The following is a 55,225-nucleotide window of genomic DNA, read 5'->3' as shown; positions in this document are numbered from 1 at the left end:
CGATTTCGCTGCCCGGCTCGCGGGTGACGATAGACAGGTCCAGATCCTGGCGCAGCAGCAGTTGCTTGGACGACTCGCAATGCACCTCGATCTGGATCAAGGGATAGGCCTGGGCAAAACGCGACAGGATCCCCGGTAGAAAGCGCATCACATAATCGTCCGGCGTACCGATGCGCACGGTGCCGACCATGTGCGGCTCGCGCAGAGTGTTGAACACCTCGCTGTGCAGTTTCAGGATGCGCCGTGCGTAACCCAGCAGCACCTGGCCTTCGGCGGTCAGGCGTACCTGCCGGCCCTCACGCTGGAACAATTGGCGCTGCAGCACATCTTCCTCGAGCCGCTTCATCTGCATGCTCACCGCGGACTGGGTGCGATTGACCTGCTCCCCGGCCTTGGTGAAACCGCCCTGGTCGGCGATGGCGACGAAGGTGCGCAGGACCTCGGTATCAATGCTTGGGTAGCTGGACAATTCATCAAACTCCGAGATGTATTGCATAAGAAACATTCGTTGGATTGATCTTATCCCTGGGTGGAGACTTGAGCCATCCCCACTGGAGGGCAAGACGATGAAAGGTCAAAAAGGTTTTGTACTGGCTCACCGGTTTGCATGGCATGGCGTTTCCTTGCGGCACCTGCTGCAGAGGATTGTCCGCTGGCGTGAGCTGCACCGTGAACGCAACATGCTGGCCGGCATGAGTGATGAGGCGCTGAAGGATATCGGCCTCAGTCGCGCGGATGTGGAGCGGGAGACCGTGCGGCCGTTCTGGGACGATCCGATGCACAAGTGAATGTCAAAACGCTACACAAGCCACTTCTCACTGAGGTAGTTTGCGGGCAGACAAGGAGATTGCCATGCCCGCAGAACTGTCCTTTTCCCTCAAGCAGGCTCGGCGTCTGGCGCTGGCCGCCCAGGGTTTTTCCGGGCGGCCACTGCCTGCGACGATCAGGCCCGCACAGCTCAATCGCCTGATCGCGCGCCTGGGTATCCTGCAGATCGATTCGGTCAATGCCCTGGTGCGTTCGCACTACCTGCCGCTGTTTTCCCGCCTTGGCGACTATCCCGCGCAACTGCTGGACCAGGCTGCCTGGAGCCAGGGCCGGCAACGCACGCTGTTCGAATACTGGGGCCACGAAGCCTCGTTGCTGCCGCTGTCGCTGTACCCGCTGATGCGTTGGCGCATGCAGCGGGCCAGCCAGGGGCAGGGGATCTACCAGCAGTTGGCGCGTTTCGGCCAGGAGCAGCAGGCGACTATTCGCCGGGTGCTGGCCGCGGTCGAGGAACAGGGCGCCCTCGGGGCGGGCAGCCTGTCGACCCGTGAGGAACGCGCCGGCCCTTGGTGGGACTGGAGTGCGGAGAAGCATGCGCTGGAATGGCTGTTCGCCGCCGGTGAGGTGACGGTCGCCGGCCGGCGTGGGTTCGAGCGCTTGTACGACTTGCCGGAGCGGGTGATTCCTTCGAGCATCCTGCAGCATTCGCCGCTCAGCGAGGCCGATGCCCAGCGCGGTTTGCTACTGCATGCCGCCAGCGCCCTGGGCGTGGCTACCGAGAAGGATCTGCGCGACTATTTTCGCCTGGAGCTGGCAGACAGCCGAGCGCGCCTGGCGGAATTGCTGGAGGGCGGCGAACTGCTGGCCTGCGAGGTGGCGGGCTGGAAGCAAGCGGCGTATTGCCTGCCAGAGGCCAAGGTGCCGCGCAGCGTGCCGGCCAGCGCCTTGCTTTCGCCCTTCGATTCGCTGATCTGGGAACGCAGTCGTACCGAGCGCCTGTTCGATTTCCGCTATCGCCTGGAGATCTACACCCCACAGCACAAGCGGGTGTACGGCTATTACGTGCTGCCGTTTCTGCACCACGAACGGATCGCCGCACGGGTCGACCTGCGGGCAGAAAGGGCGCAGGGGCGCCTGGCGGTGCATGCCGTGCATGAGGAGGATCTGGGGTTGGACGAGCAGGGGATGCAGGCGCTGGCGAGCAGTTTGCGGAGTATGGCCGACTGGCTGGGGCTGGCCGACGTCCAGCTCAATTGCCCAAGGGCCAGCGCCCAGCGCTTGCGCGCGTTTCTTTGACCAGCATCGATCATCCAGCACCGTGCCCTGGATGATCGAATGCTAGGGGTTCAACGCTTGACCTGTTTCAAGGTCTCGGCAATCAGGAACGCCAGCTCCAGCGACTGATCGGCGTTCATCCGCGGGTCGCAATGGGTGTGGTAGCGATCCGACAAAGCATCTTCGGTAATCGGCCGCGCGCCACCGATGCACTCGGTGACGTTCTGCCCGGTCATCTCGATGTGGATACCGCCGGCATAACTGCCCTCGGCTTCGTGGACCTGGAAGAACTGCTTCACCTCATTGAGGATCTGCGCGAAATCGCGGGTCTTGTAACCGCTGCTGGCCTTGATGGTGTTGCCATGCATCGGATCGGAACTCCACAGCACCTTCTTGCCTTCGCCTTCCACCGCGCGGATCAGCTGCGGCAGGTGGTCGCCGACCTTGTTCACGCCCATGCGCACGATCAGGTTCAGGCGGCCCGGATCGTTGTCCGGGTTGAGGATGTCGATCAGGCGGATCAGCTCCTCGGTGTTCATGCTCGGGCCCACCTTGACCCCGATCGGGTTATTCACCCCGCGCAGGAATTCGACGTGGGCGCCGTCGAGCTGGCGGGTGCGATCGCCGATCCACAGCATGTGCGCCGAGCAGTCGTAATAGTTGTTGGTCAGGCTGTCGCGACGGACGAAGGCTTCCTCATAGTTCAGCAGCAGCGCCTCGTGGGCGGTGAAGAAGCTGGTCTCGCGCAGCTGCGGCGAGCTGTCCATGCCGCAGGCGCGCATGAAGGCCAGGGTTTCGTCGATGCGGTCGGCCAGCTGGCTGTATTTCTCGGCCAGGGCGGAGTTGGCGATGAAATCCAGGTTCCATTTGTGCACCTGGTGCAGGTCGGCAAAACCGCCCTGGGCAAAGGCGCGCAGCAGGTTCAGGGTGGCGGTGGCCTGGTGATAGGACTGCAGCAGGCGGTCCGGGTCCGGCACCCGGCTTTTCGCATCGAAACCTATGCCGTTGACGATATCGCCGCGGTAGGCCGGCAGGGTCACGCCATTGATGGTTTCGTCGTTGGCCGAGCGCGGCTTGGCGAACTGGCCGGCCATGCGCCCGACCTTGACCACCGGGCAACCGGCGGCGAAGGTCATGACGATCGCCATCTGCAGCAGGACCTTGAAGGTGTCGCGGATCTTCGCTGCCGAGAACTCGGCGAAGCTCTCGGCGCAATCGCCACCCTGCAACAGAAAGGCACGACCCTGGGTCACTTCGGCAAACTGGCGGCGCAACTCCCGGGCTTCGCCGGCAAACACCAGCGGCGGGTAGCTGGCCAGGGTCTGCTCGACCTGCAACAGGTGTGCGGCGTCGGGGTAGACGGGTTGTTGCTGGATCGGCAGGGCGCGCCAGCTGTCAGGGCTCCAGGGTTGGCTCATCACGGACTCGGGTGTTTTTAAGGTCGGACAGGCATGTTATCAGCAATTAGTGCGTGACCTGTTCCCGCCGGTTCGCGGACAATCGCGCCTTTCCCGCTCGGCGCCGAGCGGCCGGTTTATCGCGACGGCGAGGTTGAGCCCCGTCGCGGCTAGGAGAAGAGATGACTGAGGAGCGCGTCGAGCGCCTGCTCGCCGAAGTGCACGATGAGTTCGGCATGATTCGGGTACTGGAAGTGGCGGATTACCGCTTCCTCGAATTTGGCGATGCCATCGAGCAGAGCTGTGTGTTTACCGCTGACCCGAGCTGGCTGGAGTACGACTACACCCGCGCCATGCTGATCGGTGCGCTGTGCCATGAGCAGCCCGAGAGCGCGCTGTTTCTCGGCCTGGGCGCCGGCACCCTGACTCAGGCCTGCCTCAAGTTCCTGCCGCTGGACGATGTCGAGGCCATCGAGCTGCGCCCCGACGTGCCGCGCCTGGCTATCGAGTACCTGGGGCTGGATGACGATCCGCGTCTGTATATCCGGGTGGGCGATGCGCTCGAACTGCTGGACAGCGCCGAGTCGGCGGACCTGATTTTCGTCGACCTGTACACCGATGTCGGACCGGGCGTCGGACACCTGGCCTGGGGCTTCCTGGAAAACTGCCAGAAGCGCCTCAACCCGGGCGGCTGGCTGGTGATCAACCAGTGGGCCACCGACGATGGCAAGCCGCTCGGTGCAGCCTTGCTGCGCGGGCTTTACCATCGGCACTATTGGGAGCTGCCAGTGAAGGAGGGCAACGTGATTCTGATCGTGCCGTCCGACCTGGAGCAGGGGCTGGACATGGACGGCCTGAGCGCCCGGGCCGAGGCGCTGGCGCCACGCCTGGGCTATTCGTTGCAGTCGTTGATCAAGTGCATCCGTCCGGCGACCTGAGTCGGCTGTCCGCTTCGCGGATCGTCCGCATCTGTAGGAGCGAGGCTTGCCCGCGATAGGACCTCACATTCACCACGGGTTCAGGCCGCTCAACACCCCTTGAACACCCCCGGGCGCTTCTCGACCATCGCTCGCACACCTTCCTTGGCGTCCTCGCTGTTCAACAGCGCCTTCACCAGCGGCGGCAGCCCCTGCGCTGCCGCGCTTTCTCCTTCGAGCCGCGCTTGTCGGGCCGACATCAGGGTCGCTTGAACCCCCAGCGGCGCCTGGCAGGCGATCCGTTCGGCGAGGGCCAGGGCGCGGGGCAGCAGGTCTTCGCTGGCCATCACCTCCTGCACCAGCCCCAGGCGCAGGGCTTCATGGGCGTCGAATTCGTCGCCGGTGAGCAACCAGCGCATGGCGTTGCCCCAGCCGGCGATCTGATGCAAACGCAGGGTGGCGCCGCCGAACGGAAAGATGCCGCGTTGCACTTCCAACTGGGCGAAGCGGGTATTGCTGGCGCACAGGTTGATATCCGCCGCCAGCATCAGCTCGATGCCTATGGTCAGGCAGTAGCCCTGCACCGCGACTATCACCGGTTTGCTGACCCGCGGCCCGGCGAAGACACCCCAGGGATCGCAACCGCCGGCCGGTGCCTGCCAGCCTTCGGCGAGTTTCGCCCCGACGTTGGCCAGGTCCAGCCCCGCGGTGAAGTGCTCGCCATGGCCGAACACCACGGCGACCCGGGCCTCGCTGCTGGCCTCGAACTCGCCGTAGGCCAGGCTGAGCTGATCGAGCAGTTGCAGGTCGAAGGCATTGCGCTTGGCGACCCGGTCCAGGCCGATGAGGAAGAGATGACCACGTTGTTCACGGCTGACGCGACTGCAACTGGGCTGGCTCATGGGGTATTTCCTCGGACGGTAAAGAGTGTCTCGGACCGACGGTATCGGCCGGCAAGATGAACCGTTTAAGCGTCATCCCCCGACAGGCGTGGGCCTGTGCAAAATAGACCTTTGCCGGATTATCCGCAAAGCCTGTGACAACTAGGCATTCAGCGGGTTTTTCCGATAAAAAAAACTCCCTTTTTTGAGTAATTCCGGTATAGTGCGCGCCGGCCTTTAACCGGGCCTCGTTTAGGTGATGCAATTCCCCGAAGTCAGCTTCGGCTGCTTGTCCGCTGCGCGGACTATCCTTGACGTTCATTTCTTTCAATCGTTTTCGCAAATCCCCGCCGACAAAGCTGCCAGGGTGACTCTTGAGTCTTACACGGCATGCGCAGCTTTGGAGCATGGGTCTTTGCGGATGCACTTAGAGGCAGACCCATGACCCAGGAAATCGGCGGCTTCGCCGCTCTTGAACTTCATCCCAATATTGTCGCTGCAGTAGTCGCTACCGGCTATGAAGAGCCTTCGGCCATTCAGCAGCAGTCGATCCCGATCATCCTCGCCGGTCACGATATGATTGGTCAGGCGCAAACTGGTACCGGTAAGACCGCCGCGTTCGCCCTGCCTATCCTGCACCGCATTGATCCGTCCAAGCGCGAGCCGCAAGCTCTGATCCTGGCCCCAACCCGTGAGTTGGCGCTGCAAGTTGCAACCGCTTTCGAAACCTACGCCAAGCAAATGCCGGGCGTAACTGTTGTGGCTGTCTACGGCGGCGCGCCGATGGGCCCACAACTGAAAGCAATCCGTAATGGCGCACAGATCGTTGTCGCCACTCCGGGCCGTCTGTGCGACCACCTGCGTCGCGACGAAAAAGTCCTGGCTACCGTGAACCACCTGGTTCTCGACGAAGCCGACGAAATGCTGAAACTGGGCTTCATGGATGACCTGGAAGTCATCTTCAAGGCCATGCCGGAAACCCGTCAGACCGTACTGTTCTCGGCCACCCTGCCGCAGTCGATCCGCGCGATCGCCGAGCGTCACCTGAAGGACCCGAAGCACGTCAAGATCCAGAGCAAGACTCAGACCGTTACCGCGATCGAACAGGCTCACCTGTTGGTTCACGCTGACCAGAAGACTTCTGCCGTTCTCAGCCTGCTGGAAGTGGAAGATTTCGACGCCCTGATCATGTTCGTGCGCACCAAGCAAGCGACCCTGGACCTGGCCAGTGCCCTGGAAGCCAAAGGCTACAAGGCCGCTGCGCTGAACGGCGACATCGCCCAGAACCAGCGTGAGCGTGTGATCGACTCCCTCAAGGATGGCCGCCTGGACATCGTTGTGGCGACCGACGTTGCTGCCCGTGGCCTGGACGTACCGCGCATCACCCACGTATTCAACGTGGACATGCCGTACGACCCGGAATCCTACGTGCACCGTATCGGCCGTACCGGCCGTGCCGGTCGCGAAGGTCGTGCGCTGCTGCTGGTGACTCCACGCGAGCGCCGCATGCTGCAAGTGATCGAGCGTGTAACCGGTCAGAAGGTTGCCGAGGTTCGCCTGCCGGACGCTCAAGCTGTTCTCGACGCGCGCATCAAGAAGCTGACCAACAGCCTGTCGCCGCTGGTCGCTGACGCTGAATCGACCCACGGTGATCTGCTCGATCGCCTGACCGCCGATATCGGTTGCAGCCCACGTGCCCTGGCCGCGGCCCTGCTGCGCAAGGCCACCAACGGTCAGGCGCTGAACCTGGCAGCGATCGAGAAGGAACGCCCACTGGTGCCGAACAGCGCGCCACGTGGCGACCGTCCTGAGCGTTCCGGCGATCGTCCTGATCGCGGTGAGCGTGAGCGTCGCGCGCCGATGCCTCTGGCTGAAGGTCGTGCCCGTTGCCGTACCGCGCTGGGCGCGCGTGACGGTATCGCGGCCAAGAACCTGCTGGGCGCCATCCTCAACGAAGGCGGCCTGGCCCGCGAAGCCATCGGTCGCATCCAGGTGCGTGACAGCTTCAGCCTGGTCGAGCTGCCGGAGGAAGGTCTGGAGCGTCTGCTGACCAAGCTGAAGGACACTCGCGTGGCCGGCAAGCAGTTGAAGCTGCGTCGCTATCGCGAAGACTGATCAGTACTGAGCTGATTGGTTGAACGAAAAAATCCCCGCCTGGTGCGGGGATTTTTTTTGCCTGGGGGTTGGATCAGTTGTCGCATCGTGATGCGCCAGGCCCGGCAAGGGCATCAACCGAAGCGATAGATATCCATGCCCAGCGCGCCCATGGTGAAGCCTTGATGGGCGATGCTGAATTCGCCACCGGCGCCTCTGGCGAAGTACAGCGGCAGCAGATGTTCATCGCTGGGGTGGCTGCGCACGGCATTCGGTGCCTGGTGACGGTAGTCGTGCAACGCGGCTTCATCGTTGGCGGCGAGTTTCTCGATCATCCAGTCGCGGAACGCCTTGGCCCAGGGCTCGATGCTTTCCGGGCCGGCGTGCCAATCCAGTTCGTGCAGGTTGTGGGTAATGCTGCCCGAGCCGATCAGCAACACCCCCTGTTGCCGCAGGCTGGACAGGGCATGCCCGACCTGAGTCTGCAGGGCTGGTCCAAGGCGACTGGGTAGAGACACCTGGACCACCGGAATATCCGCCTGTGGGTACATCAGTGACAGCGGCACCCAGACCCCGTGGTCGAACGGCCGCTGGTCGTCGAGCTGCGCCGGCAGGCCATCGGCCCTGAGCAGCTGCGCCACCTGTTCCGCCAGTTCAGACTGGCCGGGGGCGGGGTATTGCACGGCGAACAGCGCGGCGGGAAAGCCGCCGAAGTCATGCCAGGTTTGCGGTTGCGGGTTGCTGCTGACCCGCAGGTCCTGGCTTTCCCAGTGGGCCGACACCACCACTATGGCCTTGGGGCGCGGTAGCTCGGCGGCCAGGCGGGCGAGGGCCGGGCCGCTGGCGCCGGGATCCAGGGCGAGCATCGGTGATCCGTGGGAGATGAACAGGCTAGGGAGCATGAATAAGGTCCTGAGCGTTAAGATGCACCATCTTCAATCAGATCATTGATCTGAATCTAATATAAGTTTTTGTGGTTTTTGATCGAATTTCAGGGTGATTTATGCAACCGGAGTTTTGGCACAAACGGTGGGAACAGAATCAGATCGGCTTCCATTTGTCCGAGGTTAATCCTTACCTGCAACGCTACTGGCCCCAGCTGGAGCTGGCGCCGGGTTCGCGGGTACTGGTGCCGCTGTGCGGCAAGAGCCTGGACCTGAGCTGGCTGGCCAGCCAGGGTCATCAGGTGCTGGGTATCGAGTTGTCGGAGAAGGCCATCCAGGACTTTTTCAGCGAGCAGCAGGTGCAGCCGCAGGTTGAGCTTCGAGGTGGATTCAAAGTCTATGAGTACGGCCCGATCCAGCTCTGGTGCGGCGACTTTTTTGCCCTGCAGGCCACGGATGTCGCCGGCTGCCAGGCGTTGTACGACCGCGCGGCGTTGATCGCCTTGCCGCCGCAGATGCGTGAGCGGTATGCGGCGCATCTGCAGTCGGTCCTGCCTCAGGGCTGCCAGGGGCTGCTGATCACCCTGGATTACGACCAGGCGCTGATGGTGGGGCCGCCTTTCGCCGTGCTCGATGACGAGGTCAAGGCCTTGTTCAGTAAGCGCTGGCAGCTGCAGGTCGAGGAGGTGCGGGACATTCTTGGCGAGAGCTGGAAGTTTCTCCAGGGCGGCGTGACCCGCCTCGAAGAACGGGTCTATCGCTTGCTGGCGCGCTGATTCCCGGTTTTTTCTGGCCATGAAAAAGGGCGACTTGCGTCGCCCTTTTTTGTGTTTGCCAGCGTTATCAGCCGCGACGACGGCTCAGGGCGTCGATACGCTCTTCCAGCGGAGGGTGGCTCATGAACATGCGAGCCAGGCCTTGTTTGAGGCCACCGTTGATGCCGAAGGCATTCAGGGTGTCGGGCATGTGCACCGGCAGGCCCTGTTCCGAGCGCAGGCGTTGCAGGGCGCCGATCATTGCCGCGGTACCGGCCAGTTGTGCGCCGGCTTCGTCGGCACGGAATTCGCGCTTGCGCGAGAACCACATGACGATGGCGCTGGCCAGGATGCCCAGGACCAGTTCGGCGAAGATGGTCGCGATGTAGTAGGCGATACCCTGGCCTTCTTCGTTCTTGAAGATCACCTTGTCGACGAAGTTGCCGATGATGCGCGCGAAGAACATCACGAAGGTGTTCACCACGCCCTGGATCAGCGCCAGGGTGACCATGTCGCCGTTGGCCACGTGACCGATCTCGTGGGCCAGCACGGCTTTCACTTCATCGGGCGAGAAACGCTCGAGCAGGCCCTGGCTGACCGCAACCAGCGCGTCGTTCTTGTTCCAGCCGGTGGCGAAGGCGTTGGCCTCGTAGGCCGGGAAAATACCGACTTCGGGCATCTTGATCCCGGCTTCGCGGGACAGTTGCTCGACGGTTTGCAGCAGCCATTGCTCATGACGAGTACGAGGCTGGGTAATGATCTGGGTGCTGGTGCTCATTTTCGCCATCCACTTGGAGATGAACAGCGAGAACAGGGAACCGGCGAAACCAAAGACCGCACAGAAAACCAGCAGCTGATTGAGGTTGAGATCAACCCCATTGGCCGCCATGAACCCGTTGAAGCCGAAAAGGCTCAGGGTGATGCTGGCAATCAGCACGACCGCCAGGTTAGTGGCCAAGAACAGCAGGATGCGCATCATGGTTGTAGAAATCTCCTCATGCTAAAGATGTAGCGTTCTGCGGGGTATATAAGGTGCGGCACCGGCCTATTCAACCGGGTGACTATTTCAAACTGTGTCCTGCAGGCTGATTTTAGACGCTTGCATGAGCTTTCTGTCGCAGTTGGGCAGCCACCGGAAGCCGAGCCGCACTTCAGAGGCATGCAACCACTGGGCACAAGGCGCAAGGCAAAGATACAGAAGGGTAGGCGTAGCAGGGAGTACAGAAGTGTTGCTGAATTAATCGCAGTGCGACCGGGGCGGCCGCACTGCGTCGCAAGGCTTACTGGCGATACGACTTGAGGAAGCTGCCGATACGGCCGATCGCCTGTTCCAGGTCATCGACCCGTGGCAGGGTCACGACGCGGAAGTGGTCCGGCCATGGCCAGTTGAAGGCGGTGCCCTGAACCACCAGCAGTTTCTCCGAAAGCAGCAGGTCCAGGACGAACTTCTCGTCGTTGTGGATCGGGCAGACTTTCGGGTCGATTTTCGGGAAGGCGTACAGCGCGCCCATGGGCTTGACGCAACTGACGCCGGGGATGTCGTTGAGCAGTTCCCAAGTGCGGTTGCGCTGTTCCAGCAAGCGGCCCGGTGGCAGCACCAGGTCGTTGATGCTCTGATAGCCGCCCAGCGCCGTTTGAATGGCGTGCTGGCTCGGCACGTTGGCGCACAGGCGCATGTTGGCCAGCATGTCGATGCCTTCGATGTAGCTCTGGGCGTGGTGCTTGGGACCGGAAATGGCCACCCAGCCGGAACGGAAACCGGCCACCCGGTAGGACTTGGACAGGCCGTTGAAGGTCAGGCACAGCAGGTCCGGCGCCAGGGAGGCGGTGCAGACGTGCACGGCATCATCGTAGAGGATCTTGTCGTAGATCTCGTCGGAGAACACCACCAGGTTGTGCTGGCGTGCCAGTTCGAGCATGTCCAGCAACACTGCCTTGGGGTATACCGCGCCGGTCGGGTTGTTCGGGTTGATGATCACCAGGGCCTTGGTGTTCGGGGTGATCTTGGCCTTGATGTCGGCGATGTCCGGCCACCAGTTGGCCTGCTCGTCGCACAGGTAGTGCACCGGGTTGCCGCCGGCCAGGCTCACGGCCGCGGTCCACAGCGGATAGTCCGGGGCCGGGACCAGCACTTCGTCACCGTTGTTGAGCAGGGCCTGCATGGCCATGACGATCAGTTCGGAAACGCCGTTGCCCAGGTAGATGTCTTCGATGCCGACGCCTTCCACCTGCTTTTGCTGGTAGTACTGCATGACGGCCTTGCGTGCGCTGAACAGGCCCTTGGAGTCGCTGTAGCCCTGTGCGGTCGGCAGGTTGCGGATCACGTCCTGGAGAATTTCGTCCGGCGCTTCGAAACCAAAAGGCGCCGGGTTGCCGATGTTCAGCTTGAGGATGCGATGGCCTTCCTCTTCCAGGCGTTTGGCGTGCTTGAGCACTGGGCCGCGAATGTCATAACAGACGTTGGCGAGCTTGTTCGATTTGCTGACCTGCATGGCGATGTGTTCCCGAAAATGAACGATCCAGACGGTGAGTGAGCTACCGTACTGGGAATCCTGCGTTTGCACACAGGCCTGAAGCCTGGGTTCGCGGCGGCAAAATCCGTTTGAACCCGTGTAACACGGCTGCCAGACTGGCGTCTAACGAGGCGCAATCATACGTGCCGTCCGATCCGTGGAAAAGATACAGATCGGGCTTTTTCAGTTGCAGAGGAAGGACCATGGAAAAGCTGGAAAAAACCCTTGAAGAATGGCGTGCCATGCTCGATCCGGAGCAGTACAACGTCTGTCGTCTCAAAGGCACCGAACGGCCGTTCTCGGGTAAGTACAACGCCACCAAGACCGACGGTGTGTATCACTGCATCTGTTGCAATGCGCCGTTGTTCGACTCCAAGGCCAAATTCGACTCCGGTTGCGGCTGGCCGAGCTTCTACGAGCCGATTGGCGAGAGCGCCATGGTCGAGATCCGTGACTTGAGCCACGGCATGATCCGTACCGAAGTGGTCTGCGCCAAATGCGATGCGCACCTGGGGCATGTGTTCCCGGACGGTCCGCCGCCGACCGGCCTGCGCTACTGCATCAACTCGGTGTGCCTGGACCTGGTTCCACGCTGACCGGAGCGAGCGGCCAAGGCGATTTTTCGGAATCGCTTTTCGATTTATTAAATTGCGCACAATTTAATTGAGTACTACTTTTATCGGACCTTTCATTTTTCGGAGTCCGCACCATGAGTGACACATTGCTGAACATCCCGTGCACCACCATCAAGGGCGAGCAAAAGACCCTGGCCGACTTCGCCGGCAAGGCCGTGCTGGTGGTCAACACTGCGAGCAAGTGCGGTTTCACCCCGCAGTACAAGGGCCTGGAAGAACTGTGGCAGACCTACAAGGACCGGGGCCTGGTGGTGCTGGGCTTTCCCTGCAACCAGTTCGGCAAGCAGGAGCCGGGCAACGAAGGGGCCATTTCCGAGTTCTGCGAGCTGAACTACGGCGTCAGCTTTCCGCTGTTCAAGAAGATCGACGTCAATGGCGCCGAGGCGCATCCGCTGTTTGTGCAACTGAAAAAACGCGCGCCGGGGGTATTGGGTTCCCAGGGCATCAAGTGGAACTTCACCAAGTTCCTGATCGGCAAGGACGGCGCGCTGGTCAAGCGTTTCGCCCCGGCCACCAAGCCCCAGGACCTGACCGGCGAGATCGAAGCCCTGCTCAAATGACCGATCTGTTCGCCGATTCGCTGAAACTCGACAGCCAGCTGTGCTTCAAGCTGTACGCCGCCTCGCGGGCCGTGGTGCGGGGCTATAAGCCGATGCTCGACCAGTTGGGGCTGACCTACCCGCAGTACCTGGTGATGCTGGTGCTCTGGGAATGGCAGGCCACGCCCCCCGAGCTGCCGACGGTCAAGGCGCTGGGGGAACGCCTGGCGCTGGATTCCGGGACCCTGACGCCGTTGCTCAAGCGCCTTGAACAGCTGCAACTGGTGCAGCGCCAGCGATCGTCCCGGGACGAGCGCGAGGTGCACCTGAGCCTGAGCGCGGCCGGCCTGGCGCTGCGCGATCAGGTGCCGCCGCTCAAGGCGGCGCTGTTATGCGACAGCGGGGTCGACCTCGACAGCCTGAGCGAATTGCGCCATGGCCTGGACCGTCTGCTGGCCCAGGTCAAAGCGCCGTCGTAGTCGGCACCCAGAGGTCCAGCAGGGCAATCAGCTCTTCACGGCGGAAGGGCTTGGACAGGTAGTCGCTCATGCCCGCGGCCCGGCAGCGCTCGCGCTCTTCGGGCATGGCATTGGCGGTCAGGGCGACGATCGGCAGGTCCGGCCAGCGGCCGCTGCGGCGGATCTGCCGACTGGCCTCGTAGCCATCCATCACCGGCATGTTGCAGTCCATCAGCACCAGGTCGAAATGCTGGTGCTCCAGCACGTCCAGGGCTTCGGCGCCCTGAGAGGCGACTGTCACTTCGCAGCCGAGCTTGCTCAGCATGCCTTTGGCCACCAGTTGGTTCACCGGGTTGTCCTCCACCAGCAGGATGAAGGCGCGGCGCAGGGGCGCCAGGGTTTCCAGCTGGGTTTCATTGATCACCGCGGTTTCGGCCAGCAGGGCCCGGCGCAGGGTCTGATACAGGGCGTTGCGCGCCAATGGCCGCGCCTGTTGCTGCAACGGCGCCAGGGCGCTGGCTTCTTCGCTGGGCAGGAAGCTACCGTAGGCGGTGACCAGCAGAATCGGCGCGCCGATGCTCGGGCGCAGGCCGAACAGGCATTCCGGGCAGTCGGTGATCAACAGGTCCGGCTCCTGCCCGAGCAGTGACTCGTCGAGATCGCAGCGCCGATACTCCAGCCCCCAGAACGGCAACTGCACGCTCAACAGTTCGGCCAGGCCGCTGCCTTCGGAGGTAATGGCCAGTACCTGGCCGTGCAGCGGCGGCGGTGGGCTGGCTGGCGTGTGGCAGGGCAGCGGCAGGTCGGCACAGAACTGGCTGCCGAAACCCACCTCCGAGCTGATGCTCAGGCGCCCCTGCATGGCTTCGCAGAGGTTGTAGGTCAGGGCCAGGCCCAGGCCGGTGCCGCCGTATTGCCGGGTGATCCCGGCACCGGCCTGGGTATAGGGCTGGAAGATCTTCACCTGGGCCTCGCGGGCGATCCCGATGCCGGTGTCGCAGACTTCGATCCTGACCCCGTCCTCGAACGTACGCAGGCGCACATCGACACGGCCGAAGCGGGTGAACTTGAGGGCGTTGGACAGCAGGTTGCTGACGATCTGCCGCACGCGCGTGGGGTCGCCGAGGACCAGGGCCGGAAACTCCGGCTCGATCAGGCAGGCCAGCTCGACGCTTGGCGCGGCGTTCTGCGACAGCAGGTTGGCGGTGTCTTCCACCAGTACCCCGAGGTCGAAGGGGATGCGCTCCAGTTCCAGCTGGCCGGCGTCGAACTTGGACATGTCGAGAATATCGTTGAGCAGCTCCACCAGCACTTTGCCGGAGTCGTGGGCGATCGACAGTTGCTGGCGTTGTTCGGCGTTCAGCGGGCTGTCCAGCGACAGGGCGATCATACCCAGCAGGCCGTTGAGCGGGGTGCGGATTTCATGGCTCATGTTGGCCAGGAAGGCGGCACGCGCCTGGGCCATGTCGAGGGCGGTGCTACGGGCGACTTCCAGTTCTTCGTTGGACTGGCTCAGCCGGTCGTTGATCGCCTTGAGCTCGGTGGTGCGCGCCGAGACGATGTTTTCCAGCTGCCCGAGATAGTCGGTCAGGCGGTTTTCGGCATTGCGCCGTTGCTGGATCTCGGTGGCCATGTTGTCGAACTGCTGGTTGGCGACCTTGACCAGCACGCCGATCTCGTCCTGTTCGTGGCTGGGCGGGAAGTCCAGCCGGGTCTGGTCGGGGCTGCGCGGATCGCGCCCGCTGAGTTCGCGAATGACGCCGACCAGGGGTTTGGTCAGCATCACGTAGAACAGCGCCAGGAGCAGCCCGGTGAGGATCAGGCTGCGCACGAAACCGTTGATCAGGGTGATTTCCGCACGGCGCAGGAAGCGGCTGCCGAACGAGTAGGTGTCGACTTCCAGGTGCAGGACGCCGAGGGATTCCGAGGGCAGGTGATCGAGGTACAGGCGGTCCTGGAACTCGCGCTTGGCGCCGAACAGGAAGTCGCTGAGCATCCGGTAGGAGCTTTGCTGGGCCGGCCGGGTGACGTTGGCCAGCAAAGTGTCGTTGTTGTCGATCAGCCGGGCGCGGATGATCGCCGGCGAGCGCAGCAGGCCGAGCGTCAGCTCCTGGGCGAGCTCGGCGTCAATGTTGTAGGCGATACGCGAGGCCGGATTGTGGCTGATTTCCAGGAGCGCGTTGATTTCCCGGTTGATGGAGGCATCTTCACTGGCATAATCGATGCCGATTTGCAGCAGACTGAGCGCCGTCCCCAGGACAAAACCGACCAGCACAGTGAGCCTGGCTTGCTTGTAAGACAGGCGGTTGGTGAACTTGATGTCCATGGGGTGTTGAACCAATTTCCGTTTCCCTTCGCTGGGCAAGCATAGCTGATCATCAGTGTGTGCCGGCAGGGCTCGGCGCCGTTCGCCTGCGGTAGACCTGGCATGCGCAAGGTCGTTGCGTCTGCGTGCCACATCATTACTGGGAACCTGCCCGAGGAGAAGTCGTGGAATCTCGATTGAATGCTTTTCTTGAGCGCGCCGATGCGGTTCTGGCGCGTATCGAGCCGCTGTTGCCCGCGCCGCGACAAGCCATCGACTGGACCCAATGCCTGGCCGCGCGCTGGCAGCGTGAAGGCCGCAGCGGCTTCCTGCTGCCGCTGGAGGTCAGCCTGGACATGCGCCTGTCCGACCTGATCGGGGTCGATAACCAGCGCGACCAGTTGGGGCGCAATACCCGGCAGTTTCTCGACGGCCTGCCGGCCAACCACGCCTTGCTGTGGGGCTCGCGCGGCACCGGTAAATCGTCGCTGGTCCGCGCGCTGCTGGCCGAGCATGCCCAGCACGGCCTGCGCCTGATCGAGATCGAGCGCGATCACCTGGCCGACCTGCCGCGGGTGGTGGAGCAACTGGTCAAGCTGCCGCAGCGTTTCGTGCTGTTCTGCGACGACCTGTCGTTCGAGTCGGGCGAGGGCGACTACCGGGTCCTCAAGAGCGTGCTCGACGGCTCGCTGGAGCAGGCCCCGGACAATGTGCTGCTGTACGCCACGTCCAACCGCCGGCACCTGGTTCCGGAGAAGGAAAGCGACAACGAGAACTGGAAGCGCGTTGATGGCGAGCTGCACCCGAGCGAAGCGGTGGAAGACAAGATTGCCTTGTCGGACCGTTTTGGCCTGTGGTTGTCGTTCTACCCCTTCACCCAGGAGCACTACCTGAACGTGGTCGAGCACTGGATCGGCGAGTTGGGACGCAAGGCCGGCCTGCAATGGCAGCGTGACGAAGCCCTGGACATCCTCGCCGTGCGCTGGGCGACCGGCCGTGGCAATCGCAATGGTCGCTGCGCGTATCAGTTCGCGCGCTACTGGGTAGGTTTGAAGTTGTTGGAGCAAAAAGCATGATTGATCTGCAGAACACCGGCAAAGGCCTGGACGGCTATGCCTTGCTGTGCGCCCAGCTGGAATCGTTGCTGGCCGACGAGCGCGATTTCATCGCCAACGCCGCGCAATTCTCGGCGTTTCTATTCAACCAGCTGGACGACTTGAACTGGGCCGGGTTCTACCTCAATCGCAACGAGGAACTGGTGCTCGGCCCGTTCCAGGGCCAGATCGCCTGTGTGCGCATTCCCTTCGGTCGTGGTGTGTGCGGCGCGGCCGCAGCGAGCCTGCAGACCCAGCGGGTCGAGGATGTGCACGCGTTCCCCGGGCATATCGCCTGCGACAGCGCTTCCAACAGTGAGCTGGTGGTGCCCCTGGTCAAAGAAGGGCGGCTGATCGGCGTGCTGGACCTGGACAGCCCGAAAATCGCCCGTTTCACCCTCGAGGACCAGGCCGGCATCGAGCGCCTGGCGGCGATCTTCCTGCGCCTGACCGACTGCTGAGCCTCGTCAGCCCCTGAGCCCGGCCTTGCCCAGCACGGCCTCGGGGTCTACCCCGTCGATCTGCTGCGGTTGCATGAAGCGGTCGGCGTACTGCTGGTAGATCCCGGTCTGGATGAACAGCTCGAACAGTTCCGGATCGATATGGGCAGTGCGGCACATGGTTGCCATGATGCCCAGCGCTTCGCTCAGGGTCTTGCCTTTCTTGTAGGGACGGTCCGCCGCCGTCAGGGCTTCGAAGATATCGGCGATCGCCATCATCCGCGCCGGCAGGCTCATCTGCTCCCGTTTCAGCTGCTTGGGATAACCGCTGCCATCCATTTTCTCGTGATGGCCGCCGGCGATCTCGGGAATGCTGCTCAAGTGGCTGGGGAAGGGCAGGTGGTTGAGCATCAGGATGGTCTGCACCATGTGATGGTTGATCACGTAGCGCTCTTCCCGGGTCAGCGTGCCTTTGCCAATGCTCAGGTTGTACAGCTCGCCACGGTTGTATTTGTAAGGCGGGACATCGAGCTTGAAGCCCCAGGGATTGTCCGCCGGGATCAGCTCGGCGGGGTTGCGTTCGATCAGTTGCTCGGGCTTGTCGGCCAGCAACTGTTCGGTGACCGGCAGGGTCGGCGCCGGTGTGCGTTGCTGGCGGTGGTTTTCTTCCCATGACACGCCCAGGCGGTCGTCCAGCGTCCGGCTCCAGGTGCGCTGGGCGATCCTCGCCAGCCGTTGCAGATCGGCCTCGCCCATGGCTTCGGTGCCCAGGTTGCAATGGGCGATAAAGGCAAAGTCGTCGTCCAGTTCCACCAGGCTTGCATCGCGGGTCGCGGCCAGGGAAACCTCATCGCCACCCTGGGCGCGAGCCTGCCAGTAGTCGATCCAGGCATCGCGCTTGAGTACCTCGACGCGGGTGCGGATTTCATGGATGCGGTCGTTCAGGGTTTCCAGCTTGGTGGCCTTGTCGACCACGTACTCGGGGGTGGTGATCTTGCCGCAATCGTGCAACCAGGCGGCGATATGCAAGGCCTCCCACTCATCTTCGCTGGGCTGGTAGGCGCTGAACGCCGGCTGCTGGCTGGCCGCGGCGGCCTGGGCGAGCATCAGCGTCAGCGCCGGCACCCGCTGGCAATGCCCGCCGGTGTAAGGGCTCTTGGCGTCGATCGCGCCGGCCAGCAGTTGGATGAAGGCGTCGAGCAATTGTTTTTGCCGGTTCTGCAGGCGCTGGCTGTCGATGCTGACCGCCGCGGCGCCGGAAACCGCCTGCAGGAACGCGACGCGGTCCGGGCCGAGTTTTTCCAGGTCGGCTTCCTGGCCGCTGTCGGCCAGCAGCAGCACAAGGATGCCGACGGTTTCGTTGTGGCGATTGTGCAGGCGGATACCGATCAGGTGCACGCTGGGGCAGTTCATCGCCAGCAGTACGCCTTGCAGGTCGGCCGCCTGCTCGAACCCCAGGGTCGTGACCAGGCTCTCGCCGTTCGCCAGTTGCCGCAGCCATGCGGGGCTTGCCTCGTGCTGGATGTCCTGGCTGCGTACATCGAACGCCTGCAAGTCCTGGACAACACCGGCGATGATCAGGCCGTGGGGCTTGAGGTTCATGCCATCGTTTTCGCGCAGGTAGATCAGCCCGGCCTGGGCCTGGCCGATCTTCATGGTTTCAACCAGCACCCGTTGCAGCAGCGGGTCGAAGCGGGTTTCCGCGGAAAGGCTGGCGGTGATCTCGAAAAAGCTGGCGAGGGTGTCCTTCATGCGGGCCATCGACACGCTTAACTGGTCGATTTCCAGCACGGGTGAGCGGCGGGTCAGCGGGTAATCGAAATCGAAGCTGCGGATGGCATCGGCTTCCTGCACCAGGGCGCGCAGCGGCCTGACCAGCACGCGCGAGGTCAGCCAGCCGAGCGGCAGGCACAACAGCAGAATGCCCAAGGTGATGAGTGCGCCTTGCCAGCGCATGCGATAGGCGTCCGTCAGCAACTCGTCCTCGGGCACCAGCAGCGCCAGCTGCAACCCACCGGGTCCACCTTCCTGCAGGTGCCGGCTGGCAACTATCCATTGGCGATCCCCGAGCCGCAGGCGGTTGCCCTGGGCCTTGCCTTGCAGCAACGCGTCGAGAGCCGGGTCCAGGTCATTGGCGCGGATCAGCCGGGCGCTCTGTTCTTCGACGATCAGGCGACGGCTGTCCGGATAAGCCACGGCATGGCCATTGCCATCCACCAGGGCGATTTCGGTGCTGGGCGTGACCCGATGTTTGGCCAGGGTCGCCGAGAGTTGTTCCAGGGTCAGGTCGGCCCCGATCACCGCATGGTTGCCGCTGCGGCGGGCGAGGGTGGTGCCGACGTTGCGGGTCGAGAAAAAGACGTAGGGCTCGGTGGTGATCTGATCGGTGTCGTCCTTGGCGTCCGCAAACCAGTTGCGGGCGCTCGGGTCGTAGGATTCCTGGGGGTTGTCGCGGCGGCTGACGGGGCCGAGGCTGGCGTCATAGAACAGCGACTGCGAATGCAGTTGCCCGGTGTGGCGGTCACGCTCGATGCTCCAGACTTCATAGGCCGCGGCTTCAGGGGCCTGGCGAGCTTGTTTCAAAGCCTGGGTGCGCAAGGGCCGGACCATGAAAAAATCCCCATCGGTATAACCCACATAGAGTGAGGCCAGGTCGGGGTTGTCCTTGAGCGATTGGCTGAAAGGCCCAAGCAGCGCCAGGCGTTGCTCGAGGTCGCCGGCCTGGATGGCCGGGTTGCCCACCAGCAGGCTGAGCAGATGGCGAATCGGTTCGTAGGTCGCTTTCAGGTCCAGTTGCACGTCCTGTTCGATGCGCTGGAACAGTTTTTCACTGCTGGAAAGGATGATGCGGGTGGTCTGCTGGTAATTGAAAAAGCCCAGCACCACGCCGGTCAGCAGAAGCAGGCAGGTGAACATCACGCTGATATGCACATGGAGAGGAAATCGGCGTTTATCGAACGACAGCGTGCTTGGCATTGCAGCTCTCTCCAGGGGGCGCGTGATGCGCAACTCAACGTTTGAGCATAGTTAAGGCAGGTGCATTGCGCTCAGGGGAGGCAGCTCCGGGGGGGCGTTGCGAATTGCATTGCCATGAGGCTTTTGGGGCCGACTGACAGGATAGTGGCTTTTTGATATTTGTCTGGCAACTAGCCGCACCACAAGTTGCTGCGCTGGCGATGGGGATCAGGTCGTGGCCGGGCTGTGCTGTTGATCGATTTGCCATAGCAGGGCCCGTTCGAGCTTGAGCATGGCCTGTTCCAGGGCGGTTCTGCGCTGCATCAGGGTTTGCCTGTCCGCGTCTTGCAAAACAGCCTGCTCAAGGGCTTCGCACTGCGTTTCAAGGTCTTTTGCCTGCACCATCAGGGCCGAGCCCTTGATCTTATGGGCGAGTTCCGCCAGTGCCTGGCGCGGGGGCTCGCAGGGCAGGGCCATCAGTTGCTGGCGGTCCCGGTAGCTGCAATGCAGCAGTTCGGTAAGGATGCGCAGGGCGAACTGCGGTTTGCCGCGGGACAGGGTGCGCAGCGCCTTCAGGCTGAACACGCCATTCCAGGGCCGCGGTTGCAGGCCCGCCAGTTTATGGCCGAGGGTCGCCAGGCCGACAGGCTTGAACAGGCAGTCATCGATGCCGGCCTGTTCGCACTGCTGCCTCTCTCGCGGCCTGGGGCTGGCGGTCACCCCCAATACCCGGCAAGCCGCGCGGGACTCCAGGCGTTCATGCTCGCGGATGGCGCGGACCAGGTCGTAGCCGTGCATGCCCGGCATGTTGCAATCGACGATGAGCAAGTCGAAGAACCCCTTGCACCAGAGCTCGAAGCCTTGCTCGACGCCTTCGGCGGTGCGGCAACGGTGCCCGAGAAAGTGCAGTTGTTCGCTCAGCAGCAGGCGATCCGCCGCATGGTCATCGATCACCAGTACGTTCAAGGCCCGGGTGGCAGGGGCAATGAGTGGCTCGACGAGGGGTGCGGGTTTTCGCGCTGGCTGACAGGCCAGCGGCAACAGGACCCGGACTTCCGTGCCTATGCCCGGCTGGCTGGTCAGTTGCAGCGTGCCCTGCATGAGCTCGCAGAGGTGGCGGCAAAGGGTCAGGCCCAGCCCTGCGCCGTCAGGTCTGGATGGGGTGCGAGCCTGGGCCTGGAAGAAGGGTTCGAATAGCCTGTGCTGATCCTGCTCGTCGATGCCGATGCCGCTGTCCGTCACTTGCAGCATCAGCCGCACCTGTTGCGGCTGCGTGGCCGCTTGCAGGTCGAGATGGATTTTGACCTGACCCTGTTCGGTGAACTTGATCGCGTTGTGCAGCAGGTTGCCCAGGATCTGCTTGAAACGCAGCGGGTCGAGCAGCACATCGACCGGCTCGACGCTGGAGTGGAAGGTCGGTAGCAGCTTGAGGTGCTTCTCCCGGGCCTGGCTGTCGAACTCCCTGACGATGGATTCGACAAGGGCGCGCGGCTCGAGCCATTCGGGCGCCAGGTCCAGGCACCCCGATTCGATGCGGGCGATATCGAGGGTGTCGTCGACCAGGCCCTGCATCGCCCGGGCCGAGCGATAAGCCATTTCAATGACCGGACGGTCCTGGGACTGGCTGTCGGAGCGCTGCCGCAGCAGTTCCAGCGCCCCGATCAGGGCATTCATGGAGCGGCGCAGTTCGTGGCTGGTGCTGGCCAGGAAAGCGCTTTTCGCCAGGCTGGCCGCTTCGGCCTGTTGTAGGGCGGCCTTGAGGCTGTCGCTGAGCCGATGGCGTTCGCTGATATCGACCCAGCCGCCGATGATGCCCTGGACCTCGCCGTTCGCGTCCCGGTAGGGCAGGACCCAGTGCTGGACGGTCAGTTCCTCTGCGTTCAGGCGCAGTGGCCGGTCACGCAACAGCGGGCTGTCTTGCGCCATGACGCGCTGGTAGTCGGTGTGATATTCGCGGGCCTGTTGGGGATCGTCCAAAAGTCCCTGCAACAGGCTTTTGCCGATGACCTCTTCGCGCCGGGCGGCGAAGCGCTCCAGGTAGCTGGCATTGCAGCTTTGCAGCAGGCCCTGGCGGTCGCGCACGTAAGTCGGATGCGGCACGCCGTCGATCCAGGCCTGCATGAAGGCGAGCTGCTGCCTGAAGTCTTGGGTGGCCTGTTGCTGCTGGGCCAGTCGCCGGTGCAGCCAGGCATTCCAGCCCAGGGACGCCAGCAGCGGCACGCCGAGCCCCAGGCCTGCGAGCAGGAGCAGCCCGCGATGGCCGTTATCGAGAGGCGGGGCGGCGGCCGATTCAAGACAAGGCGCCGAGTCTGGGCACTGAGGGAGGGATGTCATTGCGGACTCTGGTTGCCCGGCCTCGACCAGGCCAAACAACAGGAACAGCGAAACTGCCGTGGCCGTCAGGGTTAAATAATAAAGAATGGGTTTGAACATCCTGTTTCTCACACCAGTTCGTGACGTTGTGCCAACTCGATAAGTTCCGCCATGGAAGTCGCGCGAAGTTTGTGCATGATTCTTTTTTTATAGGTACTGACGGTCTTGCCACTGAGAAATATGCTGTTGGCTATTTGCGTACTGGTGCTGCCCTTGGCAAAAAGTTGCAACACCATCAATTCCCGATCGCTGAGCAACATCAAGCGGCTCAGTTCGTTGTTTGCCGTTTCATCCTGACGCGGCGTTTGCAGGGCATGACTCGGAAAGTAGTTGTAACCACATAGCACCGCCTTCATGGCGCTGAGCACTTCGCTCAGGTCTTCCTGCTTGCACACATAGCCGCAGGCCCCGGCCTGCATGCAGCGCGCGGCGAACAGGGCCGGCGATTGCGCCGTCAGCACCAGCACCCGCAAGGACTTGTCCAGGGCGCCGAAACGCAGCAGCAGTTCCAGCCCGTCGAGCTTGGGGATACTGATATCGAGCACGATCAGGTCCGGCATGCTGTCGCGAACCATTTGCAGGGCATCGACACCGTTATCGGTTTCGCCGACGACTTTATAACCCTCATGTTCCAGCAACATGCGGATGGCCAGTCGGATAACGGGATGGTCGTCGATGATGAAAACAGAACTCATGGTCAAACCCGTGGAAATAAATACAGGTCTGGACCTTAGCGCAGGCAGGACAGTGGATATATGCGGGTTAAGGCGGGGTTGGGGACAATAAGGCAGTTCTTACATGAAAGACGGTTTCGGATTACAGCAGTTTTTCAGTTGAAAGTAGGAATGAGTATCCAGCCATGTAAAAGGTAAGGAGATGTTGGAGGTTTAGTGCACTTTTTCGCAGGGCAATAAAGGGCGCTGAGAAGAGAAGGGAGCCAGGCAAGGCTGCCCCCCGTTCATGGGGGGCAGCCGCTCACGGAGCGCTTGCCTCAGGGCGCTTTCTGATCGATGCCGGCCTGCAGCAGCTGGCTGTCGCTATGGCCACCGACGCGCAGCGGCCCCAGGTTGAACGCCTGGTCGTTGCGGGTGGCGTCGTCCTGCTTGCGGGTCAGCTCATCCTTGGCGCCAAGGACCAGGTTGACCGGCGACTTCGACAGGTTGAGCCCGACGTCGGCGCGGTAATCCGTGCCCGCCAGCGCGGTGCTCGTGACGGTCGAGCCGCCGAGGTCGACCTTGCCTTCGCTGGCGCCGATCCGCGCGCCGCTCAGCTGGGTTTCACCCGACACCCGCAGGTTGACCCCGCGGCTGCCACTGATGCCAGAAGCCTCTGCCACGCTGTCCTTGCTCTGACGGCTGACATTCAGGTTCAGGGTCGGCGTGTAGGAAGTGTTGCCGCTCTTGTCGCCGAACAGCACGCCTTGCGCGGTGTTGGTCAGCTTGCTGCCAGCGCCGGTTTTCTCGCTGACGGCGTAGCTGTCGCTGGTTTTCGGCCAGACCCGTTCCTTGAGGCTGGAGAAGCGATCGCCCAAGACTTCGGTCTTGTCGGCGAGGTAGCTCTTGGCTTTGTCTACGCCGCGACCGAAGGCGCCCTTGGGTTCCGGGTTGACGTCATAGCTGCCGCTGCGGGTGAATTTCTCGCCCAGGCGTTCCTTGGCGATTTCGGCCTTGTTCACCAGGTTGTCCTTGGCCGCAGTCAGGCGTTCGGTGCCTTTGTCGACGACGTTTTCCAGCTTCTCGCGGTGCTTGTCGAAACCGCCTTCGGCCTTGGCCTGCAGCTTGTCCTTGAGCGGGCCGGTCTGTTTGGTCAGCTTGTCGACCACACCAGGCTGGTTTTTCTCCGCGTCCAGGCGGGCGTCGAGGTTGACCGTGGTGCTGCTGAGCTGGTCCTTGCGGCTCTCTACCTTGAGGTCGCCACCGATCCGCCCATCGACCTGATTGGCGTCGATGCGCGCCCCCGCCAGATGGGTGTCGCCGTTGCTATTGAGCGTCACCTGGTCAGCCTTGATCAGGCTGTTGTGCTGGGTGGTGCTGTGCAGTTGCTCGACGTCGATCTTGGCCCGGGCGTGGATACCGCGATCGGTTTTCGGCGAGTCGTGTTCGCCGGCGTCGGCCCGGGTGGTCTTGCCGCCGTTGCCGCCGGCGCCCAGGGTCAGGCCCCAGTTGTTGTGAGCCTGGGTGGACTGCGCCGACTCCTGGTAGATCCCGCCCTGGTCGGCGCTGAGGGTGACACCCTTGGCCTCGATCTGGGTGCCCTGCAGGTGCAGCGCGGTAGTGCTGTCGGAGCCGCTGGCGAGTGTTACCTGGCCATTGCTGTGCAGTTGCCCGCCGGTCTGGTTCTGGTCCTGTTCCGAGACCCGGCCGATGTTGAAGTTGGCGCTCAGGTTGGCGCTCTTGCCGCTGCTCTGCTCGCTGCTGGTCTTGCTGGCGCCGCCCGTCAGGCCGCCACCGAGGTTGCTGCCCTGGCTGCTATGGGTATCGACCGCGGCCTGCAGGTCGAGTTTGCCGCCGGCGTTCAGGTTGATGTCGCCGGTCTTGGCGGTCTTGCTGCCGATGGTGGTGCCCTGGAGGATCAGGTCGCCGCCGCTGGTCAACTCGACCGGGCCCTTGCCCTGGATAGTCGCTACCCGCGCCTGGCTGTCCTGCTGATCCAGGCGCTTGTGGTCCAGTTGTACGCCGGCGCCGAGGTTGAGGTTATTGCCGTTGGCGCCCGGTGCGCTGCCGACGGTGAGCGAGGCATCGCCGCGCAGACTGGAGTCGCTGCTGTTCTGCCGGTCATTGGCCTGGTTCAGCGCCAGTTCGCCGCCGCTGTGCAGCTTGACGCCGGCGTCGCCGCCATCGAACCGGCTGCCTTCGTACTGGCCATCGCCGTTCAGCGCGATGTCCACGCCCTGTTTGCCCACATAGCTGCCGACCACCGCCTTGCTGCTGTCGCTGCGCTTGTCGCTGCTGCCGCCGGCGCCGCTGCCACGTACGTTCACGTCCTCGCCGGTGGTGGTGTAGACCCGCACGCCGGCCTTGGCGTCCAGCGCCTGCTCGCTGCTGCTGTGGGTATCGCTGGCGGCCTTGGCCACCTGGCTGCCAGCGTCGATCTTCAGCGCGCCTTGAGTCGCCTCGTAGCGGCTGCCTTCATCCTGCAGCTGGCCGGCGACCTTGACCTCGACCTGGCCACCCGTGAACTGGCTGACCACGGCGGTGCTGCCTTGCTCGGTGCGCTGTTTGTTCTGGTGGCCGACTTCCACGTCCAGGCCAACATTGGGTTGTTCCAGGGCATCGAGCAGGCCCGGTTGATGGAACTTGCGCTGGGCCACGCCTTCGATGGCTTTTTCCACCGGGCGGGTCAGACCCTTGTATTCGACGTTGGCGCCGATATCGGCGCTCCAGGTGTTTTCCTTGTGGCTGGTGGACTCACTGTCGTGCGCCGCGCGGTTGTCGACCTGCTCGGCCTTCACCAGCAGCTTGTCGCCGGCCTTGACCTGGGCACCCTCGGTCACTAGGGCGTTGCCGGCCTTGATGGTCAGGTTGCCGGTGGCATTGATGCCGGTGGTGTTGGCGGTGCGGGTATCGCGGGTGTCCTGGGTGCTGCTGTGGGCGAACTCCACACCGTTGCCGGCGCGGTCCAGGCCGCCGGTGTAGTAGAAACCGCCGCCGGTGGTGCGGGTGTCGGTGCTGCTGCTCTTTTGGTCGTGATCGGCCAGCAGCTCGACCTGCTGGCCGCTGAGGCTGGCATCGCCGTGGGTGGCTTTCAGGTCGCCGCCCTTGACGCTCAGGTTGCCCCCCGCTGCGACTTGCAGGCTGCCGCCGCTGAGGCTCGAACCCTGCTGTTGGGTGTCGTCGGTCTTGACCGTTTTCTGCTGGTCTTCGTAACGCACGCCGGCGCGGTATTGCCGGGTGCCCGGGGCATTTTCCTTGGCATAGGCGTCGAAGCCACGGGTGTGGGTGGTGCTTTCGCTCTGCGAGCTGTTTTGCACCGAGTCGATCTTGATGTCACCGCTGGCCTCGGCCTTGAGCTCGCCGGTCGCGGCCACGTGCGCGCCGCTGATGGCGATGTCCTTGGCACTTTCGAGCTTGAGGTTGCTGTCCGAGCGCAGGTCGCTGGTGACGGTGGTGCTGTCTTTGCGGTTCTGCCGGCTTTCGTCCTTGGTGATACCGAAGAACTTGCTGTCCTTGCTGTAGTTGTTGTCGTGGGAGCGGTCCTGCACGCCGTCGATGGTCAGCGAGCCTTTTTCGCTGATCACGCTGGCCTGCTTGCCGCCACGGGCCTGGCTGCCGCTGATGCGGACCTCGTCGGCCTTGACGATCAGGTCGCCCTTGGCATTGACCTTGCTGCCCTTGTTCAGGGTCTTGCCCTTGTCGCCGTCGCCGTTCTTGCCGAAGAAGCTGCCCCCGACCAGGTCGCCGGAGTAGGACTTGTCGCTGTTGCTCTGGGTGCGGCTGGCGCTGGTGATGTCCACCTGGCGCCCGGTCAGCTGGATATTGGTGCTGGCCAGTTCGGCGCCCTGCAGTTGCAGTTGCTTGCCGCTGGTCAGTTGCAGGTCGTCGCCAGCCTCCAGTTGGCTGGTGATGCTGCGTTGCTCGCTGCTGGACTTGTCCCAGTCGGCTTTCCACAGGTGCTTGCGGTGCCGGCCCTGGTCGCGTTGTTCGTGGGTTTCGGTGGCGGCGGTCAGGCGCAGGTCGGCACCGCTGTCGACTGTCAGCTTGGTTTTGGCCTTGATCTGGCTGGCCTGGATTTCGGTGTTGGCGCGGGCCTTGAGTTCGGCATCGCGGCGGGCGGTCAGTTGGTTGCCGTGCTGACGGCTGTCGCTGTCGGTCAGGGTACGGTCGTAGGTTTCCCAGGTGATGCCGATGGTGCTGTTGTGCCACTGCTCGCGCTTTTCCTGGAGCTTGCGGCTTTCGATGGCGCTCAGGGTGAGGTTGCGCCCGGCGTCGAGTTTGATGTCGCGAGCGCTGACATCGGTGGCGGCGAGGGTCAGGTCCTGGCCGCTGCGCAACTGGACGTCGCCCTGGCTGCTGTGCACGCCGGCACGGGTGGCGTCGAGGCTGTCGGGCCTGGCCTGGCCGCTGATGTGCAGGTCGCCGGCGGAGGCGATATTCACCCCGTTGTCGCCCTTGACCTGCACCGCGCCGACCCGCACGCCCGCGCCTTCGGCGGTGCTGACAATGTTGATGCGTCCGGCCTGCATGGCGCCGAACAAGCTGGCGTCGATGCGCTGCTCCTTGGTGTTAGCGGCAGGGTCGGTGCTCAGCACCTTGCCGCTGGCCGGGTCCACGCGGTTGCGCCCGACGGTGAGGTTGAGCTGGTCGCCGGCCGTAAGGTCGCCCTGGCTGTCGATGCGTGGGGCGATCAGGTTGATGCTGCCCTTGGTGTTGCTCAGGCCTCGGCCCTCGACCGTCAACTGGCCCTTGGCGTCACGGGTGCTCAGGGCTTGCAGCTTGCCGTCGTTGAGCTCGGGGCGGCCGACCAGCAGGCTGGCGTTCGGCGTATTGATGAAGCTGCCGCCGTTGACCGAGATGCCGTTGGGGTTGGCCAGCACATAGTCGGCGGCGCGGCCGAAGATCTCCTGGGTGCCGTTGAGCGCCGAGGCGTTGCGGCTGATCACCTCGTTGAGAATCACGCTGGCATCCTGGCCGTGGAACTGCGGGTTGGCAGCCAACTGCCCGGCCAGTTGCGAGGCGCCGGCTTGCAGGGCGTTGTTCAGCACCACGCCCTGGCGATCGACGTTGTAGTCGAGGAACTGGTTATGGGAGAGCCCGGCGCCATTGGGCGCGACGATGTTGACGATAGGCACGCCGTTCTGGTTCTGCAGCTGCGGGATGCCGCCCGGGCCCGGGGCCACGGTGATGCCGCCGGCCAGCGCCTGCGGCAGATGGGAGACCAGAAGCAGGCTGGCGATGGCCAGGCGCAGTTTGCCCCTGGGGGACAGGTGAAACACAGATGTGTTGTCGGGCATAAGAAGCTCTCTATGTGTGGGCCGAGTGGCAGTGCGCGTTGTTCGTTGCAACGCTGCTGTGGTGTTCAGGCTCGGCTGTTTTTTTCAGGCTGATGCACGGTTCGCGGAACCTCAGATCTGCACACTCAGGCGGGTCAGCCAGGTGGGCGATTCATGGTGGAAACGGTCGGGTGTTTCCAGGCTGTGCTGGTAGTCGACGTCGACTTGCACGTTCTTCCAGCTCAGGTTCAGGCCGATGCTGGCGCTGCTCAGGCGCTCGCTGCTGGCGCCCTCTTGCGCCTTGATCCGGCCGTGGTCGAAGGCCAGGCGCGGGGTCAGCTTGACCGGCAGATCGTTCTGCAACGGCAGGCGCAGGGTGTTGCGCCAGATCCCGCCGATGGCGCCCGAGGCGCTGTTTTCTCGATAGCCGCGCACGGCGGAGTCGTCGGTGCCCAGCAGTTGTTCGATGGCCGGCAGCGGGTCGGGGCTGTACTGCAGCGACAACTGGCTCTGCCACTGCCAGGGCTGGCTGCCGAAGCGGCCATTGCGCCATTGGCTGAGGCTGGCGCGGTACTTGCGGAACTGCGCCTGCGGCAGGTTTTTCTGTACCTGTTGCGAGTCGCGGTCGGCGCCGAACCAGGTCAGGCCCTGGGCGTAATTGACGTCGAGGTTCCACACCGCGCTGTCGAGCCAGAACAGGTTGAGCCCGGCTTCGGCCACGGTCAGGGTCGGGCTCTGGATGCCCAGGCGGACCTTCTCCAGGTAGCTGTCGACATCCTTGTGGGCCAGTTGCAGGTTGGCGCTCAACTGGTGGCCCTGGTCGCGCCACAGCACGCGGTCGGCACGCAGGCTGAGCAGGTCGGTGCGCCCGCTGTTGTAGAAGGTCACGCTGCTGAGCTTGAACGGTGCACGGTACTCGGCATGGCTGGCGAACAGGCTGTAGGTCCAGTAGCCGTAGGGGATCGAGTAGAAAACGCTGGCGCTGCGGCTGTAGCGCGGACCGTGATTGAGGGTGTCGCTGAAGTTGAGGTTGAGCGCGTCGTTGAGTTGCAGCGGGCTGTCGAGGCTCAGGTTGACGGAGTTGCGATCGCGCCCGGTACTGGCGCTGCCGAGGTTATCCACACCCAGCCCCAGGGCCCAGCGCGAAGCGCCGCTGCTGCGCGAGCGCAGGATGATCCGCGAGGCGCCAGGCTGGCTGCCGGGGGCGATATCGGCGGTCAGGTCGAGGGAGCGCAGGCGATTGAGCTGGTCCAGGCCCTGTTCCAGGTCGCGCAGGTTCAGCGGTTCGCCGAGCATGCCGGGAAAGGCCCCGGCCAGGGAAACCGGCAGGCTCTGGTCGGCCAGTTCGACGGCCTCGACATACCCTTCGTCGACCACGATATCCAGCGAATGGCCGGCGGCGGGGGCGCTGCTCAGGTAAGGGCGGCTGGCGATGTAACCGGCCTCGACATAGATCCGAGTGATCTGCGCCAACAGGCGGTTGATCCCGTTCACGCCCATGCAGGGCGCGATATAGGGTTCGAGCTGGCGGTTCAGCCGGTCTTTCTTGAACAGCGTGACACCGGCGATCCGCGTGCCGCTCAGGGCCCAGCACTGTTCATCCTCGCCACCGTGGGCGGTTTCGGCGGGAGCCACTGCCGGCGTACCGAAGCTGCCGCGCTGCAACTGGCGCTGGCGCTGTTCCAGCTGCAGTTGTTGCAGGTCGCGCTGTTGCTGTTGCTGCAGGCGCAGGGCTTCCTGACCCGGTTGTGGCATATCGGCGGCGGCCACGGGCAGGGCCCCGGCCAGCAGCGAGAGCAGCAACCAGCCGCGCAGGCCAGGGTGACAGCTTGGGTGACTTGAGGACGTATAGGGCACTCGACATCCTTAATAGTGGAAAACGGATGAGGAAGTGCGGGAACAACTTATCGACACGGATTCATTCCGTGTACTCACTTCCATTTTGACGCTTGAGTCCTGGGCGTGCTCTTTGTTACAGCGAGGGGTGAAATTATTTTGCAAATGCCTGCTGAACTAACAGGTGAAGCCGAAGTTTTAGTGTGGGTACTTAGTTCGCTTGCTATTTGTTTTTTGCACCGATCATTCGGGCAGGGTCATGAAAGGGGAACGATCTGTCGCGGAGTGAAATTAATCCTGGTTAACCCATTACGGTTCGAGACTAGCGGAAACGATAAAGTCGATTTGTACGGAATTTGTAATCGTGGGGAATCCTTAGGGGCCTTGTGCTGCAAGGGTTTCTGCCTGAAGGCTAGGCAGATGTATCGAAAGGTAAAGGTAGGATGTTTGGTTGTGTCGTTAACGATCTGTTTAATTCAGCCTAGTTGGCTTGCTTATCGGGCGGCATGTATCGGTCAATGTCGCTAGTTATAGAGCAAGTGCTCTAGGTGGGTGCGGTTGCGTGGAATATTGTCGATCTGGATGGCGCCTGGCGAACTTGCTGGAAGTGAACGGCACTCTCAATGCAGTGTGAAATGGCCGGGATGTCAAAGTTGAAGTAACGGCGGTGTCCGGTTACTGCCTTACAACAGACTAGGGGGATCCCTTAGTTGTCGACTCACGAGAAACCGTTCGAACGGCCACCTCGATAACGCGAGGTAGCCGCTCGACGGCGGGTCATTGCGGGCTGGAACGCCCGGTCATTTCCCGGGCCATTTCGCTGGCGTAGCTGTCGGTCATGCCGGCGATGAAGTCGATCATGCGCAGGAAGGAGGCATGCAGCGAGCCGTTCGGATCCGGCGCGTTGTTGCCCAGCAGGTCGAGAATCCGCCGGTTCTTGAACGACGGCGTGCGTCCGCCGTGCTGTTCCAGCGCGGCGCCGCAGAACGAATTGAGGAGGATTTCCAGGGTGGTGTAGGCGCCGATCTCGTGCAGGGTCTTGCGCTTGTCCTGGAAGATCTTCTTGCGTGCGATGTCCTTGGCATTGAGCACGCAACGCTTGGCCGGGCCGTGCATATGCTCCACCAGATCGCCCGGCAGGGTGCCGCTGAGCAGGGCGTCCTGCTGTTCGACGAAGGCCCGGGCGGCGGCGTTGGTCAGGTGCTCGATGGCCTTGCCGCGCAGGATCGCCAGCTTGCGCCGGCGCGAGTCCCGCGGGCCGAGCTGGCGATAGGTTTCCGGCAGGTCGTCGCCCACCAGCCCGAGCAGCAGCGACTCGACTTCGGCATAGTCGAGCAGCTCCATCTCCAGCCCGTCCTCGAGGTCGATCAGGGCGTAGCAGATGTCATCGGCGGCTTCCATCAGGTACACCAGCGGATGGCGGGCCCAGCGTTGTTCCTCGAGTTGCGGCAGGCCGAGCTTGGTGGCGATCTGTTCGAGCAACGGCAATTCGCTCTGGTAGCAGCCGAACTTGTGCTTCTTGTAGCCCAGGGAGTCGGCGTGGCGCGCGGTCCAGGGGTACTTCAGGTAGGTGCCGAGGGTGGCGTAGGTCAGCCGCGTGCCGCCGTCGAACTGGTGGTATTCCAGTTGGGTCAGCACCCGGAACCCCTGGGCATTGCCTTCGAAGTTGAGGAAGTCGTTGCGCTCGTTTTCGTGCATGGCGTCCAGCCAGCCGCGCCCGGCGGCCTGCTGGAACCAGTGGCGGATCGCGTCTTCGCCGGAGTGGCCGAACGGCGGGTTGCCGATGTCGTGGGCCAGGCAGGCAGATTGCACCACCATCCCCAGGTCGCTGGGTTCGCACCACTCGGGCAGGGCGTCGCGAATGGTCTCGCCGACCCGCATGCCCAGGGAGCGACCGACACAGCTGACTTCCAGGGAGTGGGTCAGGCGCGTGTGGATGTGGTCGTTGCTGGACACCGGGTGCACCTGGGTCTTGCGGCCCAGGCGGCGGAAGGCACCGGAGAAGATGATGCGGTCGTGGTCCTTGTGGAAGGGGCTGCGGCCCAGCTCTTCAGGGCTGTGCAGCGGCTTTCCGAGGCGTTCGCGGGTAAGCAGGGTATGCCAATCCAAGGCGGGGTCTCTCCGTCGAATGACTGATGGGCTAGCTTCCCGGTTCGCGCCAGCGCCTGCAAGGGGAACAGGTTGAATAACGGGGCCGACCACGCACGCCACTAAAGCCCCGCGGCATCGATATCGATCAACAGCAGGCGCTGGCCATTGTCGAAGAACTGCCCGGCGGTCAGGCAGTACTGGTTGCTGGTGGCGTCGCGGTAGGTGTTAGACAGGGTCAGCCGTCGCTCGTCCCAGCCTTCGGCCAGCAGGTGATAGAAGTACGGGCGCCACGACCAGTTGTGGCCGACGTAGCTGTGGTCGGCCTGCCAGCGGTTGTGGCGCCATTCCAGGTTCGGCGTCAGCTGGGTGCCGTGGCGATCGCACTGATAGAAACGCAGCAACCAGGGAAAGGCATCCAGCTGGGGCAACCGTTCGATCGGGGCCCGGGCCTGGGCCCAGTCCTGCAGCAGGGTCATCAGCTCCGTGAGTTGCTGACGCATCTGCATCAGGCGTCCGCGCTCGGCCAGTTTCTGTTGCACATAGCGCTGGCGCACCCGGGCAAAAGGCGCGACGAAAGCATCGCTGGCGAAGAACGCCTGCTCGGCCCGGGCAAACAGGAAGCCCTGGACATACCGCGAGCCGCATTCCAGGGCGAAGTTGAGTTCAGTTTCGCTCTCGACCCCCTCGGCGATGATCCAGCAGCCGGTTTTCTCGGCCATTTGCGCCAGGGCCTTGACCACGTCGCTGCTGGGCCCGCCACGGGCCGCGGCCTGGAACAGGCGCATGTCGAGCTTGAGAATGTCCGGTTGCAGGGCCAGCACCCGGTCGAGCTGGGAGTAGCCGGCGCCGAAGTCGTCGATGGCGATCCGCACGCCGGCTTCGCGGTAGCGCGCCACCACTTCGCTCAGGCGCTGGCTGTTGCCGCTCAGTTCGGTGATTTCGAAGACCACGCGCCGCGGATCGACGCCCTGTTGCTGCAATTGCCTGAGGCTCGGCAAGGGCTGGCCGGCGCGCAGGCGGCTGATCCAGCGGGGCGAGATGTTGATGCTCAGGAACCAGTCGTCGGGCGCTTCATGCAGGCGGCCCAGGGCGTCGGCGCGAATCAGCCGGTCGAGCCGCCGCAGGGCGCTCGAGGAGGTCCGGGGATCGTTGAACAATGGGCCGACCGACAGCAGTTGGCCGTTCGGTTGGCGCAGGCGGCCCAGGGCTTCGACGCCGGCAATACGGCCGGTGGCGGTGTCGATGAAGGGTTGGAAGCAGGCAAGCGGTTGCCCGTCGATCACGGGGCCTCCTTGGTTGATCTTGTTGATCCTGGCGCTGCGCCGACGCAACAGGCAGGCACGACCCGACCTCTCGTGGGAGAGGTCGGGTGCGCAGCTATTGCGGGAATGATTGCAAGAATGCAGCCAGATGGCGCCGGCTCAGTGCTTGTTCGAAGAACCTTGCATGACCAGCTTGATCAGCGGCAACAGGCCGGCGCTGAGCCGCACCAGCCGGGCGAAGCTTCTGACGCTGCCGCTCTTGGCGCCTTTGCCGGTGAGAAACCCCAACAGGGTCACGGCAGCCACGCCCCACAACGGCGCGTGCTTGATGCCCAAGCCCTGTTGCCAGCTCTGGCCAAGGCCACGGACCCGCTGCAAGGGTTGCAGCAGTTGATGGGATTCGTGGCGGATTTCCTGGCGGTGCATTTCCATGCGCAGGCGGATCAGCGCCTTGCGCATCTCGCGCCGGGAGTTGGTTTGCGGGATGTCAGGCAGGCTCATGGCAGCAGGCGCTCCCTGTCGTTGGCCAGCTCTTCAAGGGTGGCGTGGAAGGGCGAGGACTCGTCGAAAATCGCCGCCTTCAGGCGCAGGGCGCAGAACAGCGCCGCCAGCGTATAGAAGACGCACAGCCCGATGATGGCGCTCAGGCGATAGGTGTCCCAGAACAGGATCAGCACCAGCGCCGACAGGCCTATCAACAGCAACAGGGCGAACACCAGGGCCAGCCCGGCGAACAGCAGCAGGCTGACGGTTCTGGCTTTCTGTTCCTGCAACTCGATGCCGAACAGTTCGACGTGGCTGTGTAGCAACCCCAGGAAAGCAGCGCCCAGGCGCCGCGTTGAAGAGCCTTGGCCCGCCGTGGAGCCGGATTCATCGATAGCCATATCAGCGCCGGGTCGCCAGCAGGCCGATCAGGAAGCCCACGCCCGCCGCGATGCCCACTGCTTGCCAGGGGTTGCTCTGCACATAGTCTTCGGTGGCGGTGACCGCCGCCTGGCCGCGTTCGCGCAGCGATTGTTCGGTCAGTTGCAGGGTCTCGCGGGCGCGCAGCAGGCTGTCGTGAATCTGCGTGCGTAATTGGTCCGCCTGGTCGCCAGCCAGGGTGGCGGTGTGTTCCAGCAGACGTTCCGTGTCACTGACCAGTGCCTGAAAGTCCGCCATCAGTGTTTCTTGAGCTGTCTTGGTGGTTTTGCTGGCCATGGTTATCTCCGTAGTGGCGTTCTGAAGGGTTCGAGTATGAGCCTTGCGCGAAGGTTCAGTGCAATTGTCTGGTACAGCTTTTGCTTTGTCCTGGTGCGTAAACACGGGTGGTTGCGCCGAAAGCGCGCAGGATGCGCTGCCTGGCAGCTAAAACCTTACCCTAAAAAATCAACACTTATGGAAACACCCGAGCGATACATCCCTCTCGCCAAAGCGTCGCGCCAAAATGGGTCGTAATACCTGGGTCGACAGGACCTTCGGTGCCAAGTTGGTGCAAAAAAGCGTTCGAGCGGCTCGCGGCTTTTTCCTGAATATCAGGTCTGCCCATTCCATGGAAAATCTGCAAAGCGCTGTGGACACTCTGGTCCATGGTTCCAATACCCTGTTCATCCTTATCGGTGCGGTCATGGTCCTGGCCATGCATGCCGGCTTCGCCTTTCTCGAGGTGGGCACGGTGCGCCAGAAAAACCAGGTCAACGCCTTGTCGAAGATCCTCAGCGACTTCGCGGTCTCGACCCTGGCCTATTTCTTTATAGGCTATTGGATCTCCTACGGCGTCAGCTTCCTGCAACCGGCGGCGGTGATCAGCGCCGACCACGGCTACGGACTGGTGAAGTTCTTCTTCCTGCTGACGTTCGCCGCGGCCATCCCGGCGATCATTTCCGGCGGCATCGCCGAGCGTGCGCGGTTCGTCCCGCAGCTCTGCGCCACGGCGCTGATCGTGGCCTTTATCTATCCCTTCTTCGAAGGCCTGGTGTGGAACGGCAACTATGGCCTGCAAGCCTGGTTGCAGGAGAACTTTGGCGCGGGCTTCCATGATTTCGCCGGCTCGGTGGTGGTGCATGCCATGGGCGGCTGGCTGGCGCTGGCCGCGGTGCTGTTGCTCGGGCCGCGCAACGGTCGTTATCGCGACGGCAAGCTGGTGGCGTTCGCGCCGTCGAGCATCCCGTTCCTGGCCTTGGGGTCGTGGATCCTGATTGTCGGCTGGTTCGGCTTCAACGTAATGAGCGCGCAGACCCTGCAGGCGGTCAGCGGGCTGGTGGCGGTGAATTCGCTGATGGCCATGGTCGGCGGCACCGTGGCGGCGCTGATCGTCGGGCGCAACGACCCGGGCTTCCTGCACAACGGCCCGCTGGCCGGGCTGGTGGCGATCTGCGCCGGCTCCGACCTGATGCATCCGGTGGGCGCGCTGATCACCGGGGCGATTGCCGGCGCGCTGTTCGTCTGGTGCTTTATCGCTACCCAGACCCGTTGGAAGATCGACGATGTGCTGGGTGTCTGGCCGCTGCACGGGCTGTGCGGCGTGTGGGGCGGTATCGCCTGCGGGATCTTCGGCCAGAGCGCCTTGGGCGGCCTGGGCGGCGTCAGCCTGGTCAGCCAGTTGATCGGTACCGGCCTGGGCGTGCTGGTGGCGCTGGTCGGCGGCTTTATGGTGTACGGCGCGATCAAGGCGCTCTGCGGCCTGCGCCTGACGCAGGAGCAGGAGTACTACGGCGCCGACCTTTCGCTGCACAAGATCGGCGCGGTCAGCCAGGACTGATCCCATGCGGCCCAGGCTGGAGTACCCGGCCAGGGCCGCTTGCCGCTGATCATTGGCCGCCGAGCAGGCGCGCCTCGGACGCTTCGATGGCCGCCAGCGGGCCGGACATCAACACCGTATCGCCGGCTCGCAGCAGGGTGCCGGCGGCCAGCTCCAGGTCGCGGCCATCGCGCTGCACGCCTTGCACATCCACGCCCAATTGCTCCAGCGCCAGATCGCCGAGGGCCAGGTCGCAGGCGTGGGCTGCGCTGCCGAGATTGACCGCATGCATCAGCACTCGCGGCTGGCCGCGATTGTCCAGCAGGTCGGTCTGCGCCCCATGGTAGAAACCATGCAGCAGGCGATAGCGGTTGTGGCGAACCTCGTCGACCTTGATCTGTACCTGGTGTTCCGGCAGCCCGAGCATCACCAGCGCATGGGACGCCAGCATCAGGCTCGACTCCAGTAGCTCCGGCACCACTTCGCTGGCGCCGGCGGCTTTCAGTTCGGCCAGTTGGCTGTCGTCCCGGGTGCGCACCAGGATCGGCACTTCGCTGTTGATCCGGCGCGCGCTTTTCAGCACGTTGAGGGCGATGTCGGTCTTGTCCACGGCAATCACCAGCAGCCGCGCGCGTTCGAGGCCGACCGCCGCCAGCAGCTCGGCGCGGCGGGAGTCGCCGTAATGCACGCAGCTTTCGCCGGCCGCGGCTTCCTGGACCCGCACCGGGTCGTCGTCCAGGGCAATGAAGCGCTGCTGTTCGCGGCGCAGGAAGCGGCCGATCGACTGGCCCACACGGCCATATCCACAGATCACCACGTGCGCCTGCAATGCGGCGTTGAGGGCACTGATTTCTTCCAGGTGGGCCTCCTGGTTCGGCTTGCGGTGCAGGCGCGCGGCAATGCCCGGGGCGGCGCGCAGCAGCAGGGGCGTCAGCAGCATCGAACAGAAGGTCGCGGCCAACAGTAGGCCGCTCAGCTCGGCCGGCATCAACTGGCTCTGCTGCATCTGCGCCATCAGCGCAAAACAGAACTCGCCGCCCTGGGCCAGGGCCAGGCCACTGCGCCAGGCCGTCTCGCCGTCGCTGCCGCGCAGCTTGAGCAACAGTGCCACCACGGCGCCCTTGATCAGCATCAGGGCCAGGGTCAGGCCGAGGACCAGCAGGGCATGGCTGGCGAACAATTGCAGGTCGATCAGCATGCCGATGCTGACGAAAAACAGCCCCAGCAGAATGTCGCGGAACGGCCGGATATCGGCCTCGATCTGGTGCCGGTAACGGCTTTCCCCCAGCAGCATGCCGGCGAGGAACGCACCAAGGGCGGGGGACAGGCCGAGCAGGTGGGTCAGCCAGGCGGTCAGCAGGACGATGACCAGGGCCAGCAGCACGAACAGCTCGGCGGAATGGGAGGCGGCCACCTCGTGGAACAGCCGTGGCAGCAGCCAGCGGCTGGCCAGCGCCAGGCCGATGAACAGCAGGGCGGTCTTGCCCAGCGTCAGGGGCAGGGCCCAGTACCAGGCCTGTTCGGTGTCGCCGGCGAATACCGGCACCAGGGTCAGCAACAGCACGGCCACCACGTCCTGGAACAGCAACACGCCGATCGCATTCTGCCCGTGGCTGCTGAAGATTTCCCCGAGGCTGCCCAGCTCCTTGCTGACAATGGCGGTGGAGGACAGCGCCAGGCCCGCACCAAGCAGCAGCGCCGGGATCAGCGGTACGCCGGCGAGGATCAGCAGGCCGCCAAGGACGGCGCCGCTGCACAGCACTTGCAGGCTGCCCAGGCCGAATACCACCTGGCGCAGGGCCAGCATTTTCGATACGGAAAACTCCAGTCCCAGGGAAAACAGCAGGAACACCACCCCCAACTCCGCCAGGTCGGGCAGGTTTTCGTTGTCGTTGACCCAGCCGAAGGCGGTCGGCCCCACCAGCAGGCCCACGCACAGGTAGCCCAGCACAGGCGGCAGGCGCAGGCGGCGGAACAGGGCGATCACCACCAGGGATGAAGCGAGGATGATCAACAGATTGGCGAACACAGACATCTCCGGGCGGCGGTTGTAATGACAGAGCGTAGAGGCAAAAAAAGCCGCGAGGGTCGCTCAACCGCAAGTTGGCGGCGCTGACCTGCATCAGCTGTTTGGCAGAATGCTCGACGATGGCCATTGTTGGCCGCAGGGTGCTGCGTTCATCGGTCGACGGCTTTTTCCCGCGGGCCTAGAATAAGCGCCTGTCTCTTTTCGGTCTGTATGTCATGCCTCCTGAATGTCAGTTGTTCGGCACCCTGGGCTGCCACCTGTGCGAACTCGCCGAGGCGGAGTTGATGCCGCTGGTGGAGCACGGGCTGATGGTCGAGCTGGTGGATATCGCGGAAGACGAAACCCTGTTCGAGGCGTATGGCCTGCGTATCCCGGTCCTGCGCCGGGTGGACAACGGCGCCGAGCTGGGCTGGCCGTTCGATGCCGAGCAGGTGGTGGCCTTCCTGCGCTGAGCCGGCCTGTCGCTGGCACGACCCTTTCCGTTTGTCGCCTGCGCTGCAATCCCTTGGCGGGATCCCGATTATTCGTTTACTGTATATGCGTACAGTTATCGGGATGGTTCGTCATGTCTCTCATAATCCTCGCCCGCGCCGAGCGTTTGCAACACCTGTCGCCCGAGCATGCAGGGCACGACGGGGTTGCCGCCGGGCTCACGTTCGAAGGCGGTTTTTCCCTGGATCGTACCGTGGGGCTCGGAGCGCCGCAGATCCGCGCGGTGCTGGTGGATGACGACAGCCTGCTGGGCTTCGGGATCTATCCAGGCGACCGGCTGATCGTCGATCGTTCGGCGGCCCCGGCGGTGGATCAGTACGTGGTGGCCCATCTCGATGGCGAAGACGCCTATGGAGTGCGCCTGCTGGCGCCCGATCCCAAGGGTGGGCTGCTGCTCAAGGCGGCGCGACCTTCGATTGCACCGATCCCCCTGGACGATCGGGAGTCGGCGCAAATCTGGGGCGTGGTGTTGTGGGTGGTCAGTTATGTCGGCCGTGGCTGATATCGATGCGCAGGGCGTGTGCTCAGTGGATGAATGAGAGGGTAGAAGGACTGATGATGGTCAATGTCGAACAATTGAAGAGCAGTGTGAACCGCATGTCCGCCGATGTGGTGCGCGAAGCGGTACTCGAACTGCGCCTGGACGGCCTGGTCACGGAAGGCAAGACGCCGTTCAACAAGCTGCATTTCAATACCTGCTTTGCCGAAATCGAAGCCCTGTTCCAGCGTGCGGGTTATCACCGGCAACTGGACGTGGTGGGGTACCAGGGGTTGTTGTATGCGCTGTATGACCCGGCCCGCTGGGAGGCGGTCGATGTGCTGCGCTGGCTGAAGGAGTTCACCGATGCCGCCGCGCAAGCCGGCGTGGCCCGGGCTTAGTCGCAGGTTCCGGAGGGGGAAACTCTCCTAGGCTCCCCGGGACCCATGTTGGATAATGCCGCTCTGCATTGTCCGTTCGAGCTTTTGTATGTCTTCCGTACCTTTTTTTGCCGCGCAGCATCAGGCCAGCACCCTGTACCTGCCCCCCGGTTCATGGCCAACCGTACTGGATTGCCTGTGTGACCATTTCAGCACCATCAGCCGCGAGCAGTGGCTGAGCCGGATCGCCCGCGGCCGGGTGCTCGATGGACAGGGACTACCGATCGGTGTCGACCTGGCGTACCGCGAAGGCCTGCGCATTCATTATTTTCGCGAAGTGCCCGACGAAAAGATCATCCCGGTGCAGGAGTCGATTCTTTACGTCGATGAGCACCTGGTGGTGGCGGACAAGCCGCATTTCCTGCCGGTCACCCCGGCGGGGGAATATGTCGAGCAAACCTTGCTGCGCCGCTTGATCCGCAGCCTGGACAATCCCCTCCTGGTGCCTCTGCATCGCATCGACCGGCATACGGCGGGCCTGGTGTTGTTTTCGGCCAACCCGCAAAGCCGCTCGGCCTATCAGTCGCTGTTCCCGACGCGCAGGATCGACAAGCGCTACGAGGCCATCGCACCGGCCTTGCCCGGGCTTGAGTTCCCGCGGGTACATAAAAGCCGCCTGGTCGATGGCGAGCCCTTTTTCCGCATGCAGGAAGGGCCTGGTACGCCTAATACGGAAACGGCACTGGAGGTCCGGGAAAAGAACGGTGACCTCTGGCGTTATGGGCTGTATCCGGTGACCGGCAAAAAGCACCAGTTGCGGGTGCACATGAGTGCGCTGGGGGCGGCGATCTGCAACGACCCGTTTTATCCCGATGCGCTCAAGGATGTGGAGGACGATTACGCCAAGCCGCTCAAGCTGCTGGCCCAGGGCCTGCGTTTTACCGACCCGCTGACAGGGGAGGAGCGCGAGTTCGAGAGTCGGATCACCTTGCAGTGGTAATCCAGGCAACTGCTTGCTGCTGCCAGAAACGATAAAGCCCGCGAAAGCGGGCTTTATCGTTCGAGGCTGTAACGGTATGGATTACAGCTCTTTTACCGTACGAACCTGATCCTTGTTGATGCGGGTTTGTTTGCCGTCCAGTTGTTCGAACTCGTAGAAACCGGAATCCTCATCGTATTTCGGCGTATCGACGGCCTGGATTTCGCGACCGTCATTCAGGGTGATCACAGTAGGCGATGCGCAACCGGCGAGAGTGGCAAGGCCCAGTGCAAGCATGAGAGTGGCGAGAGTCCGCTGAATCATTATGTGTCTCCGAGATGAATACTTTTAGTTGCTGTGCTTGAGACGTATACAACGCCTGCAAGTTCCTTGAGTTAAGGGCATTCTGACACGCCGTGCTGCTGGCTTAACAGCTCTGGTGTATTCAGATTAGCCAATCGGGGATCGTTTGCCGGACATTGCAGGGCCTGAGCATCCAGCCCGCGCATGATACGTCCGGGGCTGCGCTCACCGTTCTGCCAGGCTCCGTCGAAGGTGCCGAGCAGCGTGCGCGGAATAATACACAGCAAGGGTTCCCAGTGCTCGCCATGGCGCAGCATCAGTGGTTTGTCCGGATGCAGGGCGGCGCTTTGCCGCATGGCGTCGATCAGTTGCGCATCGATGCGCGTCACGTCGCAAGGCAACACCAGCAGTCGGGCATGCCGGGCGACGGCTAATCCGGCACGAATACCTGCCAACGGCCCCGGGAAGTCATTGCTTTCGTCCTGCACCAGTTGGTCGGCATAAGGCGCGTACTGCCGGCGATTGCGGTTGCAGGAAATGATCAGGTCATCGCTCAGGCCGCGGGTCAGTCGATGCAGATGGGCGATCAATGGCCGGCCCTGCCACTCGATCAGCCCCTTGTCCCTTCCTCCCATGCGTTGGCCGCGTCCACCGGCCAGGAGCAGAATGGAGCAGGGTGGCAAATCTGTGCGCGGGGTCATGGCACGTCTCCACAGGGGCGGTCAAAGAGAGCGCTGTGATATAACACCGGGCTGTTTCTCCTACAACTGGATCGAGCCTATGAAAGCCAAGGCTGATGTACCTTTTGCACCCTTGAATATCGCGGTGCTGACTGTCAGTGATACCCGGACCCTGGAGACCGATACCTCCGGCCAGGTCTTCGTCGATCGTCTGAGCGCTGCAGGCCATAACCTGGCCGCGCGCGTCCTGCTCAAGGACGATCTCTACAAGATTCGCGCACAAGTGGCGACCTGGATCGCCGACGACCTGGTCCAGGTGGTGCTGATCACCGGCGGCACCGGTTTTACCGGCCGCGACAGCACCCCGGAAGCCGTGTCTTGCCTGCTCGACAAACAGGTCGACGGTTTTGGCGAGTTGTTCCGTCAGATCTCGGTGGCCGACATCGGCACTTCCACCGTGCAGTCGCGGGCCCTGGCCGGGCTGGCCAACGGCACGCTGGTGTGCTGCCTGCCGGGCTCGACCAACGCGGTGCGTACCGGTTGGGACGGCATCCTCGCCGAGCAGCTGGATTCGCGGCACCGGCCGTGCAATTTCGTCACGCACCTGAAACAGGCGGCGCCTTGTGAATCCCGTGGGTAAGCCGGGCAAGACCGGTGCCTTGATGCCGGTCGAGGTCGCATTGGCCCGTTTGTTGGAGATGGCCGAGGCTACTCCCATTCTCGAGCGCGAGCGGCTGCCGCTGGCGGCAGCTCAAGGCCGAGTCTTGGCCGACGATTTGATTTCCACCCTGGATCTTCCGCCCTGGCCCAACAGCGCCATGGACGGTTATGCCTTGCGTGCCGCGGATTGGAGCGGTGAGGCCCTTGTGGTCAGCCAGCGCATTTTCGCCGGCCAGACGCCCGAGCCTTTGGCGCCCGGTACCTGCGCACGCATCTTCACCGGGGCGCCGGTCCCGGCGGGGGCCGACTGCGTGGAAATGCAGGAGAACGCCGAGGTTCAGGCCGACGGGCGGGTGTCCTTTACCGAGCCGCTCAGCGCCGGGCAGAACATTCGTCCCCAAGGCCAGGAAACCAAGGTCGGCGAGTGTGTATTGGTGGCCGGAACGCAGCTGGGGCCGATCGAGCTGGGGCTTGCTGCTTCCTTGGGTTGCGCGGAGTTGGAGGTGGTGCGTCGAGTGCGGGTCGCCGTGCTTTCCACCGGCGACGAGCTGGTAGAGCCCGGGCAAGCGCTGGGTCCAGGGCAGATCTACAACAGCAACCGTGTCCTGCTGTGCAGTTGGTTGCAGCGGCTGGGCTGTGAAGTGGTCGACGGCGGGATCCTGCCCGACGATCTGCCCACGACCCGGCGGCGCCTTGCCGAACTGGCGGATGTGGACCTGATCCTGTCCACCGGTGGTGTATCGGTGGGCGAGGCGGATTTCCTGGGCATCGCCTTAAGAGAAGAGGGCGAGCTTGCGCTCTGGAAGCTGGCGATCAAGCCGGGCAAGCCGTTGACCTTCGGGCATTTCCGCGGCGTGCCGGTGATCGGCCTGCCCGGTAACCCGGCCTCGACACTGGTGACCTTTGCCTTGCTGGCTCGCCCCTATATTTTGCGGCGCCAGGGAGTGAAGGAGCTGCAGCCCCTGCAGTTCCAGGTTCCAGCCGGGTTTGCCTGGTCGAAACCGGGGAATCGACGAGAGTATCTGCGTGGGCGTCTGGAGCAGGGCAGGGCAATCATCTACCGGAACCAGAGTTCCGGGGTCTTGCGCAGTGCCGCCTGGGCCGAGGGGCTGGTCGAGGTACTGGAAGAGCGAACGCTGGTTGAGGGCGATTGGGTCAACTTCATCCCATTGAGTGAAGTCCTGGGCTGACTCCAGGGGAGGCGGACCTGGTCGGCAGCGCCGGGTCCATCCTCCAGGGCCCTGCCTATCAACGCAGGAGTAAAAGGATCAGCAAGCCAAAACGGCTGTTCAGTCCCCAGGACAGCAGTGCCGATATAAACCCGGCATAGGCCAACACCCACGCGAGCTTCTTGAGCAAGGCATGAAGCTTGCTGTCGGGCTTATGCTCGGGGTCACGGGTATGTACTTGATGGACACTCAGTTCCGGGTGTTTGCCTGTACTGAGCAGGATGCTCCCTTCCAGCCGAGTGAGCGCGGAGTTCGAGCGTTCAAAGCATTTCTTGTCATCCATGTGTTTCGCTTCCCTGTTTGAGGCGTCGTTCGCCTGCCATGAACATTCTCCGATTGTCTGTTTCGGGTCAATTCAGGTGATTCTCAATCTGCGGTCAGAAAAGTTACCGGTCAGCCAGCAGACGGCCTGACGGCGACAAATTGATTACATCCCGATCGGACTTTTTCTCATGGGCTGAGGGTCAACATCCTTCAATGGTCCTCGAATGACAGGAGTGATGAGCGATGAGCGAACGCAAGGCGATGCTGATACTGCACGGCAAGCAGGCCCTCAACGAAGAGGTCCGCGACGCTGTCGAACGCAAGCGTGAAGAGGGTTGGGAGCTGGCGGTCCGCCTGACCTGGGAAGCGGGCGACGCCCAGCGCCTGGTGGATGAAGCCCTCGTGGCCGGTTACACCCGCCTGATCGCGGGAGGCGGTGATGGCACTTTGCGTGATATCGCCGAGGCCATGGCGGCGCAGGCCAACGATGCCAGCCTGGTGTTGCTGCCGCTGGGGACGGCCAATGATTTCGCGCGGGCGGCCGGCGTGTCGTTGCTACCCCATGAGGCATTGAACCTGCTCGACGCTCCGGCACGGGCGATCGACCTCGGCGAGGTCGGTGGCCAGGTATTTCTCAACATGGCCACGGGCGGGTTCGGCAGCCAGGTGACGGCCAATACCTCCGAGGACCTGAAAAAGATTCTGGGGGGCGCGGCCTATCTGTTCACTGGTTTGTCCCGTTTCAACGAACTGCATGCGGCATACGGTGAACTGCAGGGGCCGGATTTCCATTGGCGCGGCGAGCTGTTGGCCCTGGGGATCGGCAACGGGCGCCAGGCCGGTGGTGGTCATCTGCTGTGCCCAGAGGCGATGGCCGATGACGGGTTGCTGGATGTCAGTATCCTGCCGGCCCCCCAGGAGCTGGTGGGCACCTTGAAGGACCTGCTGGCCGGCGGCTGGGGGATCGACAACCTGTTTGTGCGCACGCGCCTGCCCTGGGTTGAAATCAAGGTGTCCGAGGGGCTGGATATCAATCTCGACGGTGAGCCCCTGCAAGGCGAAAACCTGCGTTTTCGCGCGCTCCCAGGGGCATTGCGGGTGCATTTGCCGGAAGACTCCCCGCTGTTGGCGGCTTCGGCGTCTTAATCGTCGAGGCTGATGATCTGTTCGCGGACGGCAAACAGGACCAGGCCGGCCACATCATAGATCTGCAGGCGTTTCATGATCTGCGAGCGGTGGGTTTCCACGGTCTTGATGCTCAGGCCAAGCCCATGAGCGATTTCGCGGGTCGATTTGCCGCGAACGATCAGGCGCAGGATCTCCAGCTGGCGTGCGGTCAGGTTATGGGTTTCGACGGGTTCCGGATGGGGCTTCTGCACGCGGATCAGCGCCTGGTTGATCACCGTGTGGGCAATGGCCGGGCTGAGATAACGCTCGTTGTTGCGCAAGGCGTCGAGCGCGTGCTCGAGCTCGTTGGCGGTAGTGTCCTTGAGCAGATAACCATGAGCACCGGATTCCAGGGCCTGCATGATCAGCGCCGGATCGGTGTGCATCGAGAGAATCAGTACTTTGCTCTGCGGATGCACCACCTTGAGTCTCTTCAGGGCTTCGAGGCCGCCGATATCCTTCATGGAAATATCCAGAAGGATAATGTCCGGCGACAGCCTCTCGACCATTTCCAGTACTTGTGCGCCATCGTTGGCTTCGCCGATCACGGCATAGCCAGGAATGTCCATGACCAGGGCACGCACGCCAGCCCTGATGAGCGAGTGGTCATCCACCAGAAGTAAATTGCAGGTCAATGTAAAACCTTATTCGTACTGGCCCGTTCGAGTGCGCGAGGCGCCCAGGGGAAGAGTGCTTCGATTTGTGTGCCCTGGTCGGGCTGGCTGGAAACCTTCAGGGTGCCACCCAGTTGCGCGATTCTTTCCGACATGCCCGCCATGCCGCGTTGTCCTTGCGCGCCAGGATTGGCCGCTGGGGAAAAGCCACAGCCATCATCGCTGATAAACAGCGAAAGGCCCTCGGGCAGGCGTTGCAGGCGTACCAGCAGGTTATCCGCCTGGGCGTGACGCAGCATGTTGGTGACGGCTTCCTGAGTGATGCGAAAGGCGGCCACCGCCATCTCCTCGGGGATGCCTGCCAGGCGTTGCTTGCATTCCAGGCTCCAGTGCACGGAAGTGTTTTCCAGGGTCTTCAGCAAGTGTGCCCGCAGGCTGGCTTCCAGGCCCAGGCTGGCCAATTGCCGGGGATTAAGAATGGCCGATACATCGCGCACCTTGGCCAGGGTTTCTTCCAATGTGCTTTGAAGCATCGTGCAGTGCTGTTGCAGGTCTTCGGGCAGGCGGCGCTTGAGCCATTCGCTTTGCAGCTTGGCGGCAGTCAACAGCTGACCAATATCATCATGTAATTCGCGACTGAGGCGATGGCGCTCGTTTTCCTGGACTTCCAGCAAGCGATCCGCCAGTTCCTGAGGCTGGAACTTGATCGATTTGCGCGAATCGCCGTAATAGGCCCAGACACTGGCCAGGGCCGCCAGATTCAGGATCAGCAGGCTGAGGGGAAAGGTCGTCGACAGGCAATAGACGGCCAGACTTCCAAGTGCCGAGCATGAGCACAGCAACAGGTTGAGCCAGCGCAGGTTTATTCGAGAGAGAAGCCTGGTGGCAGTTGGCTTGAGGCTGGCGTACATAGCGGATGGAGCCAATGAATGTTCGCTGCGGGGAGACCGGTCAAGTCGACTGACGGGCCCCGGTTTGGAAAACGGTATTATTTGAGTATGCGGCTTCAATTAACGCGGTCTATTCGTTGGGAGCAAGCCTTGCACTGATCAGGTGTGTAACAAGATCAATCTGAAATCACAGTGCCATTAAGGATATCGTTTAGTGACTGGCATAGTATCAGCTTAGCTACCGTTGGTCGCGCCTCTATATATGTCCAGCGGGTCAGGAATATTGCCTTTTGGGACGTATGTTCCGATTCGCTTGTTTTAACTGGCTCCGCTCAAACAGTGACTGTATCTGGCCTTGGCGAACGGGTAGGCGAGACTCAGAACACTTGAAGTCTCGGGATTGGTTTTATTTAGTTGTATTAGTTGGTTCTGTCGTTAACAGGCATGAAATATTGGATAACGACATGATGCTGGTCAATGTCACGACATATCTAACGACTGAAGTTAGGTATTAACGACAGGGTCTATGCGTTTCTCTTGGCGATCGAAAAAACTTTGAACGAATTTTGGTGGCAGGACAGGGGGGCGGGCAGAGGGTCGATTTGCACGGCGAGGGATTCGATGAGGGTGGCCTGTTCGTTGCCATCGAGGTTCAACTGCCCAGTCACCGGATCGACGAGTTCAAGCTGCCAGGCCATCAGGCTGAAGCATTCCTCGAGGGTGTCGAGGATCTGCTTGTTCATGTCTGGATGAGGATGGGAGTGATCCAGCAACGCATGAACCTGGCGCGAGAATTCGGCGGTGCTGCGCAGCGCCAGCGCGTCGGTTTTCTCGGCCAGTTTGAGCAGGGTGGACAACATGCACTCGATGGCGTCCTGATCGTTCCTGATCAGGTTGAGATGGTTCAGGCATTCAACAGACTTGGCCAATAGTGCTTCTGCCTCAAGCAGAAAGTCGGGTGACTGGTGCCACTCTTTATCGTCGATCAGCATGCTTGTCTCCACGACGCCACGTCAGATGATGGAATGGTCCGTTTTGTGAGCGGCTGTAAGGTATTACGTCGGTTATGCCGTGGGATATAGGACGAATCTGATTGGTTCTCAATGGACGAAGACGCTGTGCTGGTGTTTAGTCTGCAGGCGACAGACTGCCGAGCACGGTGTGTCGGCCACGCTTGGACAGCGGAGGCGGGGGGGCTCGAAGGGGCACCAGCCCATCTTCCTGCGATCACAAACAAAAGCCTGACTCCATTCATGCAATGAGAATGGCGTCACATTAATGGCTATTGGATATTGCGAATATCAGGTTGGTCCTGATTGCTGATAGGGGATTCCCTTATAAAGGGGAACCAAGCGCTGAAATAGAGGTCGCGGCGGGGAAGTTGTGTGGGTGAAATCGCGAAGCCAGTAAAGCATGATGTTAATGTGACATCAATGCCTTTGCATGGCATTTTGTATGCGGGTCAAGATTCGGCGAATTGCGCCGATAACCCGCGTTAGTGAATTCATCAGAACAAGCCCAGGAGTCATTACATGGCCGGCATTCTCGACACGGTAGATCAACGCACGCAACTGGTGGGTGAGAATCGCCTGGAAATCCTCATGTTCCGTCTGGCCGGGCGACAGTTGTTCGCGATCAATGTGTTCAAGGTGCAGGAAGTCCTGCAATTGCCGAAGCTGACGCTGATGCCCCAGCGCCATCCGTTCGTCTGTGGCGTGGTCAACCTGCGGGGGCAGACGCTGCCGGTCATCGACCTGTCCCAGGCGATCGGCATGCGGCCACTGGTGCCAGGTCCCAACAGCACCATCATCGTCACCGAGTACAACCGCTCGGTGCAGGCCTTCCTGGTGGGAGGCGTCGACCGCATCGTCAACATGAACTGGGAAGCTATCCTGCCGCCACCGACCAGTGCCGGGCGCCAGCATTACCTGACGGCGATCAGCAAGGTCGACGATCAACTGGTCGAGATCATCGACGTGGAAAAGGTCCTGGCCGAAATCGTTCCGTACAACGCCAAGGTGTCGCGCGACAAGCTCGACGATCCGGTGCTCGAACGTGCCCGCGGCCGTGAAGTGCTGTTGGTGGACGACTCCAACGTGGCGCTGTCGCAATTGCGCGACACCCTGGGCCAGTTGGGGGTGAAGATGCACATTGCCAGCGACGGCCTGAAGGCCCTGAAGATGCTCAAGGCCTGGGCCGATACCGGGGTCGACATGACCGACAAGCTGCTGATGGTGTTCACCGACGCCGAAATGCCGGAAATGGACGGCTATCGCCTGACCACCGAAATCCGCAACGATCCTCGTCTGCGCGGCCTTTATGTGGTGCTGCATACCTCCCTGTCCGGCAGCTTCAACGAGTCGATGGTGAAGAAGGTCGGTTGCGACAACTTCCTGTCCAAGTTCCAGCCGGACAAACTGGTCGACGTGGTGCGCCAGCGCCTGATGCTGGACGAAGTTCCCGCCTGACGGGAGCCGTGGCCGGAGCGACGCCTGCGCGGCAGGTGCTTCTTTGATTCGCGGGCCGGCTCGTATAAGGTTGCTTTCTTTGCCACCCGGGAGCTGGCCATGCGTCTCAGCGCGCTTTATCGATACCCCTTGAAATCCGGCAAGGGCGAGTCCCTGCAACAGGTCGCGCTGGACAGGCTGGGGTTGGAGGGAGATCGACGCTGGATGCTGGTCGATGAACCCAGCGGACGCTTCCTGACCCAACGTGCGGTCCCGCACATGAGCCAGCTTTCGGCGCTCTGGAACGCCGAGGGAGGGCTGACCCTCAGTGCTCCCGGCTACCCATCCCTCGATGTGCCACTGCCTGGTGCGGATGCCCCGTTACGTGGCGTGACCATCTGGCGCGATACCCTGCGCGTACCGGATGCCGGCGACGAAGCCCATGCCTGGCTGAGCGATTTCATCGGCAAGCCGACCCGCCTGGTACAGGTCCCCCCGGAGCGTGCGCGCACCACTCAGGCCGGTTACGGCAAGGATGACGATCAGGTGGCCTTTGCCGACGGTTTTCCGCTGTTGCTGATTGGCGAGTCCTCCCGGGAAGACCTGTCCAGGCGTGTCGGCCGTCCCCTGGAGATGCTGCGCTTTCGCCCGAACCTGGTGATCGAGGGCTGCCCGGCCTTCGCCGAAGATGGCTGGAAACGCATCCGCATCGGCGATATCGAGTTTCGGGTGGTCAAGCCTTGTGCGCGTTGCATCCTCACCACCATCGATCCGCAGACCGGCGAGCGCAGCGCCGACCGTGAACCGCTGGCCACGCTGCAGCAGTACCGGGCGCAAGAAGGCGGGGCGATGTTCGGGCAGAACCTGGTGAACGATGGCATTGGCCGCCTGGAAGTCGGCATGCCGGTCACGGTGCTGGAATAGTCGGTGGCGTAGAAACGAAAAATGCCCGTATCGCCAGATACGGGCATTTTTTATCGCCGACGATTAGTCCCTGGGAGTGGGATCAGCCGCGGTATTCGCACAGGTAGGCGGTGTCGACGGCCACTTTCAGCTGGAACTTGCTGTTGGCCGGTACGTTGAACTGGCTGCCGGCGGCAAAGGTTTCCCAGTCGTTGCTGTCAGGCAGCTTGACGGTCAGGGCGCCGGAAACCACGTGCATGATTTCCCGTTGAGCCGTGCCGAACTCGTATTCGCCCGGAGCCATGACGCCGATGGTGGCGGGACCTTCGGCCGTGCCGAAGGCAATCGACTTGACGGTGCCGTCGAAGTACTCGTTGACTTTAAACATGGGCGATTCCTCAAAAAGGGGTCAAAAAGGCCGGCCAGTATGCACAAGGCCTTCAGATGCGTCACCTGTTGCGCGGACGGATCAGCCGGGAAGAATCAGAGGCAATAAACGCGCCGTATTGCGGGCATCTTCCAGGGCGCGATGCTGCTGGCCGGTGAACTGCAGCCCGGCCAGTTGCAGCGCGCCGTTCAGGCCCAGCGGTCGTTCGAGGCGGCGGGCCTTGGCGAAGCGTTGCTTTAGGTTCATGTGCGGCAGTTGGGCGAGGGCGCTGTGCAGTTGCGAGCGTTGCCACTCCTGCAGCAGTTGCTTGCGATCGTAGTCGCCCCAGCTGGCCCAGCCCTCCAGGCGCGTGTGATGCTGGCCCAGCCAGCGTTCGAACAGCGGCCAGACTTCGCTCAACGGCTGGGCGCCGTCGATCTGGGCCTGGGTGATGTGGGTCAGTTCACGGCAGAACGGCGTCAGCATCGGCCGCCGCAGCGGGCGCACGAAGCGTTGGAAATGGTCCAGTTCACGCCCTTCGCGGTTCACCAGGGTGGCGCCGATCTCGATGATTTCCATGTCGGTCAGCGGCCAGCCTCCTTCGTCCGTGGTGGCTTCCAGATCAATTACCAACCAGTGGGGCATCACAGGCTCCAGCTTCAACATCCCGATGAGGCTTGAGCGTAGCCAAACCCGACGTCTGCGCCTAGCGGCTTATTCCACCTCCAGCAGAATCTGGCGGTTTTTCACCTGATCGCCCAGGTTGACCTGCAGCCGCTTGATCACACCATCGATCCCGGCCTTCAGCGGATGCTCCATTTTCATCGCCTCCAGCACCAGCAGCAGTTGCCCCTTGCTGACGGTCGCGCCCTCGCTGACCAGTACGTCGACTATGGCGCCGTCCATGGGCGCCTTGAGCATGCCGCTGTGGGCGCCGGCCTGGCTGGCGACCGGTGCGTGGCTCAGGTCTTGAAGGTGCAGGCTGCCAGGACGGGTGAACAGCCAGAGCTGCCCGGCTTCCAGGGTGTAGGCGTAGCGGCGGCGGATACCGTCGATGGTCGCGCAGGCCCAGCGGCCATCCGTCTCCAGCAACTGTACCTCGAAGCCTTGGTCGGCGTGTTGAATCCGCAGCGTTCCGGCCTGGTTATTCAGTTCAAGGTTCCATAAGGCTTCACCCGAGCCCAGGCGATAGTGCAGCGGCACACTGGCGTTGTTGCGCCAGCCAGCCAGCGCTGCGCCGTGACGCTGGGCTGCGTGCTGATAAAACAGTGCCGCGGCCAGGGCCAGTTCGGCGTCGCTTGGCGGTTGCGGGCGCAGGCTTGGATCGTCGGCGAAATGTTCGGCGATAAAAGCGGTGCTGAATTCGCCGCTGGCAAACCCGGGATGGCGAAGCAGGTTCGCCAACAGCTTCTGGTTGCTCGCCACGCCCGTCAGCACCGTGTCCTCGACCGCGCGCAGCAGCTTGCGGCGCGCCTCTTCGCGGGTGGCGCCGTGGGCGATGAGTTTGCCCAGCATCGGGTCATAGAACGGGCTGACGCTCTGGCCTTCCAGCAGGCCGTGATCGATACGCACATCGGCACCCAGCGCCGGTTCCCAGCACCGTACCTGGCCGGTTTGCGGCAGGAAATCCTGCGCTGGGTCCTCGGCATACAACCGCACTTCGATGGCATGGCCCTTGAGTTCGACCTGTTCCTGGCGCAGCGGTAGCGGTTGACCCGCCGCCACCTGCAGTTGCAGGGCCACCAGGTCCAGGCCGGTGATCATTTCGGTGACCGGGTGTTCGACCTGCAGGCGGGTGTTCATTTCCAGAAAGTAGAATTGCCCCCGTGCATCGAGGAGAAATTCCACGGTGCCGGCGCCGACATAACTCACCGCCCGGCCGGCCTTGAGGGCGGCTTCGCCCATGGCCTGGCGCAGCTCGGCGGTCATCACCGGGCAGGGTGCTTCCTCGACGACTTTCTGATGACGGCGCTGGATCGAGCAATCGCGCTCGCCGAGGTAGATCAATTGGCCGTGGCGGTCGCCGAACACCTGGATTTCCACATGCCGCGGTTCGATCAGCGCCTGCTCCAGAATCAACTCGTCGCTGCCGAAGGCGTGCAGCGCCTCGGAGCGCGCGGTACGCACCTGGGCCAGCAGCTCATCGGCTCGCTGCACCAGGCGCATGCCGCGTCCACCGCCACCGGCGCTGGCCTTGATCATCAGCGGGTAGCCGATGCGTTCGGCTTCGCGTTGCAGGGTCGCATCGTCCTGTTCCGCGCCCTGATAACCGGCGATGCAGGGGACGCCCGCCGCGAGCATCGCCAGCTTGGACAGGCGCTTGCTGCCCATCAGCTCGATGGCCTCGGCGCTGGGGCCGATAAAGGTGATGCCGGCTGCCTCGCAGGCGCTGGCGAATTCGGCGTTCTCCGACAGAAAGCCGTAACCGGGATGCAGCGCGTCGGCGCCCGTGCGCCGGGCCGCGTCGAGGATCGCCTGGCTGTTCAGATAAGACTGTTGGACCGCCGCCGGGCCGATATGCACCGCCTCGTCGGCCATCCGCACATGCAGCGCATCGGCGTCGGCGTCGCTGAACACCGCCACGGTGCGATAACCCAGGGCTTGGGCGGTGCGCTGGATGCGGCAGGCGATTTCACCGCGATTGGCGATCAGGATTTTGCTGAAGGCGGGCATGAGGTGGTTTCCTGAGATCGGTGGTGTTTGGTCGGGCATTTCGCGAGCAAGCTCGCTCCTACAAAGGCGTAGGCCAGTCACGGACCGGTAGGAGCGAGCTTGCTCGCGATGCGGTTCATGAGGCCCACGCCGGTTTGCGTTTCTGCACGAAGGCCATGGTTCCCTCGATGCCTTCGGCACCGGTGACGGCGGCGCCAAACTGTTCCGCTGCGCGATCGAGCAGCGGCGCCAGCGGTTCTTCAGTGCTGGCCAGCAACAGGGCCTTGGTCGCGGCGTTGGCCTCGGGCGCGCAGCACAGCACATGGGCCAGCACTTCATCGAGGCGTTCGGCCAGGGCCTCTGGGCCGTCTTCGACAAAATGCACCAGGCCCAGCCGTTCGGCTTCGTTGCCATCAAAGCGCGCGGCGGTCAGGGCCAGCCGACGGGCCTGGGTCAGGCCGATGCGCTTGACCACAAACGGCGCGATCTGCGCCGGCAGCAGGCCGAGGCTGGTTTCCGGCATGCCGAACTGCGCCTGATGATCGGCGATGGCGATATCGCTGACACAGGCCAGGCCGAAGCCGCCACCCAACACCGCGCCCTGCAGCAGCACGATCAGCACCTGTGGGCTGTGCTGGGCTTCCTCGAGCAGTGTGCCGAACGCCCGGTTCAGTTCCTGATAGGCACTGGCGCCCTGGGCACGGGCACTGGCCATGTCTTTCAGGTCGCCGCCGGCGCAGAAGTGCCCGCCGGCGCCCCTCAGGACCAGGGCGCGAATGCCGCGGTCATCGCGTACCGCCGCCAGCACCGCGCGCAGTTCGGCGACCATGTGCAGGCTCATGGCGTTACGGCTGTCCGGGCGATCGAGGGTGATGTGCAGGACGCCGCCACGGGGCGCCAGCAGCAGGGTTTCGCAGGCGGGCAGGCGGCTCATTTTCTTTTCCCCGGCAGGATGCCCATGAGTTTGCAGATGATGCCCAGCATGATTTCGTCGGCGCCGCCGCCGATCGAAACCAGGCGCACGTCGCGGTAGGCGCGGGCCACCGGGTTGTCCCACATGAAGCCCATGCCGCCCCAGTATTGCAGGCAGCTGTCGCTGACTTCGCGGCCCAGGCGCCCGGCCTTGAGCTTGGCCATGGACGCCAGGCGGGTGACATCCTGGCCGCGCACGTATTGCTCGGTGGCCTGGTACACCAGGGCCCGCAGGCATTCGATTTCGGTGGACAGCTCGGCCAGGCGGAAGTGGATCACCTGGTTGTCGATCAGCGCGCTGCCGAAGGTCTTGCGCTCCTTGCAGTACTCGATGGTGCTGTCGACGCAGTACTCCAGGCCCTTGATCATGTTGGCCGCGCCGAACAGCCGCTCTTCCTGGAATTGCAGCATCTGCATCATGAAACCCGCGCCTTCGTGGCCGATTCGATAGCGCTGGGGCACGCGCACGTTGTCGAAAAACACCTGGGCGGTTTCCGAACTGCGCATGCCGAGCTTGTCCAGGTGCGGGCTGAGGCTGATGCCGGGGCTGTTCATCGGCACCATGATCAGCGACTTGTTGACGTGGGGCTTGTCGTCCGAGGTGTTGGCCAGCAGGCAGATGAAGTCGGCGCTGGGGGAGTTGGTGATCCACATCTTGCTGCCGTTGATCACATAGTCGTCGCCGTCCTTGCGCGCGGTGGTCTTGAGCCCGGCCACGTCGGAGCCGGCACCGACTTCGGAGACACCGATGCAGCCGACCATTTCCCCGCTGATGGCCGGGCGCAGGAACTCCTCGCGCAACTCGTCGGAGCCGAAGCGCGCCAGGGCCGGGGTGCACATGTCGGTCTGCACGCCGATGGACATCGGGATGCCGCCGCAATGGATGGTGCCGAATTCTTCGGCGGCGACGATCGAATAGCTGTAGTCCAGGCCCATGCCGCCGAACTTCTCCGGCTTGGAGATGCCCAGCAGGCCCAGTTCGCCGGCCTTGCGGAAAATCTCGTGGATTGGAAAGCGCCCGGCCTTTTCCCATTCCTCGACATGCGGGTTGATCTCGCGCTCGACAAAATTGCGCACCGTGCGCCGCAGTTCTTCATGTTCCTGGGTGAAGATCATTTTTATTGTTCTCCTCAAGTTGAGTGACGCAATCCCTGAACCTTGTTACCCCTGTAGCCGCTGCTGCAGGCTGCGATCGGCCCCGCAGGGGACGTGCCCTTGAGGCCCTCGAAGGCCCTTCGGGCCTTATCGCAGCCTGCGGCAGCGGCTACAGGTCAGAAGCGTGCGACGCCGAAGCTGTTGGGCTGCAATGGGCGAACCTCTGCCTCGTGGCAGATATCCAGCAGATAACCCAGCAGGGTGCGGGTATCCCGTGGGTCGATCAGCCCGTCGTCCCACAGGTTGGCGCTGCCATACAAGGCCGTGGACTGGCTGTCGAGTTTCTGCGCCGTGACCTGTTCCAGCATATCCAGCATCTGCGGATCGGCCGCCTGGCCCTGCTTGGCGTGCTTGGCCTCGGTGACGATGCGCAGCACCTTGCCGGCCTGGGCGCCGCCCATCACCGCGGTGCGGCTGTTGGGCCAGGCGAAGATGAAGCGCGGG

At 63.0% G+C, this 55,225-nt stretch carries 51 protein-coding genes (2 of these 51 only partly in view); 20 read left to right on the top strand and 31 right to left on the bottom strand.

The window, feature by feature from the left end:
• On the bottom strand, positions 1-469 hold the 5' portion of the coding sequence (locus tag AC07Y9_RS02925; protein ID WP_162136185.1) for a LysR substrate-binding domain-containing protein. Its footprint begins 386 nt before the window's first position; only the first 469 of its 855 coding nucleotides appear in the window; it begins with the start codon at positions 467-469; the stop codon falls past the left edge of the window.
• 97 nt (positions 470-566) lie between these two features.
• On the opposite strand from AC07Y9_RS02925, the gene AC07Y9_RS02920 reads away from it, so the two are divergent.
• Both AC07Y9_RS02920 and AC07Y9_RS02915 read left to right on the top strand, forming a co-directional pair.
• Positions 567-788: a DUF1127 domain-containing protein gene (locus AC07Y9_RS02920; protein WP_053262157.1), complete on the top strand. Its 222-nt coding sequence runs from the start codon at positions 567-569 to the stop codon at positions 786-788.
• A gap of 64 nt (positions 789-852) precedes the next feature.
• Entirely contained in the window at positions 853-2,064 is a 1,212-nt protein-coding gene (locus AC07Y9_RS02915; RefSeq protein WP_101338705.1) for a winged helix-turn-helix domain-containing protein, read from the top strand.
• A gap of 50 nt (positions 2,065-2,114) precedes the next feature.
• On the opposite strand, the gene AC07Y9_RS02910 is transcribed toward AC07Y9_RS02915, so the two are convergent.
• Complete coding sequence (locus AC07Y9_RS02910) at positions 2,115-3,461, bottom strand: class II 3-deoxy-7-phosphoheptulonate synthase (protein WP_102679616.1); 1,347 nt, start codon at positions 3,459-3,461, stop codon at positions 2,115-2,117.
• Positions 3,462-3,622: 161 nt separating this feature from the next.
• Here AC07Y9_RS02910 and AC07Y9_RS02905 point away from each other — a divergent pair, with 161 nt between their 5' ends.
• The gene (locus tag AC07Y9_RS02905) at positions 3,623-4,378 is read left to right on the top strand and encodes a spermidine synthase (protein ID WP_007931432.1); all 756 of its coding nucleotides are present in this window, start codon (positions 3,623-3,625) and stop codon (positions 4,376-4,378) included.
• 89 nt (positions 4,379-4,467) lie between these two features.
• On the opposite strand, the gene AC07Y9_RS02900 is transcribed toward AC07Y9_RS02905, so the two are convergent.
• Together AC07Y9_RS02900 and AC07Y9_RS02895 are read right to left on the bottom strand one after the other, a co-directional pair.
• Positions 4,468-5,259, bottom strand: coding sequence for a crotonase/enoyl-CoA hydratase family protein (locus tag AC07Y9_RS02900; RefSeq protein WP_009044947.1), 792 nt, complete (start codon positions 5,257-5,259; stop codon positions 4,468-4,470).
• Positions 5,225-5,560: a hypothetical protein gene (locus tag AC07Y9_RS02895; RefSeq protein ID WP_173679774.1), complete on the bottom strand. Its 336-nt coding sequence runs from the start codon at positions 5,558-5,560 to the stop codon at positions 5,225-5,227. The genes AC07Y9_RS02900 and AC07Y9_RS02895 overlap by 35 nt, the downstream gene beginning before the upstream one ends.
• 119 nt (positions 5,561-5,679) lie before the next feature.
• Here AC07Y9_RS02895 and AC07Y9_RS02890 point away from each other — a divergent pair, with 119 nt between their 5' ends.
• Positions 5,680-7,353 (top strand): DEAD/DEAH box helicase, encoded by a 1,674-nt coding sequence (locus AC07Y9_RS02890; protein ID WP_007931434.1) that lies wholly within the window; start codon positions 5,680-5,682, stop codon positions 7,351-7,353.
• Between the two features lie 113 nt (positions 7,354-7,466).
• On the opposite strand, the gene AC07Y9_RS02885 is transcribed toward AC07Y9_RS02890, so the two are convergent.
• A complete protein-coding gene (locus AC07Y9_RS02885; RefSeq protein ID WP_102679615.1) occupies positions 7,467-8,234 on the bottom strand; it encodes a DODA-type extradiol aromatic ring-opening family dioxygenase in 768 nt (255 codons plus the stop codon).
• Positions 8,235-8,335: 101 nt separating this feature from the next.
• Here AC07Y9_RS02885 and AC07Y9_RS02880 point away from each other — a divergent pair, with 101 nt between their 5' ends.
• A complete protein-coding gene (locus AC07Y9_RS02880; protein ID WP_102679614.1) occupies positions 8,336-8,992 on the top strand; it encodes a thiopurine S-methyltransferase in 657 nt (218 codons plus the stop codon).
• A 67-nt stretch (positions 8,993-9,059) separates the two neighbouring features.
• On the opposite strand, the gene htpX is transcribed toward AC07Y9_RS02880, so the two are convergent.
• Together htpX and AC07Y9_RS02870 are read right to left on the bottom strand one after the other, a co-directional pair.
• Positions 9,060-9,950, bottom strand: a complete 891-nt coding sequence (gene htpX, locus AC07Y9_RS02875) for a protease HtpX (protein ID WP_007931437.1) — start codon at positions 9,948-9,950, stop codon at positions 9,060-9,062.
• Between the two features lie 301 nt (positions 9,951-10,251).
• Positions 10,252-11,463: a pyridoxal phosphate-dependent aminotransferase gene (locus AC07Y9_RS02870; RefSeq protein ID WP_007931438.1), complete on the bottom strand. Its 1,212-nt coding sequence runs from the start codon at positions 11,461-11,463 to the stop codon at positions 10,252-10,254.
• A 224-nt stretch (positions 11,464-11,687) separates the two neighbouring features.
• On the opposite strand from AC07Y9_RS02870, the gene msrB reads away from it, so the two are divergent.
• The 3 genes from msrB (at position 11,688) to AC07Y9_RS02855 (ending at position 13,137) form a co-directional block, all read left to right on the top strand.
• A complete protein-coding gene (gene msrB / locus AC07Y9_RS02865; protein ID WP_009050114.1) occupies positions 11,688-12,080 on the top strand; it encodes a peptide-methionine (R)-S-oxide reductase MsrB in 393 nt (130 codons plus the stop codon).
• A 113-nt stretch (positions 12,081-12,193) separates the two neighbouring features.
• A complete protein-coding gene (locus AC07Y9_RS02860) occupies positions 12,194-12,679 on the top strand; it encodes a glutathione peroxidase (RefSeq protein WP_007931440.1) in 486 nt (161 codons plus the stop codon).
• Positions 12,676-13,137 (top strand): MarR family winged helix-turn-helix transcriptional regulator, encoded by a 462-nt coding sequence (locus tag AC07Y9_RS02855; RefSeq protein WP_087092769.1) that lies wholly within the window; start codon positions 12,676-12,678, stop codon positions 13,135-13,137. Before AC07Y9_RS02860 ends, AC07Y9_RS02855 begins: the two co-directional genes overlap by 4 nt.
• Here the strand turns inward: AC07Y9_RS02855 and AC07Y9_RS02850 are convergent.
• Positions 13,121-15,442 (bottom strand): hybrid sensor histidine kinase/response regulator, encoded by a 2,322-nt coding sequence (locus tag AC07Y9_RS02850; protein WP_102679613.1) that lies wholly within the window; start codon positions 15,440-15,442, stop codon positions 13,121-13,123. The genes AC07Y9_RS02855 and AC07Y9_RS02850 overlap by 17 nt on opposite strands.
• Before the next feature lie 164 nt (positions 15,443-15,606).
• On the opposite strand from AC07Y9_RS02850, the gene AC07Y9_RS02845 reads away from it, so the two are divergent.
• Both AC07Y9_RS02845 and AC07Y9_RS02840 read left to right on the top strand, forming a co-directional pair.
• Positions 15,607-16,497 carry an ATP-binding protein gene (locus tag AC07Y9_RS02845; RefSeq protein WP_087092771.1) on the top strand — a complete coding sequence of 297 codons (891 nt, stop codon included), beginning with the start codon at positions 15,607-15,609 and terminating at the stop codon, positions 16,495-16,497.
• Positions 16,494-16,976, top strand: coding sequence for a GAF domain-containing protein (locus AC07Y9_RS02840; protein WP_085531688.1), 483 nt, complete (start codon positions 16,494-16,496; stop codon positions 16,974-16,976). Before AC07Y9_RS02845 ends, AC07Y9_RS02840 begins: the two co-directional genes overlap by 4 nt.
• Before the next feature lie 6 nt (positions 16,977-16,982).
• Here the strand turns inward: AC07Y9_RS02840 and AC07Y9_RS02835 are convergent, their stop codons facing one another.
• From AC07Y9_RS02835 to AC07Y9_RS02790, 10 genes are all read right to left on the bottom strand, one after another.
• Entirely contained in the window at positions 16,983-19,931 is a 2,949-nt protein-coding gene (locus AC07Y9_RS02835; RefSeq protein ID WP_102679612.1) for an HD domain-containing phosphohydrolase, read from the bottom strand.
• Between the two features lie 207 nt (positions 19,932-20,138).
• Positions 20,139-22,244, bottom strand: coding sequence for an ATP-binding protein (locus AC07Y9_RS02830; RefSeq protein ID WP_256580931.1), 2,106 nt, complete (start codon positions 22,242-22,244; stop codon positions 20,139-20,141).
• A 107-nt stretch (positions 22,245-22,351) separates the two neighbouring features.
• On the bottom strand, positions 22,352-22,978 hold the full coding sequence (locus AC07Y9_RS02825; protein WP_007931447.1) for a response regulator transcription factor: 627 nt from the start codon (positions 22,976-22,978) through the stop codon (positions 22,352-22,354).
• Positions 22,979-23,274: 296 nt separating this feature from the next.
• A complete protein-coding gene (locus AC07Y9_RS02820; protein WP_102679610.1) occupies positions 23,275-28,233 on the bottom strand; it encodes a hemagglutinin repeat-containing protein in 4,959 nt (1,652 codons plus the stop codon).
• 111 nt (positions 28,234-28,344) lie between these two features.
• Entirely contained in the window at positions 28,345-29,967 is a 1,623-nt protein-coding gene (locus AC07Y9_RS02815) for a ShlB/FhaC/HecB family hemolysin secretion/activation protein (protein WP_256580932.1), read from the bottom strand.
• An 858-nt stretch (positions 29,968-30,825) separates the two neighbouring features.
• Positions 30,826-32,157 (bottom strand): deoxyguanosinetriphosphate triphosphohydrolase, encoded by a 1,332-nt coding sequence (locus tag AC07Y9_RS02810; protein ID WP_007923253.1) that lies wholly within the window; start codon positions 32,155-32,157, stop codon positions 30,826-30,828.
• Between the two features lie 101 nt (positions 32,158-32,258).
• The gene (locus tag AC07Y9_RS02805; RefSeq protein WP_102679608.1) at positions 32,259-33,422 is read right to left on the bottom strand and encodes an EAL domain-containing protein; all 1,164 of its coding nucleotides are present in this window, start codon (positions 33,420-33,422) and stop codon (positions 32,259-32,261) included.
• Positions 33,423-33,560: 138 nt separating this feature from the next.
• Positions 33,561-33,902, bottom strand: coding sequence for a hypothetical protein (locus tag AC07Y9_RS02800; RefSeq protein ID WP_087092776.1), 342 nt, complete (start codon positions 33,900-33,902; stop codon positions 33,561-33,563).
• Positions 33,899-34,285: a phage holin family protein gene (locus AC07Y9_RS02795; RefSeq protein WP_102679607.1), complete on the bottom strand. Its 387-nt coding sequence runs from the start codon at positions 34,283-34,285 to the stop codon at positions 33,899-33,901. Before AC07Y9_RS02795 ends, AC07Y9_RS02800 begins: the two co-directional genes overlap by 4 nt.
• A gap of 1 nt (position 34,286) precedes the next feature.
• Positions 34,287-34,601 (bottom strand): ElaB/YgaM/YqjD family protein, encoded by a 315-nt coding sequence (locus AC07Y9_RS02790; RefSeq protein ID WP_007923257.1) that lies wholly within the window; start codon positions 34,599-34,601, stop codon positions 34,287-34,289.
• 331 nt (positions 34,602-34,932) lie between these two features.
• On the opposite strand from AC07Y9_RS02790, the gene AC07Y9_RS02785 reads away from it, so the two are divergent.
• Complete coding sequence (locus AC07Y9_RS02785; RefSeq protein ID WP_087092777.1) at positions 34,933-36,141, top strand: ammonium transporter; 1,209 nt, start codon at positions 34,933-34,935, stop codon at positions 36,139-36,141.
• 49 nt (positions 36,142-36,190) lie between these two features.
• Here AC07Y9_RS02785 and AC07Y9_RS02780 read toward each other — a convergent pair whose 3' ends face one another.
• Positions 36,191-38,149, bottom strand: a complete 1,959-nt coding sequence (locus AC07Y9_RS02780; RefSeq protein ID WP_102679606.1) for a cation:proton antiporter — start codon at positions 38,147-38,149, stop codon at positions 36,191-36,193.
• A 215-nt stretch (positions 38,150-38,364) separates the two neighbouring features.
• On the opposite strand from AC07Y9_RS02780, the gene AC07Y9_RS02775 reads away from it, so the two are divergent.
• From AC07Y9_RS02775 to AC07Y9_RS02760, 4 genes are all read left to right on the top strand, one after another.
• Positions 38,365-38,601, top strand: a complete 237-nt coding sequence (locus AC07Y9_RS02775) for a glutaredoxin family protein (protein WP_053262141.1) — start codon at positions 38,365-38,367, stop codon at positions 38,599-38,601.
• Between the two features lie 113 nt (positions 38,602-38,714).
• Positions 38,715-39,143 carry a S24 family peptidase gene (locus AC07Y9_RS02770; RefSeq protein ID WP_102679605.1) on the top strand — a complete coding sequence of 143 codons (429 nt, stop codon included), beginning with the start codon at positions 38,715-38,717 and terminating at the stop codon, positions 39,141-39,143.
• A 56-nt stretch (positions 39,144-39,199) separates the two neighbouring features.
• Positions 39,200-39,520 (top strand): hypothetical protein, encoded by a 321-nt coding sequence (locus AC07Y9_RS02765; protein WP_007923266.1) that lies wholly within the window; start codon positions 39,200-39,202, stop codon positions 39,518-39,520.
• Between the two features lie 88 nt (positions 39,521-39,608).
• Positions 39,609-40,499, top strand: a complete 891-nt coding sequence (locus AC07Y9_RS02760) for a pseudouridine synthase (protein ID WP_087092780.1) — start codon at positions 39,609-39,611, stop codon at positions 40,497-40,499.
• Positions 40,500-40,580: 81 nt separating this feature from the next.
• Here AC07Y9_RS02760 and AC07Y9_RS02755 read toward each other — a convergent pair whose 3' ends face one another.
• Together AC07Y9_RS02755 and mobA are read right to left on the bottom strand one after the other, a co-directional pair.
• Positions 40,581-40,802: a YgdI/YgdR family lipoprotein gene (locus AC07Y9_RS02755; protein WP_007923269.1), complete on the bottom strand. Its 222-nt coding sequence runs from the start codon at positions 40,800-40,802 to the stop codon at positions 40,581-40,583.
• 71 nt (positions 40,803-40,873) lie between these two features.
• Positions 40,874-41,482, bottom strand: a complete 609-nt coding sequence (gene mobA / locus AC07Y9_RS02750; protein ID WP_102679604.1) for a molybdenum cofactor guanylyltransferase MobA — start codon at positions 41,480-41,482, stop codon at positions 40,874-40,876.
• Between the two features lie 79 nt (positions 41,483-41,561).
• Here mobA and moaB point away from each other — a divergent pair, with 79 nt between their 5' ends.
• Positions 41,562-42,101 carry a molybdenum cofactor biosynthesis protein B gene (moaB, locus tag AC07Y9_RS02745; protein WP_007923271.1) on the top strand — a complete coding sequence of 180 codons (540 nt, stop codon included), beginning with the start codon at positions 41,562-41,564 and terminating at the stop codon, positions 42,099-42,101.
• 22 nt (positions 42,102-42,123) lie between these two features.
• Positions 42,124-43,311: a molybdopterin molybdotransferase MoeA gene (locus AC07Y9_RS02740; RefSeq protein WP_173679776.1), complete on the top strand. Its 1,188-nt coding sequence runs from the start codon at positions 42,124-42,126 to the stop codon at positions 43,309-43,311.
• A gap of 58 nt (positions 43,312-43,369) precedes the next feature.
• On the opposite strand, the gene AC07Y9_RS02735 is transcribed toward AC07Y9_RS02740, so the two are convergent.
• Complete coding sequence (locus tag AC07Y9_RS02735; protein ID WP_009044924.1) at positions 43,370-43,633, bottom strand: hypothetical protein; 264 nt, start codon at positions 43,631-43,633, stop codon at positions 43,370-43,372.
• A gap of 224 nt (positions 43,634-43,857) precedes the next feature.
• On the opposite strand from AC07Y9_RS02735, the gene yegS reads away from it, so the two are divergent.
• A complete protein-coding gene (yegS, locus tag AC07Y9_RS02730; RefSeq protein WP_087092782.1) occupies positions 43,858-44,760 on the top strand; it encodes a lipid kinase YegS in 903 nt (300 codons plus the stop codon).
• Here the strand turns inward: yegS and AC07Y9_RS02725 are convergent.
• The 3 genes from AC07Y9_RS02725 to AC07Y9_RS02715 all read right to left on the bottom strand — a co-directional run bounded on the left by AC07Y9_RS02725 (position 44,757) and on the right by AC07Y9_RS02715 (position 47,277).
• The gene (locus AC07Y9_RS02725; protein ID WP_009044922.1) at positions 44,757-45,416 is read right to left on the bottom strand and encodes a response regulator; all 660 of its coding nucleotides are present in this window, start codon (positions 45,414-45,416) and stop codon (positions 44,757-44,759) included. The genes yegS and AC07Y9_RS02725 overlap by 4 nt on opposite strands.
• Positions 45,413-46,306 carry a sensor histidine kinase gene (locus tag AC07Y9_RS02720; protein WP_102679602.1) on the bottom strand — a complete coding sequence of 298 codons (894 nt, stop codon included), beginning with the start codon at positions 46,304-46,306 and terminating at the stop codon, positions 45,413-45,415. Before AC07Y9_RS02720 ends, AC07Y9_RS02725 begins: the two co-directional genes overlap by 4 nt.
• Positions 46,307-46,809: 503 nt before the next feature.
• Complete coding sequence (locus AC07Y9_RS02715) at positions 46,810-47,277, bottom strand: hypothetical protein (RefSeq protein ID WP_102679601.1); 468 nt, start codon at positions 47,275-47,277, stop codon at positions 46,810-46,812.
• 540 nt (positions 47,278-47,817) lie between these two features.
• Here AC07Y9_RS02715 and AC07Y9_RS02710 point away from each other — a divergent pair.
• Together AC07Y9_RS02710 and AC07Y9_RS02705 are read left to right on the top strand one after the other, a co-directional pair.
• Positions 47,818-48,753 carry a chemotaxis protein CheV gene (locus AC07Y9_RS02710; protein WP_009044919.1) on the top strand — a complete coding sequence of 312 codons (936 nt, stop codon included), beginning with the start codon at positions 47,818-47,820 and terminating at the stop codon, positions 48,751-48,753.
• A gap of 99 nt (positions 48,754-48,852) precedes the next feature.
• The gene (locus AC07Y9_RS02705) at positions 48,853-49,656 is read left to right on the top strand and encodes an MOSC domain-containing protein (protein WP_102679600.1); all 804 of its coding nucleotides are present in this window, start codon (positions 48,853-48,855) and stop codon (positions 49,654-49,656) included.
• A gap of 82 nt (positions 49,657-49,738) precedes the next feature.
• On the opposite strand, the gene ppnP is transcribed toward AC07Y9_RS02705, so the two are convergent.
• From ppnP to atuC, 6 genes are all read right to left on the bottom strand, one after another.
• Positions 49,739-50,023 carry a pyrimidine/purine nucleoside phosphorylase gene (ppnP, locus tag AC07Y9_RS02700; protein ID WP_007930001.1) on the bottom strand — a complete coding sequence of 95 codons (285 nt, stop codon included), beginning with the start codon at positions 50,021-50,023 and terminating at the stop codon, positions 49,739-49,741.
• Positions 50,024-50,104: 81 nt separating this feature from the next.
• Complete coding sequence (locus tag AC07Y9_RS02695; RefSeq protein ID WP_007930003.1) at positions 50,105-50,647, bottom strand: 3'-5' exonuclease; 543 nt, start codon at positions 50,645-50,647, stop codon at positions 50,105-50,107.
• A 69-nt stretch (positions 50,648-50,716) separates the two neighbouring features.
• Positions 50,717-52,675 (bottom strand): acetyl/propionyl/methylcrotonyl-CoA carboxylase subunit alpha, encoded by a 1,959-nt coding sequence (locus tag AC07Y9_RS02690; RefSeq protein ID WP_102679599.1) that lies wholly within the window; start codon positions 52,673-52,675, stop codon positions 50,717-50,719.
• A 115-nt stretch (positions 52,676-52,790) separates the two neighbouring features.
• Positions 52,791-53,588 carry an enoyl-CoA hydratase/isomerase family protein gene (locus AC07Y9_RS02685; RefSeq protein ID WP_102679598.1) on the bottom strand — a complete coding sequence of 266 codons (798 nt, stop codon included), beginning with the start codon at positions 53,586-53,588 and terminating at the stop codon, positions 52,791-52,793.
• A complete protein-coding gene (gene atuD, locus AC07Y9_RS02680; RefSeq protein ID WP_007930006.1) occupies positions 53,585-54,742 on the bottom strand; it encodes a citronellyl-CoA dehydrogenase in 1,158 nt (385 codons plus the stop codon). The genes AC07Y9_RS02685 and atuD overlap by 4 nt, the downstream gene beginning before the upstream one ends.
• Positions 54,743-54,897: 155 nt before the next feature.
• On the bottom strand, positions 54,898-55,225 hold the 3' portion of the coding sequence (gene atuC, locus AC07Y9_RS02675) for a geranyl-CoA carboxylase subunit beta (RefSeq protein ID WP_102679597.1). 1,289 nt of this gene lie beyond the right edge of the window; only the last 328 of its 1,617 coding nucleotides appear in the window; its start codon lies off the right edge, out of view; it ends in the stop codon at positions 54,898-54,900.

The organism is Pseudomonas sp. GW456-L12, assembly GCF_059424045.1.
Note: the sequence above shows the minus strand (reverse complement) of the source record. Positions and strands in the feature narration are given on the sequence as shown.

Bases quoted from the DNA above. Each gene is read 5' to 3' on its own strand.
- AC07Y9_RS02920 (WP_053262157.1), top strand. From the start codon at position 567: ATGAAAGGTCAAAAAGGTTTTGTACTGGCTCACCGGTTTGCATGGCAT.
- AC07Y9_RS02915 (WP_101338705.1), top strand. From the start codon at position 853: ATGCCCGCAGAACTGTCCTTTTCCCTCAAGCAGGCTCGGCGTCTGGCG.
- AC07Y9_RS02910 (WP_102679616.1), bottom strand. From the start codon at position 3,461: ATGAGCCAACCCTGGAGCCCTGACAGCTGGCGCGCCCTGCCGATCCAG.
- AC07Y9_RS02905 (WP_007931432.1), top strand. From the start codon at position 3,623: ATGACTGAGGAGCGCGTCGAGCGCCTGCTCGCCGAAGTGCACGATGAG.
- AC07Y9_RS02900 (WP_009044947.1), bottom strand. From the start codon at position 5,259: ATGAGCCAGCCCAGTTGCAGTCGCGTCAGCCGTGAACAACGTGGTCAT.
- AC07Y9_RS02895 (WP_173679774.1), bottom strand. From the start codon at position 5,560: ATGAACGTCAAGGATAGTCCGCGCAGCGGACAAGCAGCCGAAGCTGAC.
- AC07Y9_RS02890 (WP_007931434.1), top strand. From the start codon at position 5,680: ATGACCCAGGAAATCGGCGGCTTCGCCGCTCTTGAACTTCATCCCAAT.
- AC07Y9_RS02885 (WP_102679615.1), bottom strand. From the start codon at position 8,234: ATGCTCCCTAGCCTGTTCATCTCCCACGGATCACCGATGCTCGCCCTG.
- AC07Y9_RS02880 (WP_102679614.1), top strand. From the start codon at position 8,336: ATGCAACCGGAGTTTTGGCACAAACGGTGGGAACAGAATCAGATCGGC.
- htpX (WP_007931437.1), bottom strand. From the start codon at position 9,950: ATGATGCGCATCCTGCTGTTCTTGGCCACTAACCTGGCGGTCGTGCTG.
- AC07Y9_RS02870 (WP_007931438.1), bottom strand. From the start codon at position 11,463: ATGCAGGTCAGCAAATCGAACAAGCTCGCCAACGTCTGTTATGACATT.
- msrB (WP_009050114.1), top strand. From the start codon at position 11,688: ATGGAAAAGCTGGAAAAAACCCTTGAAGAATGGCGTGCCATGCTCGAT.
- AC07Y9_RS02860 (WP_007931440.1), top strand. From the start codon at position 12,194: ATGAGTGACACATTGCTGAACATCCCGTGCACCACCATCAAGGGCGAG.
- AC07Y9_RS02855 (WP_087092769.1), top strand. From the start codon at position 12,676: ATGACCGATCTGTTCGCCGATTCGCTGAAACTCGACAGCCAGCTGTGC.
- AC07Y9_RS02850 (WP_102679613.1), bottom strand. From the start codon at position 15,442: ATGGACATCAAGTTCACCAACCGCCTGTCTTACAAGCAAGCCAGGCTC.
- AC07Y9_RS02840 (WP_085531688.1), top strand. From the start codon at position 16,494: ATGATTGATCTGCAGAACACCGGCAAAGGCCTGGACGGCTATGCCTTG.
- AC07Y9_RS02835 (WP_102679612.1), bottom strand. From the start codon at position 19,931: ATGCCAAGCACGCTGTCGTTCGATAAACGCCGATTTCCTCTCCATGTG.
- AC07Y9_RS02830 (WP_256580931.1), bottom strand. From the start codon at position 22,244: ATGACATCCCTCCCTCAGTGCCCAGACTCGGCGCCTTGTCTTGAATCG.
- AC07Y9_RS02825 (WP_007931447.1), bottom strand. From the start codon at position 22,978: ATGAGTTCTGTTTTCATCATCGACGACCATCCCGTTATCCGACTGGCC.
- AC07Y9_RS02820 (WP_102679610.1), bottom strand. From the start codon at position 28,233: ATGCCCGACAACACATCTGTGTTTCACCTGTCCCCCAGGGGCAAACTG.
- AC07Y9_RS02815 (WP_256580932.1), bottom strand. From the start codon at position 29,967: ATGCCACAACCGGGTCAGGAAGCCCTGCGCCTGCAGCAACAGCAACAG.
- AC07Y9_RS02800 (WP_087092776.1), bottom strand. From the start codon at position 33,902: ATGAGCCTGCCTGACATCCCGCAAACCAACTCCCGGCGCGAGATGCGC.
- AC07Y9_RS02795 (WP_102679607.1), bottom strand. From the start codon at position 34,285: ATGGCTATCGATGAATCCGGCTCCACGGCGGGCCAAGGCTCTTCAACG.
- AC07Y9_RS02790 (WP_007923257.1), bottom strand. From the start codon at position 34,601: ATGGCCAGCAAAACCACCAAGACAGCTCAAGAAACACTGATGGCGGAC.
- AC07Y9_RS02785 (WP_087092777.1), top strand. From the start codon at position 34,933: ATGGAAAATCTGCAAAGCGCTGTGGACACTCTGGTCCATGGTTCCAAT.
- AC07Y9_RS02775 (WP_053262141.1), top strand. From the start codon at position 38,365: ATGCCTCCTGAATGTCAGTTGTTCGGCACCCTGGGCTGCCACCTGTGC.
- AC07Y9_RS02770 (WP_102679605.1), top strand. From the start codon at position 38,715: ATGTCTCTCATAATCCTCGCCCGCGCCGAGCGTTTGCAACACCTGTCG.
- AC07Y9_RS02765 (WP_007923266.1), top strand. From the start codon at position 39,200: ATGGTCAATGTCGAACAATTGAAGAGCAGTGTGAACCGCATGTCCGCC.
- AC07Y9_RS02760 (WP_087092780.1), top strand. From the start codon at position 39,609: ATGTCTTCCGTACCTTTTTTTGCCGCGCAGCATCAGGCCAGCACCCTG.
- AC07Y9_RS02755 (WP_007923269.1), bottom strand. From the start codon at position 40,802: ATGATTCAGCGGACTCTCGCCACTCTCATGCTTGCACTGGGCCTTGCC.
- mobA (WP_102679604.1), bottom strand. From the start codon at position 41,482: ATGACCCCGCGCACAGATTTGCCACCCTGCTCCATTCTGCTCCTGGCC.
- moaB (WP_007923271.1), top strand. From the start codon at position 41,562: ATGAAAGCCAAGGCTGATGTACCTTTTGCACCCTTGAATATCGCGGTG.
- AC07Y9_RS02740 (WP_173679776.1), top strand. From the start codon at position 42,124: ATGCCGGTCGAGGTCGCATTGGCCCGTTTGTTGGAGATGGCCGAGGCT.
- AC07Y9_RS02735 (WP_009044924.1), bottom strand. From the start codon at position 43,633: ATGGATGACAAGAAATGCTTTGAACGCTCGAACTCCGCGCTCACTCGG.
- yegS (WP_087092782.1), top strand. From the start codon at position 43,858: ATGAGCGAACGCAAGGCGATGCTGATACTGCACGGCAAGCAGGCCCTC.
- AC07Y9_RS02720 (WP_102679602.1), bottom strand. From the start codon at position 46,306: ATGTACGCCAGCCTCAAGCCAACTGCCACCAGGCTTCTCTCTCGAATA.
- AC07Y9_RS02715 (WP_102679601.1), bottom strand. From the start codon at position 47,277: ATGCTGATCGACGATAAAGAGTGGCACCAGTCACCCGACTTTCTGCTT.
- AC07Y9_RS02710 (WP_009044919.1), top strand. From the start codon at position 47,818: ATGGCCGGCATTCTCGACACGGTAGATCAACGCACGCAACTGGTGGGT.
- AC07Y9_RS02705 (WP_102679600.1), top strand. From the start codon at position 48,853: ATGCGTCTCAGCGCGCTTTATCGATACCCCTTGAAATCCGGCAAGGGC.
- ppnP (WP_007930001.1), bottom strand. From the start codon at position 50,023: ATGTTTAAAGTCAACGAGTACTTCGACGGCACCGTCAAGTCGATTGCC.
- AC07Y9_RS02695 (WP_007930003.1), bottom strand. From the start codon at position 50,647: ATGCCCCACTGGTTGGTAATTGATCTGGAAGCCACCACGGACGAAGGA.
- AC07Y9_RS02690 (WP_102679599.1), bottom strand. From the start codon at position 52,675: ATGCCCGCCTTCAGCAAAATCCTGATCGCCAATCGCGGTGAAATCGCC.
- AC07Y9_RS02685 (WP_102679598.1), bottom strand. From the start codon at position 53,588: ATGAGCCGCCTGCCCGCCTGCGAAACCCTGCTGCTGGCGCCCCGTGGC.
- atuD (WP_007930006.1), bottom strand. From the start codon at position 54,742: ATGATCTTCACCCAGGAACATGAAGAACTGCGGCGCACGGTGCGCAAT.